Source organism: Cellulomonas gelida, from assembly GCF_006538725.1.
In the GTDB taxonomy this organism is placed as follows: domain Bacteria; phylum Actinomycetota; class Actinomycetes; order Actinomycetales; family Cellulomonadaceae; genus Cellulomonas; species Cellulomonas gelida.
On the sequence record NZ_BJLQ01000032.1, the window covers coordinates 1 to 40,947 of the forward strand.

35 protein-coding genes and 1 tRNA gene are annotated in these 40,947 nt (G+C 74.2%); 13 read left to right on the forward strand and 23 right to left on the reverse strand.

The window, feature by feature from the left end; genetic code table 11:
- A partial coding sequence (locus CGE01nite_RS12885; RefSeq protein WP_371857585.1) for a winged helix-turn-helix domain-containing protein occupies positions 1–1,062 on the reverse strand: 1,062 nt, incomplete at its 3' end.
- A gap of 87 nt (positions 1,063–1,149) precedes the next feature.
- On the opposite strand from CGE01nite_RS12885, the gene CGE01nite_RS17365 reads away from it, so the two are divergent.
- Positions 1,150–2,046, forward strand: a complete 897-nt coding sequence (locus CGE01nite_RS17365; RefSeq protein WP_229747300.1) for a DUF6325 family protein — start codon at positions 1,150–1,152, stop codon at positions 2,044–2,046.
- Positions 2,047–2,107: 61 nt separating this feature from the next.
- On the forward strand, positions 2,108–2,440 hold the full coding sequence (locus tag CGE01nite_RS12895; protein ID WP_048342681.1) for an SHOCT domain-containing protein: 333 nt from the start codon (positions 2,108–2,110) through the stop codon (positions 2,438–2,440).
- A gap of 212 nt (positions 2,441–2,652) precedes the next feature.
- On the opposite strand, the gene CGE01nite_RS12900 is transcribed toward CGE01nite_RS12895, so the two are convergent.
- The 7 genes from CGE01nite_RS12900 to CGE01nite_RS12930 form a co-directional block, all read right to left on the reverse strand.
- A tRNA-Ser gene (locus CGE01nite_RS12900) sits at positions 2,653–2,743 on the reverse strand.
- A gap of 260 nt (positions 2,744–3,003) precedes the next feature.
- Positions 3,004–4,404: a DUF2252 domain-containing protein gene (locus tag CGE01nite_RS12905; RefSeq protein ID WP_141371313.1), complete on the reverse strand. Its 1,401-nt coding sequence runs from the start codon at positions 4,402–4,404 to the stop codon at positions 3,004–3,006.
- A gap of 27 nt (positions 4,405–4,431) precedes the next feature.
- Positions 4,432–4,887, reverse strand: a complete 456-nt coding sequence (locus CGE01nite_RS12910; protein ID WP_229747301.1) for a PIN domain-containing protein — start codon at positions 4,885–4,887, stop codon at positions 4,432–4,434.
- Between the two features lie 112 nt (positions 4,888–4,999).
- Positions 5,000–5,611 carry a GTP-binding protein gene (locus tag CGE01nite_RS12915; RefSeq protein WP_048342678.1) on the reverse strand — a complete coding sequence of 204 codons (612 nt, stop codon included), beginning with the start codon at positions 5,609–5,611 and terminating at the stop codon, positions 5,000–5,002.
- The gene (locus tag CGE01nite_RS12920; RefSeq protein WP_048342677.1) at positions 5,592–5,969 is read right to left on the reverse strand and encodes a DUF742 domain-containing protein; all 378 of its coding nucleotides are present in this window, start codon (positions 5,967–5,969) and stop codon (positions 5,592–5,594) included. The genes CGE01nite_RS12915 and CGE01nite_RS12920 overlap by 20 nt, the downstream gene beginning before the upstream one ends.
- Before the next feature lie 14 nt (positions 5,970–5,983).
- Positions 5,984–6,433 carry a roadblock/LC7 domain-containing protein gene (locus CGE01nite_RS12925; protein WP_048342676.1) on the reverse strand — a complete coding sequence of 150 codons (450 nt, stop codon included), beginning with the start codon at positions 6,431–6,433 and terminating at the stop codon, positions 5,984–5,986.
- An 82-nt stretch (positions 6,434–6,515) separates the two neighbouring features.
- Positions 6,516–11,228 carry an ATP-binding protein gene (locus tag CGE01nite_RS12930; RefSeq protein WP_141371314.1) on the reverse strand — a complete coding sequence of 1,571 codons (4,713 nt, stop codon included), beginning with the start codon at positions 11,226–11,228 and terminating at the stop codon, positions 6,516–6,518.
- A gap of 218 nt (positions 11,229–11,446) precedes the next feature.
- Between CGE01nite_RS12930 and CGE01nite_RS12935 the strand changes: the two genes are divergently transcribed.
- Complete coding sequence (locus CGE01nite_RS12935; protein WP_141371315.1) at positions 11,447–12,451, forward strand: zinc-binding dehydrogenase; 1,005 nt, start codon at positions 11,447–11,449, stop codon at positions 12,449–12,451.
- Between the two features lie 68 nt (positions 12,452–12,519).
- Here the strand turns inward: CGE01nite_RS12935 and CGE01nite_RS12940 are convergent, their stop codons facing one another.
- Positions 12,520–13,752: an AGE family epimerase/isomerase gene (locus CGE01nite_RS12940; RefSeq protein ID WP_141371316.1), complete on the reverse strand. Its 1,233-nt coding sequence runs from the start codon at positions 13,750–13,752 to the stop codon at positions 12,520–12,522.
- 74 nt (positions 13,753–13,826) lie between these two features.
- Here CGE01nite_RS12940 and CGE01nite_RS12945 point away from each other — a divergent pair, with 74 nt between their 5' ends.
- Positions 13,827–14,396, forward strand: coding sequence for a bacterial proteasome activator family protein (locus CGE01nite_RS12945; protein ID WP_048343067.1), 570 nt, complete (start codon positions 13,827–13,829; stop codon positions 14,394–14,396).
- Between the two features lie 17 nt (positions 14,397–14,413).
- Here the strand turns inward: CGE01nite_RS12945 and CGE01nite_RS12950 are convergent, their stop codons facing one another.
- The 6 genes from CGE01nite_RS12950 to serS all read right to left on the reverse strand — a co-directional run bounded on the left by CGE01nite_RS12950 (position 14,414) and on the right by serS (position 20,954).
- The gene (locus tag CGE01nite_RS12950) at positions 14,414–15,277 is read right to left on the reverse strand and encodes an EamA family transporter (protein WP_141371317.1); all 864 of its coding nucleotides are present in this window, start codon (positions 15,275–15,277) and stop codon (positions 14,414–14,416) included.
- A 44-nt stretch (positions 15,278–15,321) separates the two neighbouring features.
- On the reverse strand, positions 15,322–16,242 hold the full coding sequence (locus tag CGE01nite_RS12955; RefSeq protein WP_229747302.1) for a carbohydrate ABC transporter permease: 921 nt from the start codon (positions 16,240–16,242) through the stop codon (positions 15,322–15,324).
- Positions 16,239–17,213 (reverse strand): carbohydrate ABC transporter permease, encoded by a 975-nt coding sequence (locus tag CGE01nite_RS12960; RefSeq protein ID WP_048343061.1) that lies wholly within the window; start codon positions 17,211–17,213, stop codon positions 16,239–16,241. The genes CGE01nite_RS12955 and CGE01nite_RS12960 overlap by 4 nt, the downstream gene beginning before the upstream one ends.
- 92 nt (positions 17,214–17,305) lie before the next feature.
- The gene (locus tag CGE01nite_RS12965) at positions 17,306–18,685 is read right to left on the reverse strand and encodes an ABC transporter substrate-binding protein (protein ID WP_048343060.1); all 1,380 of its coding nucleotides are present in this window, start codon (positions 18,683–18,685) and stop codon (positions 17,306–17,308) included.
- 194 nt (positions 18,686–18,879) lie between these two features.
- The gene (locus tag CGE01nite_RS12970; protein WP_141371318.1) at positions 18,880–19,677 is read right to left on the reverse strand and encodes an HAD family hydrolase; all 798 of its coding nucleotides are present in this window, start codon (positions 19,675–19,677) and stop codon (positions 18,880–18,882) included.
- Positions 19,677–20,954: a serine--tRNA ligase gene (serS, locus tag CGE01nite_RS12975; RefSeq protein WP_048343058.1), complete on the reverse strand. Its 1,278-nt coding sequence runs from the start codon at positions 20,952–20,954 to the stop codon at positions 19,677–19,679. Before serS ends, CGE01nite_RS12970 begins: the two co-directional genes overlap by 1 nt.
- Before the next feature lie 154 nt (positions 20,955–21,108).
- On the opposite strand from serS, the gene CGE01nite_RS12980 reads away from it, so the two are divergent.
- Together CGE01nite_RS12980 and CGE01nite_RS12985 are read left to right on the forward strand one after the other, a co-directional pair.
- Positions 21,109–22,248 (forward strand): diacylglycerol/lipid kinase family protein, encoded by a 1,140-nt coding sequence (locus CGE01nite_RS12980; RefSeq protein ID WP_141371319.1) that lies wholly within the window; start codon positions 21,109–21,111, stop codon positions 22,246–22,248.
- Between the two features lie 146 nt (positions 22,249–22,394).
- Positions 22,395–23,081 (forward strand): GntR family transcriptional regulator, encoded by a 687-nt coding sequence (locus CGE01nite_RS12985; protein WP_053071653.1) that lies wholly within the window; start codon positions 22,395–22,397, stop codon positions 23,079–23,081.
- A gap of 27 nt (positions 23,082–23,108) precedes the next feature.
- On the opposite strand, the gene pheA is transcribed toward CGE01nite_RS12985, so the two are convergent.
- From pheA to CGE01nite_RS13010, 5 genes are all read right to left on the reverse strand, one after another.
- The gene (pheA, locus tag CGE01nite_RS12990) at positions 23,109–24,095 is read right to left on the reverse strand and encodes a prephenate dehydratase (protein ID WP_048343056.1); all 987 of its coding nucleotides are present in this window, start codon (positions 24,093–24,095) and stop codon (positions 23,109–23,111) included.
- A complete protein-coding gene (locus CGE01nite_RS12995; protein WP_141371320.1) occupies positions 24,076–28,563 on the reverse strand; it encodes a hypothetical protein in 4,488 nt (1,495 codons plus the stop codon). The genes pheA and CGE01nite_RS12995 overlap by 20 nt, the downstream gene beginning before the upstream one ends.
- 29 nt (positions 28,564–28,592) lie before the next feature.
- Positions 28,593–29,447, reverse strand: a complete 855-nt coding sequence (locus CGE01nite_RS13000) for a glycosyltransferase family 2 protein (RefSeq protein WP_371857586.1) — start codon at positions 29,445–29,447, stop codon at positions 28,593–28,595.
- Between the two features lie 109 nt (positions 29,448–29,556).
- Complete coding sequence (locus CGE01nite_RS13005; protein WP_229747304.1) at positions 29,557–30,126, reverse strand: methylated-DNA--[protein]-cysteine S-methyltransferase; 570 nt, start codon at positions 30,124–30,126, stop codon at positions 29,557–29,559.
- Between the two features lie 98 nt (positions 30,127–30,224).
- Positions 30,225–31,049 carry a DUF5926 family protein gene (locus tag CGE01nite_RS13010; RefSeq protein ID WP_048343124.1) on the reverse strand — a complete coding sequence of 275 codons (825 nt, stop codon included), beginning with the start codon at positions 31,047–31,049 and terminating at the stop codon, positions 30,225–30,227.
- Positions 31,050–31,296: 247 nt separating this feature from the next.
- On the opposite strand from CGE01nite_RS13010, the gene pgm reads away from it, so the two are divergent.
- Positions 31,297–32,979, forward strand: coding sequence for a phosphoglucomutase (alpha-D-glucose-1,6-bisphosphate-dependent) (gene pgm / locus CGE01nite_RS13015; protein ID WP_141371321.1), 1,683 nt, complete (start codon positions 31,297–31,299; stop codon positions 32,977–32,979).
- 70 nt (positions 32,980–33,049) lie between these two features.
- On the opposite strand, the gene CGE01nite_RS13020 is transcribed toward pgm, so the two are convergent.
- On the reverse strand, positions 33,050–34,066 hold the full coding sequence (locus CGE01nite_RS13020; RefSeq protein WP_048343123.1) for a LacI family DNA-binding transcriptional regulator: 1,017 nt from the start codon (positions 34,064–34,066) through the stop codon (positions 33,050–33,052).
- A 93-nt stretch (positions 34,067–34,159) separates the two neighbouring features.
- Positions 34,160–34,447, reverse strand: coding sequence for a GNAT family N-acetyltransferase (locus CGE01nite_RS13025; protein ID WP_048343122.1), 288 nt, complete (start codon positions 34,445–34,447; stop codon positions 34,160–34,162).
- A 179-nt stretch (positions 34,448–34,626) separates the two neighbouring features.
- On the opposite strand from CGE01nite_RS13025, the gene CGE01nite_RS13030 reads away from it, so the two are divergent.
- The 4 genes from CGE01nite_RS13030 to CGE01nite_RS13045 are packed head-to-tail and all read left to right on the forward strand — an operon-like array spanning position 34,627 to position 37,911.
- The gene (locus tag CGE01nite_RS13030; RefSeq protein ID WP_229747305.1) at positions 34,627–35,934 is read left to right on the forward strand and encodes an MFS transporter; all 1,308 of its coding nucleotides are present in this window, start codon (positions 34,627–34,629) and stop codon (positions 35,932–35,934) included.
- A 20-nt stretch (positions 35,935–35,954) separates the two neighbouring features.
- Positions 35,955–36,956, forward strand: a complete 1,002-nt coding sequence (locus tag CGE01nite_RS13035) for a phosphotransferase family protein (RefSeq protein ID WP_229747306.1) — start codon at positions 35,955–35,957, stop codon at positions 36,954–36,956.
- Positions 36,957–36,990: 34 nt separating this feature from the next.
- Positions 36,991–37,494: a helix-turn-helix transcriptional regulator gene (locus tag CGE01nite_RS13040; RefSeq protein ID WP_048343120.1), complete on the forward strand. Its 504-nt coding sequence runs from the start codon at positions 36,991–36,993 to the stop codon at positions 37,492–37,494.
- Positions 37,495–37,503: 9 nt separating this feature from the next.
- Positions 37,504–37,911, forward strand: coding sequence for a VOC family protein (locus CGE01nite_RS13045; protein ID WP_048343119.1), 408 nt, complete (start codon positions 37,504–37,506; stop codon positions 37,909–37,911).
- Between the two features lie 115 nt (positions 37,912–38,026).
- Here CGE01nite_RS13045 and CGE01nite_RS17175 read toward each other — a convergent pair whose 3' ends face one another.
- Positions 38,027–38,926 (reverse strand): D-alanyl-D-alanine carboxypeptidase family protein, encoded by a 900-nt coding sequence (locus CGE01nite_RS17175; RefSeq protein ID WP_188966370.1) that lies wholly within the window; start codon positions 38,924–38,926, stop codon positions 38,027–38,029.
- A gap of 196 nt (positions 38,927–39,122) precedes the next feature.
- Here CGE01nite_RS17175 and CGE01nite_RS13055 point away from each other — a divergent pair, with 196 nt between their 5' ends.
- Positions 39,123–40,472, forward strand: a complete 1,350-nt coding sequence (locus tag CGE01nite_RS13055) for a sensor histidine kinase (RefSeq protein ID WP_141371322.1) — start codon at positions 39,123–39,125, stop codon at positions 40,470–40,472.
- On the forward strand, positions 40,465–40,947 hold a 483-nt coding region (locus CGE01nite_RS13060), incomplete at its 3' end, for a response regulator (RefSeq protein ID WP_255318514.1). The genes CGE01nite_RS13055 and CGE01nite_RS13060, both read left to right, overlap by 8 nt.

A 40,947-nucleotide genomic window follows, 5' to 3' on the forward strand; every position in this document is an offset into this window, starting at 1 on the left:
TCGGCGGTGCGCGAGCCGCCAGTCAGCCGGCTCCGTGGTGCGCAGCCGCCCGACGAGCACCTCGCGCAGCAGCGGGTGGTAGCGGAACCAGGTGCCGTCGGGCCCGAGCGCGGTCACGAACGTGCTGTGCGGCACGAACGTCTCCCACTGCGCGCGCGCGGCACCGCCCGGCAGGATCGCGTCGACGAGGTCGGCGCACGTCGACCGGGTCACGCTCGTCATGAGCAGGACCCGCTGCACGTCCGGCTCGAGCTGCGACAGGACCTCCTCGACGAGGTACTCGGAGGCGTCCTGGTCCGGACGCGTCGCCCTGCCGACGCCGCCCGACGAGCGCAGCTGCAGCCGGACGCCGACCGCCCACCCGTCGGTGCCCTCGAGCACCCGCGCCACGTCGTCGCTCGAGAGCGTCTGCCCGCGCTGCGCCCCGAGCGCCGCGACGGCCTGCGCGTCGAACGCGAGGTCCTGGGCGACGACCTCCCCGAGCTCGTTCTCGACCCGCAGCCGGTGCACCCGCAGGAGCGGGTCGACGCGCGTGACGACGACCAGCCGCAACGGCGACGGGTAGCGCAGGAGGTCGTCGACCGCCTCGACCAGCGCGGGGCGGGTCACGTGGTGGAAGTCGTCGAGCACGAGCACCACGGGCTCCGGGAGGTCCTCGAGCGCCCGGAACAGGCGTGACCGGAACTCGGGCGACGCACCCGGCGGCACCCGCAACGCATGCAACGGGTGGTCGTCGGGCACCGCGTCGCAGGACCGGAGCGCCTCGAGGACGTCGCTCCAGAAGGCGCCCGGCGCGTCGTCGTGCGGGTCGAGCGACAGCCACACCACCCGCCTGTCCGTGGCGGAAGCCCACTGCGCGACCGCGACCGTCTTGCCCCAGCCGGGGCCGGCCGTGACGATCGTGAGGCGTCGCTCGACCACGCGCTCGAGCAGCGCCTCGATCGCCGGGCGCCGCACGACGCCCGCCTGGCGTGGCACCGTGCGGCGCGCGCGGGCCAACGCGGGCGCTCCCGGTGCTCCCCGGCGGACCGCCCCCGCGGTCGCCGACACCCTCCCGGCCATGTTCGCAGCCTAGGGGTCATCCACCCCTTTCGGGTGATTTGTCGAAGCGCGCGGGTCGCCACAGTGGGACGCGCGGGAGGTGGCACCGTGCGGTCCAGGATCATCGAGCTCACGATCGAGGGGCCCGTCAAGCACGCCCAGCTGGACGCGCTCGAGGAGTCCGGTGTGCGGCGCGCCGCCGCGCACACGGTTCTCGTGGCGGAGATCCGGGACACCGCGGCCCTGTTCGGGGTGCTGCAGCGCCTCGGCTCGCTGGGCCTGGACGTGCGGGGCCTGCGCACGCTCGACACGCACGACCCGCCCGAGGTGGAGATCGTCATCCGGGGCGCCCTGGGCCCGCTCATGGAACGGATGCTCGGCGCCGAACGGACCGCGACCCGTGCGAGCTCGCACACCTACCTGCTCGAGGACGCCGAGCTCGCCGACCTGCTCGCGCGGGTCGAGTCCGCGGTGCGCGCAGCGGACCACACCACACCCGACGCGTGGCTCCCGCTCACGCGCACCGACGGCACCGGGACCGCCCCGGTGCGTGAGGAGGAAGAGATGGATGTCGACCTGCAGGAGATGGGGCCCGTCGACTACCTCGTCGTCGAGTTCCCCCAGGACCGGCTCGACGGGACGGCGTTCCCGCTGCTCGTCGACCTCGTCGAGCGCGGCATCATCCGCGTGCTCGACCTCGCGTTCGTCCGCAAGGGCCATGACGGCGTCGTGTCCGGCGTGGAGATCACCGACCTGGACGTGACGGGCGACTTCGACCTGACCATCTTCGAGGGCGCTTCGTCGTCGCTCGTCGGGCAGGACGACCTCGACGAGGTCGGCGTGGCGCTCACCCCCGGCTCCGCGGCCGGCGTGCTCGTCTACGAGAACGCCTGGGCGGCCCCGTTCGCCACCGCGCTGCGCAAGGGCGGCGCCCAGGTCGTCGCCGGCGGGCGCATCCCGATCCCCGCGATCCTCGCGGCTCTCGACGCCGTCGAGACCGCATGAGCCACCCGACGTCCACCGCGACGTCACGACGTACGGCACCACGAACCACCAGGAGGACGACGTGCCAGGACTGATCCGCGGGGTCGCCCGCACAGCAGTGGTCGCAGGGACGGCCAGCGCGGTCTCGGGCCGCGTCCAGCGCCGCCAGCAGGGCCGTTGGGCCGCGCAGGACGCCGCGGCGCAGCAGCCCAGCTACGCAGCGCCCCAGCCCGCGTACGCGGAGCCGCAACCCGCCTACGCCGCACCGCAGACCGTGTACGCGGTCCCCGTGGAGGCGGCGGCACCGTCGATGGACGACAAGATCTCCCAGCTCAAGGAGCTCGCCTCGTTGCGCGACGCGGGCGTGCTGACGCCCGAGGAGTTCGACGCCCAGAAGGCCCGCCTCCTCGGCTGACGACGAGCACGCGGGCGAGCCCTCACGCCGCAGGCCGCCCCTGACGACCACGCCGACCGTCGGGGGCGGCCCTTCCGTGCGCGGCGTCAGCCACCGCCGGGGGCGGCCGTTCCCCGTGCGGGGTCAGCCACCGCCGGCGAGCTCGCCGGCCGCGGCTCTCCGCGCGCTCCCCTGGCCCGCCCCGTCACCGGTGCGGGCCGTGCGTCGTCGGGCGGAGGGCAAGGGATTCGAACCCTTGAGGACGAGAGGTCCCGCCCTAACGGTTTTCAAGACCGTCGCTTTCGGCCGCTCAGCCAGCCCTCCTCGCCGGCCTGAACCGGCGGCGACGAGTCTCCCACAGCCCCCACCCTCCCGACCCATCCGAGCCCTCGGCCGCACCATCGAGCGAGGTCGATGCAGGTATGGATGCAGAACAGCGGCGCCCCACCACGACCAAAGCTGCAGTCATCCCTGCATCGACGGGATGGCCGCACCGGGGACGGGGCCGCGCCTGGTGGCGACGGCGCGCGCAGCAGCGGGCGTGGCAGCCGGCGGGGCGGGCGTGGCGGCGGGGTGGGTGGGGGTCAGGAGGGGAGGTTGCCGGCGGTGATCGCGGTGGCGAACGTGGCGTGGTCGCGTTCGACCTGGTCGGCGTACGTCGCAGCGAACCGCGCGAACGCCTCGTCGGCCCGGGACGACGAACCCAGGTACGCCGCGATCGCGACGCGCTCCCCCGAACGCGCGTGCGCGCGAGCCAGCGTCCACGCGCACGCGCGCCCGTACGGCACGAGCGCCTCGGGGCGGATGCGCTCGACGTCGACCGCGCCCTTCCAGTCGCGCAGCTGGCGCACGTAGTACGCACGCGGCACGCCGTCGAGGCCCACCCTGTCCTGCCAGCCGAGGAACACGTCGCTCGCCGCCTGCATGAGGCGCTGCCCCTCGACCACGCGCCGGCCGGGGTGCGCGTACGGCCCGGGCGGGAGGTGCGCCTCGAGCACGGACGCGCGCGCCTCCTTCGCCTGCAGCACCAGGACGTCGTCCGACGAGGCCCCGACGAGGAGCAGCACCCACGCGCGCGTCCCGACGCTCCCGACCCCGACGACCTTGCGCGCCACGTCCACGACGCGGTATCGCGCCGCGAGGTGGCGCCGGTCGGCGGGCAGGCTCTCCCGCCACTGCTCGACGAGCTGCTCCATGCCCGCGCGGAACGTGACGACCTCGTCGGGGGTCAGGTAGCTGCTCGCCGGGACCAGCAGAGGCGGGTCCGAGACGAACCTGCGCTCACCCTCGGGTGCGAGCGTCGTCAGCCGCGCCGCCGCCTGCCGGTGGTCGCGTGACGTCGCGCGGCTCGTCAGGCGCTGCCAGCCGCGACGAGCGGTCGGGTCCAGACCCAGGCGGCGTCCGAGGCCGGCGTCCGCGGCGTCCAGGCTCGCGTACCAGACGTCGACCGCGCGGGCCTGCGCGAAGGAGCGGATCGCCTCGCGGTACTCGCGGGCGGTGCGTCGGCACGCGCGCCGCCGCGCGTCCTGGCCCAGCCCCAGGGCCCGCGCGGCCACCTCGATGCTCGCCACCAGCCGCTTCACGTCCCAGTCGAACGGGCCCGGGTGCGTCTCGTCGAAGTCGTTGAGGTCGAAGACCAGACGGCGTTCGGGGGTGCCGAACACGCCGAAGTTGCTCAGGTGCGCGTCACCGCACAGCTGGGCGAGCAGGCCGGTGTGCGGGCTCCCCGAGAGGTCCGCCGCCATGAGGCCCGCCGTGCCGCGGTAGAACGCGAGCGGTGACGCGGCCATGCGCGCATGGCGCAGCGGGATGAGGTCCGGCAGCCGGTCGACCTCCTGCGCGAGCACCTCCGCGACCGGGTCCCGGCCCGGGCGGTCGGTCGCGACCGCGGCCAGGCCCCCGCGGGGCAGTGCCGCGCGCGCCGCGCGTCCTCGCTCCGCGCCGGCCGTGACCGGTTCGACGACTCCCGACGTCGGGGTGCTCACACCGCCACCGTAGAGGCACGCCCGCGGTCAGGACAGCCAGGGCGTCGAGTCGTCCTCCCACCAGCGGTCCGGGCGGCCCGGCGTCACGACCTCGAGGCCGTAGAGCGCGGCGACGCGCGCGAGCCGCGCGTCGTACGTCGCGACCGCCGTCACGTCCGGCTGCGCGAGAGCGGTCCCCAGGTGCACGGCGACGAAGGGCGGCAGGACGCCCGCCACGTCGGTCGCGCGATTGACCGCCTGGTCGGAGATGCGCACGACCTCGATCTCCAGGAGCACGCGCTGCGCGATCTCCCGCGCCTCGGCGTCGTGCATGCGCGCGGTGCCGCGCAGCTCGCTCACGCCCAGCTGCGTCGTCAGAAGGTTCGGCCCGTTCTTCCGCGCCCACATCAGCCACGGCGCGCGGTTCGGTGCCCCCGGCAGGTACCGCGACAGCGCCGAGCCGTCCGCGTACACGCGCGGTCGTCCGACGGTTCGCTGGGGCACGATCCCATGATCGCCCACGCGCCGCGCTCGGCGCCGTGCCTTGCCCGCACGTCCCACGAACGCCGACGGCCGACCACCCTGAACACGGGTGGTCGGCCGTCGACGTCGCTGGTCAGCGCTGGCGCAGACGCTCCATCGCGAGCTGCACCAGGGCGATCAGGGCCTGCTTGGTGGCCGCACGCGAACGCGCGTCCGTGTAGAGGACCGGGACGTGCGCCGGGATGGCGAGCGCCTCGCGGACGTCGTCGAGCGCGTGCTTGGCGACACCGTCGAAGCAGTTGACACCCACGACGAAGGGGATGCCACGGCTCTCGAAGTAGTCGACCGCGGGGAAGCACTGGTCGAGACGGTCCGTGTCCACCAGCACGACGGCGCCGATCGCGCCGCGCACCAGGTCGTCCCACATGAACAGGAACCGGTCCTGGCCAGGCGTGCCGAACAGGTACAGCCACAGCGAGCCCGGCAGCGCGATGCGGCCGAAGTCCATGGCGACCGTGGTGGTGGTCTTGCGGTCCGACTGACCACCGGCGTCGTCGACGCCGATGGAGTGCTCGGTCATCGCGGCCTCGGTGTTGAGGGGCTCGATGTCCGAGATGGACCCGATGAAGGTCGTCTTGCCGACGGCGAAACCACCGGCCACGACGATCTTGACGACTGTGGGGGCGACGGCGCCAGCGGTTCCGGCCGGAGCGGCCACCGCGGCGTCAGAGGGCGGAAATGCCATTGAGAACACTCTCCAGCACGCTCAGGGACAGGGCGGGGGACTCACCGGTGTTGACCTCGACCGGCTGTGAGGTGTGCACGCGCACGAGCTGCTGATCGGACATGTCCGAGACCAGGATCCGGATCACGCCGATCGGCAGGTGGAGCAGTGCCGACAGCTCCGCGACAGAGATGTACGTGCTTGCCGCGTGCTGCAGGATCGCGCGCCGCTCGGGCGGCAGACCCTGACTCGACACTGCGTCAGGCAGCGCCTCGACCAACGCCTCGATCGGCAGGTCGGAGCGCGCCGAGCGCACGCGCCCGCCGGTCACGGCGTAGGGCCGGACCGTTCGGGCGACGTACTCGATGTGCTCGCTCATGAAGGATGGGCTCCTCAGACTGCCGGGGCTCGGGTAGCGCCGTCGACGGGGAGCTGGCCACGCATCTCGGAGATGAGCTGCGGGGTCAGGGTCGCCTCGGTGCGGGACACGAGCATGGCCATCTCGTATCCGATGAGGCCGACGTCGCAGCTCGAGTCGGCGACCACGGCGAGGACGGAGCCGTTCGAGACGGTCATGAGGAAGAGGAACAGCGTGTCCATCTCGATGATCGCCTGACGCACCTCCCCCGCACGCAGCTGCCGCGACGCGCCGCGGGTCAGGCTCGACATGCCAGAGACGATCGCGGCCAGCTGGTCGCCGCTGGTGCGGTCCAGCTGTTCCGACATCGCCATGAGAAGACCGTCGGCCGACACCACAAGCGTGTGGCGAGTGCCGGGCACGGTCCGGACGAAATTGTCCAGGAGCCAGCCGAAATTGGCTGCCTCGGTGCTGAGCGCGGTCACACTTCCTCCTTGCTGGTGCAGTCGACGACTGCGGGTTCGAACGTCCCCACGACGGGGGCGATGTGGGGAGCTGCGGTGGTGGTCATGACGAGCTCCGAGGCGAGTCGCCCGCTGCCTGACGGCCCCGGGACGTGCCGGACTGGAAGCTCGACAGGCGGCTCCGCAGCTCGTTGGGGTCACGCTGCGGGCCCTGGCCTGCGGCCTCGGAGGGCTCGGGGGCGATCGGCGGCATGGCCGTCGGGACGCGCTTGGTGAGGCGCTCGCCGGAGCTGTTGACGCTGGGCCGGTACGACGAGAGCTGGCTCAGCTCGGACAGCGCCTGCTCCTGGATGTCGGAGCGCAGCGCCAGCATCGCGGCGACGTTGTCGTCGAGCGTGCCGATGCGCGGAGCCACCGACTGCGGGACGACCGGGTTGGGGACGTCGACCGTGGTCGCGGCGGGCGTGGGCTGGCGGGCGGCGGCCCACTCGGGCGGCGCCCACCCACCGGCGGCGGGAGGCGTGGGCGCCACCGGGGCCGGCGCGTGCGGCGCCGGGGGCTCGGGGGCGGACCACGCGGACTGACGCGTGGGCTCGGCGGGCGCGGGCTGCTCCACCGGGACCGACGACGACCAGGACGGCGCCGCCGGCGCGGACGCCTGCGTGGGCGTGAAGCTCGCCGCGGGCGCCGCGGCCTGCTCACCCTTGCGGCGACCGAACAGGCCCCAGCGCTTCTTCGAGCCCTTGTCCTCGGACGCCGCGTGCTCGAGCTCCGAGACGCCGGCGGCACCGAACCCGGCAGCGGCACCCCACGGCGCGGCGGGGGCGGGCTGCTCGGCCACGGGCTGGACCGGGGCGACGGGCTGCGGCTCGACCGGGGCCGGCTGCGCCTCGAACACGGGCTGCGGTGCGGCGGGCGGGGCGTACGACTGCGCACCCTGCTCACCGTCGGCGATCGACGGCCACGCGGGGGCACCCCACGCCGGCGTCGTCTCGGCCCAGACCGGGTCCGCCTCCTGCGCGGGCTCGTCCTCGGCGAGGGCGGGCACCGTGAACGCCTCGTAGGCGGCCGGCTCGGCCGGGACTGCCTCGGCGAGCTGCTCGGTCGGCGCCTCCCACACGGGTGCCTGCCAGGCCGCGGCAGGCTCGACGGCCTGCTCGGGCTGGACGGCCTCGTGCGCGACCGGCTCGTGCGTGACGGGCTCGGCGACGGGCTCGTACGCGGTCGGCTCGTAGGCCACGGGCTCCGCGACCTGCTGGTGCGACACCGGCTCGGCCACGGGCTGGAAGGCTGCCGGCTCGTACGCGGGCGCCTCGGCCACGGGCTCGTATGCGGCGGGCTCGTACGCGGCAGGCTCGTGCGCGGCGGGCGCCTCGACGGCCGGCTCAGCCACCGTCGGCATCGCGCCGGTGTGCCAGGCGCGGGCCTCGTCGAGCGTGCGCTCGAAGTCGAACGGCTGCTCTGCCTCCGCCTGCGCGCGGCCCGCGGCAGACCAGCCCGCGTAGCCGCTGTACGACGTGTACGGCACCGGCGTGGGCGTCACGACGCGAGGCGCCTCCGCGACCGGCGCGGCGGCGAACGCGGCGGGCTGCTCGCTGGAGGGCTGGTACGTCTCGTCGGACTGTGCGGCGACGGCCTCGGCGAGCTCGACCGACGGCGCCTCCCACTGCGGGAAGCTGTCCGCGGTCGCCCCGGGGGCGGCGGCGCGTGCGACGAGCGGCTCGCCGATCGCGGCCGTCGGTGCCGGCTCGAAGCTCACCGGCTCGTAGCCCTCGGACTCGTAGGCAGCGGGCTGCTCGTAGCCGACAGGCTCGTACGCGGCAGGCTGCTCGTAGCCGACAGGCTCGTACGCGGCAGGCTGCTCGTCACCGGCCAGCTCGTCGGCCGCGGCTGCGGGCTCGTCCTGCGCCGCGGGCTGGTCGTCGTACGAGTGCTCGGCCTGCGCGTAGCCGGCGGGCTCGTACGTGAGCGGCGCGTCAGCAGGCTGCGCGTACTCGGACCGGGCGTACTCGGGCTGCGCGTACTCGGGCTGCGCGTGCTCGGGCTCGTAGGCGGACTGCTCGGCCTGGAACGGCTCGTACGCGACCTCAGCGGCGGGCGTCTGGGTCTCGACGGCCTCGTCCTCGTACGCGATCGGCGCGGCGGAGGCCTCGTGCTGCTCGGCGTACGTCGGCTCGGCGTGGGCCTGCTCGGCGTAGGTGTGCTCGGCCGGCGCCTCGTCCTCGACGAACGTCGGGGCCCAGTCCTGCGACACGGCGGCGGGCTCGGCCTCGGCGGCCTCGGGCTCGTCGTCGGGCACCAGGCCGGGGACCTCGAGCTGGGTCGGCGCGGAGTCCTCCGGGGCCCATGCGGGCTCGTCGTCCTGCGCGAGCGCAGGGACGTCACCGGCGGCGGGCGGCAGACCGTGCGCGCCGAGCGACATCCACGGGGCGCGCACCTGATCGCTGCCCTCGCCGTCGCCGAACGCGGAGCGTCCGCGGAACCCGGAGAACAGGCCGGCACGCGCGGCGGGCGTCGGGATGGCCGGCGTCTCGTCCGGCGCAGGCGCTGCCGGAGCCGCGGGGGTGATCGCGGGGGAAGCGGAGCGCGCGGCGCGGCTCGGCAGACCGGTGCCCGACACCGACTGCAGGGTCGCGGGGGCCCAGTCGGGAGCGGACGACGACAGGTCGGGCGAGAGCGTCGGCACCGCGGTCTCGGGCAGGACGATCGCGTTCTCGTCGAACGTCTTGCGCGGACGGGCCGGCAGCTCGCCGCCGCCACGCGTCGGCAGGCCGGAGCTCGCGACGGGGATGGGCGCGGAGTCCGCGGACGGCTCGCCCTCGCCGCGACGACGGCGCGGCAGACCGAGCGACGTCTCGCCGTCGGTGAGCGCGGCGAGGTCGACGGGTGCGACCTCGGGGGCCTCGGCGGCCGCGGCGGCGACCTCGGCCGCGATCGACGGGGCACCGTAGGCCGTGGACTCGTTGGAGGCGAACAGCGACGCGGGCAGGAGCACGGTCGTGTCGGTACCCGTGCCGCCCTCGGCCTTCGCCAGACGCACGGCGGCGCCGAGCTTCTGGGCGATGCGGCCGACCACGAACAGGCCCAGGCGCTGGGCGCCGAGCGCGTCACCGGCGCCGGAGGACACGATCTTCGCGTTCGCGGCGACGATCTCCTCCTCGGTCATGCCGAGGCCGTGGTCGCGGATGCGGACCGCGACGAACTGGCCGGACACGCCGGTGGTGACCGTGACGGGCGTCTCCGGCTCGGAGAAGACCGTGGCGTTCTCGAGCAGCTCGGCGAGCAGGTGCGCCGCGGGCAGCGCGTTGAAGCCGAGCATGTGCGGGTCGACCTGCAGGTCGAGCTCGATGCGGTCGTACTGCTCGATCTCGGACGAGGCGGTACGGATCACGTCGGACAGCGGCATCGAGTCACGCAGACGACGACCCGAGTCGATGCCGGCGAGCACGAGGAGCGACTCGGCGTTACGACGCATCCGGGTGGCGAGGTGGTCGAGGCGGAACAGGTTCGCCAGCGTGTTCGGGTCTTCCTCGGAGCGCTCGAGCGAGTCGATGAACGACAGCTGGCGGTTGAGGAGGACCTGGTCGCGACGAGCGACGTTGACGAACATCTCCGCGATGGACCCACGCAGGGCGGCCTGCTCCTGGGCGACGCGCACGGTGGTGGAGTTCATGGAGTTGAACGCCTGGGCCAGTCGACCGACCTCGTCACGCGAGTTGACGGGGATCGGCTCGAGCTGCACGTCCGGCTGCTCACCGGGGGTCGCCACCTGCTCGACGATCTGGGGCAGGCGCTCACGGACGTCGGAGGCGGCCGACGTCAGGCGGCGCAGCGGGATGACGATCGACCGGGAGACGACGAGCGCGAGGAGCAGCGACAGGACGAACGCGAGGATCGTGGCGGCGACGGTGACGTACGTCCGCTGGGTCGCGGCGTCCACGTCGGCGGCGGCGAGCACCTGCGCCTGCTGGATGGCGTCCTCGGCGACCCCGACGAGCGCGGTGGTCTGGGCCTCGACCTCCGCGGCGTAGGCGGCGGGGTCGACCTTCTGGACCGACTCGAGCTCGCCCGAGGCGAGCTGCGCGCGCTGGGAGATGAAGAGCGACGTGGGCTGGCCCTTGGGCAGCGTCAGGTCGCCGGGCATCCGGTTGAGCGCGATGGCGGCGGACGTGCGGCTGAGCTCGACCGCGTCGACCTTCTCCTGGTACACCGCGCCGAGCGCGGGGCTGATGGTGCCGGCGAGCAGGCTCGAGCCCTGGATCAGCTCGGCGACGAGGTCCGTCGACGTCTGCGAGAGCGTGCGGTACCCGGTGACGGCCGCGGCGACCTCACGGTTCGGGAAGATCTCCGCGAGCTGGGCGACGAGCTCGAGCTGACCGCGCTCGATCGTCTGGAAGTTGGCGCGGACCACGGAGGACACACCACCGCGCTCCACCGCGAGGCGTGCGGCGGGCAGAGTCGTCTCGTAGTCGGCCTGCACCGAGTCGAACTGCTGCACCAGCGCGGTGGGGAACCGGTCGAGCGGGAGCTTGGCCGTGTACTTGCGCACGTCGGCGAGCGCCACGTCCGTGGCGGCCTGCGCGGCCTTGATCGCCTCGGGGTCGTTGCTCGTCATCGACACGATGTACTCCGTGTCGATCGCCTGCCCGAGCGGCATGTACGCGCGCAGCGTGGTCGTGACGCTCTGCGTCGCGCGCGCCTCGTTCATCTCGTCGAGGGCGCTCACGGAGATGTAGACACCGAGAAGGACGAGCACGAGCATCGGCACGGCCAGTACGGCCAGCACCTTGGCTCTAATGCCAAGTCGTCGCAGCATCTCGTTCCCTTCCTCGCCTGACACGGGGCTCCGTCGGCGCGGACACGACGATGGATCACCCGTGCCGCAGTATCGGCCGTTGGACGATCGACCATTAGCCCGCGCCAGAGTTTGCCACGGACCTCACCCGGAGGGATACGACGAACCGGGACAACCTGGCACGCCCCGGCACGGGTTCGACCGTTCGAGGGGTCCGGATCGCCCGTAAGGTGCGGAGCGTGCGTGCCGTCGTCGTCGCCGAGCCGGGGGGACCCGAGGTCCTCGTGCCCCGCGAGGTGCCCGTCCCGAGCCCGGGTCCGGGCGAGGTGCTGGTCGCGGTCGCGGCCGCGGGGGTGAACCGCGCGGACCTCCTGCAGCGCGCAGGCGCCTACCCTTCGCCGCCCGGCTCGCCGCCGTGGCCTGGCCTCGAGGCCGCGGGGGTCGTCCAGGCCCTGGGTCCGACGACGGGCGAGGGTCCGACGACGGGCGAGGGTCCGGCCGCGTGCGCGGTCGGCGACCGGGTCGCGGTGCTGCTCGGCGGTGGCGGCTACGCCGAGCACGTCGTCGCCCCCGTGGCGCTCACGCTGCCGGTACCCGACGGCCTCTCGTCGGCCGAGGCCGCGGCGCTGCCCGAGGCGCTCGCGACCGTGTGGTCGAACCTGCGCGAGGCGGACGCCCGCGCGGGCGAGACGATCCTGGTGCGTGGCGGCTCGGGCGGCATCGGCTCGATCGCGGTGCCCCTCGCCCGGCTGCTGGGGCTGCGCGTCGTCGCGACCGCGGGCGGGCCGCAGCGCGTGGCACGCGTCGCGGCGCTCGGTGCCGACGTGGTCCTCGACCACCGCGCCGACGACCTCGCGGACCAGGTGCTCGCCGCGACCGACGGCCGCGGCGTCGACGTCGTGCTCGACGTGCTGGGCGCCGGCGGGCTCGAGGACAACGTCCGCGTGCTCGCGACCGGCGGCAGGCTCGTCGTGATCGGGTTGCAGAAGGGTCGTCGCGGGACGCTCGACCTCGGTGCCCTCATGGCCCGCCGCGGTCGCGTGATCGCGACGACGCTGCGCTCACGCGAGCCGGCGGACAAGGCACGGATCATGGCCGAGGTGCGCGAGCGCGTGTGGCCGTTCGTGCTCGACGGCCGGCTGCGCCCCGTCCTGCACGCGACGCTCCCGCTCGACGACGCGCGCCGCGCGCACGAGCTGCTCGAGAGCGGCGAGGTGTTCGGCAAGCTCGTCCTGCTGCCCTGACGGCCGTGCACGCTCCACGGCCGTCAGCCTCCGGCCGGTGTCAGGCGAGCAGGGTCAGGCGAGCAGGGTCAGGCGAGCAGCCCCGCGGCGAGGGCCGGTGCGAGCGCGGGCGCGAGCGGTAGCCGCGGGATGAGGGTCGCCTGCACCGCGTGGTAGATGTCGGCCTTGCCCGCCCACACGGTGCGCGAGACCTCGTTGTCGGTGCCGAGCTCGTGCCACCACGAGCCGCCCTCGCGGTCCAGGTGGTGCGCACCGACGTACTCCCACCACGTCGTGTACCAGGCGTCGAAACGGGCCTCACCCGTCGCGGCGTGCAGCGCGGCGGCCGCCGAGACGGCCTCGGCCGCGACCCAGTGCATGCGCTCACGCACCACGGGGGCGCCGGCCCAGTCGACCGTGTAGACGAAACCGGGCGCGCCGTCGACGTGCCACCCCTCGACGACGCCCGCGTCGAACAGCTGCGTCGCGTCCTCGACCATCCAGTCCGGCGCCGCGTCGCCGCGCGCGAGCAGGGCCGCCCGGACGTGCAGCGTCAGACGGGCCCACTCGAACGAGTGGCCGATCGTCGCGCCGTACGGCCGGAACGGGTGCGCGGGCGCGTCGGCGTTGTACTCGAGCAGCGGGTTCCACGCGGAGTCGAAGTGCTCGGGGATGCGCCAGCCGTTGCCGCGCGCGAAGCCGTGCACCACGCGCTCGACGATCCGCGCGGCGCGGTCGAGCCAGACCCGCTCGCCGGTGACGTCCGCGGCGGCGAGGTACGCCTCGACCGTGTGCATGTTCGCGTTGACCCCGCGGTACGCGTCGAGCTCGGCGAACGACGCGTCCCACTCCTCGACGACCATGCCCGCCTCGTCGTCCCAGAAGTGCCCGGCGGAGACGGCGAGGGCCGCGTCCAGCAGGGCGCGCGCACCCGGGCGGCCGGCGGCCGTGGCGGACGCCGCGGCGAGCACGACGAACGCGTGCGGGTAGGCGGCCTTCGTCGCCGTCACGGGGACACCGTCGCGCGCGACCTCCGCGAACCAGCCGCCGTGCTCGTCGTCGGCGAACACCTGCGCGAGCGCGGCCAGCCCGTGGTCGACCACCGCGGCCGAGCCCGGACGGCCCAGGAGGTGACCGAGCGCGTAGACGTGCGTCATGCGGCACGCGATCCACAGCTCCCACGGGCCGTCGGCGGGCCGTCCCGCGTCGTCCTGCCGCGCGAACGCGCCACCGGGGACCACCGACCCGCGCCCGAACGCCAGCAGCCGGTCCGTCTCCTGCTCCAGCCACCGGGCGTGCGACGGCGTGCTCAGCCAAGGCATGCGCTCACCCTAGCCGCCGAGGTCACGTGCGCCGCGGCCTGGTCGACGTCACCGTGTTCGGCGAGAATGCGACGGTGAGCGACGAGCAGAGCGGCCCCGGCACACGTGACCCGCGCATCCTCGTCGTCCCGCCGGACGGCGTGGGCGAACCGAGTGACGAGCCCGTCGGCGCGAGCGACGACGAGGACATCCGCGGCATGGTCGCGCAGCCCGCGAAGGTCATGCGGATCGGCACGATGGTCAAGCAGCTGCTCGACGAGGTGCGCAGCGCACCGCTCGACGACGCCGCCCGGGCCCGGCTCGCCGAGGTGCACGAACGCTCGCTGCACGAGCTCGAGCAGGGCCTGTCCCCCGAGCTGATCGAGGAGCTGCACCGCATCACGCTCCCGTTCACCGAGGACGCCACGCCGTCCGACGCCGAGCTGCGGATCGCCCAGGCGCAGCTCGTCGGCTGGCTCGAAGGCCTGTTCCACGGCATCCAGACCGCGCTCGTCGCCCAGCAGATGGCGACGCAGGCGCAGCTCAGCCAGATGCGCCGCGCCCTGCCCCCGGGCGCGATCCACGCGCCCGGCCTGTCCCCGGACGCCCGCGCGATGGACGCGCGCTCCTCCGACGAACCGGGGGGGACCGGGCAGTACCTCTAGGGCTCGGCCCGGAGGGCTCAGGCCGGCGGCGGGGCCTCGCGGTCGGCGTCCGTGGTGCGCGCGGTCAGCGCGATCGCTCCCGAGACGAGCACCAGCCCGACGACCTCGACGCCGTGCGGCACCTGCTGCAGCATCACGGCGCCCACCACCGCCGCGGTCGCGGGCAGCAGCGCGAGCAGCACCGCGAAGGTGGCCGGTCGCACGCGCCGCAGCACCACCTGCTCGATCCCGTACGGCACCACCGACGACAGCAGTGCGACGAGCACGACGAGCACCGCGAGCCGCGCGTCGGTCAGCACCGGGCCCGCGTCGCGCGCGAGGAACGGCGCGAGCACGAGCGCACCGGCGGCCATCGCGACGCCGAGCCCGGTGAGCCCGCCGGTCGGCGCGGTCGCCACGCGGCGCCCGAGCACGATGTACAGCGCCCAGCACGTCGCGGCCACGGCGATCGCGACCAGCCCGCGCACGGCCTCGTCGCCGAGATGCAGGCTCACGCCCGCGAGCAGCACGACACCGCTCGCCGCCACGACGATCGCCGCCCGGTCGCGCCACCCGCTGCCGGTGATCGCCGCGACCGCGACCGGCCCGGCGAACTCGAGCGCGACCGCCGTGCCGAGCGGCAGCGTGTCGAGCGCGACGTAGAACGCCACGTTCATCACCGCGAGCACCACGCCGAACAGCGCAGCGGTCCGCAGCGCGGGTCGCGTCCACCGGCCGCGCGAGCCCCACGGGCGGGTCCAGAGCACGAGCACGAGCGCGGCGATCGCGACGCGCAGCCACGCGACGGTGCCCGGACCCATCCGGTCGAACAGGTCGACCGCGACCGCGGCCCCGACGTACTGCGCGATCGCCGAGACGACGAACAGCAGCGGGGCGGGCACGCCGTCAGGCTAGCCCGCCCCGCCGCGTCGGCCGGTCCGCCGGCTCACCCCTTGACGGAGCCCGCCAGCAGGCCGCGCACGAAGTAGCGCTGCAGGGACAGGAACACGATCGCGGGGATGATGATCGACACGAACGCGCCTGCCGAGAGCAGGAACCACTGCGACCCGCGCGTCCCGGTGAGGTTGAGCAGCGCGACGGTCATGGGTGCGAGCTCACGCGACGAGCCCGCGAACGTGAGCGCGACGAGCAGGTCGTTCCACACCCACAGGAACTGGTAGATGCCGAGCGCCGCGATCGCGGGCTTGAGCATCGGCAGCATGAGGCGGAAGAAGATCGTCACGTGCCCGGCGCCGTCCACGCGCGCCGCCTCGATGAGCTCGCCCGGGATCTCCTGCATGAAGTTGTGCAGCAGGAACACCGCGAGCGGGAGCCCGAACATGGTGTGCGACAGCCACACCGCCCAGAACGTGCCGGCGATGTTGATGTCGACGTACAGGCTGAGCAGCGGGATGAGCGTGACCTGGATCGGCACGACCTGCAGCGCGAACACCGCGATGAACAGGACGTTCTTGCCGCGGAAGTTCATCCACGCGAACGCGTAGGCCGCGAGCGTCGCCAGGAACATCGGCAGCACGACCGCGGGGATCGTGATGACGATCGAGTTCACGATCGAGGGCGCCAGGGACTGCGAGCTCTCCGTCGAGAGCACGGTCTGGTAGTTCTCGAGCGTGAAGTTCGGGTTGGTCAGGACCGTCCACCAACCGCTGTTGTTGATGTCCGCCACGGGGCGGAACGACGTGACCAGCAGGCCGAACGTCGGGATGGTCCACAGCACCGCGAGGATGACCGCGAACAGCGACGCCCACGGCTTGGACAGGCGGCGACGCGCAGCCGCCGCGGTGCCCTCGGCGCCGGGCTTGACGGGTCCGCCGACGGTCGCGGTGTCGATCTGCACGGCGCTCATCGGTTCGCCTTCCGCAGGTGGTGCACGTTGTAGACGATGATCGGGACGACGAGCACGAACAGCAGCACCGCGAGCGCGGCACCCAGCCCCTGGTTCCCGGCGCTGAAGCTCTGCGTGTAGAACTCGTTCGCCACGACCGACGTGCCGTACCGCCCGGCGGTCATGGTCCGGACGATGTCGAAGACCTTCAGGCAGCCGATCGCGATCGTCGTCAGGACGACGATGAGCGTGGGCCGGATGCTCGGAACGGTCACGAACCGGAACAGCTGTGTCGAGCTCACGCCGTCGAGCCGCGCCGCCTCGGTGATCTCGGTCGGGATGGCCTTGATCGCCGCGGACAGGATCGTCATCGCGAACCCCGCCTGGATCCAGATCATCACGGCGATGAGGAAGAAGTTGTTCCAGGGGCTGTTGAGCAGGAAGTTCTGTGGCGACCCGCCGAGCCACACGATGATCTGGTTGATGAACCCGATCTGGTTCGGGTTGTTCTCGACCGACGGGTCGTAGAACCGGTACTCGTACATGAACTTCCAGATGATCGACGCGCCGACGAACGAGATGGCCATCGGCAGGAAGATCAGCGCCTTCGCGGCGGCCTCACCCTTGGCGCCGTCGACGAGGATCGCGTAGATCAGCCCGACGACCGTGGCGACGAACGGCGTGACGAGCACCCACAGCACGGTGTTGCGCAGCACGACGAGCTGCTCGCCCGAGGTGAAGATGTCGGTGTAGTTCCCGAGCCCGATGAAGGCCGTCCCGGCGGCGTCGTAGAACGAGCGCCACACGGTCCGCAGTGCGGGGTAGACGAGCCCGATCGCGATGAGCAGGATCGTCGGCCCGATGAACCACCAGGCGACGCGCCGCGCGCCGCGGCGTTCGAGCAGGTGGACGACGAGCAGGATCACGCCGATGACGACGGCGAACGCGACGAGCGCGACCACCATCCCCACCAGCTTGTCGGCGGCTTCCATGGCACCTCCCGGCAGGAGCAGGGGACGAGCGGGACGGCTGGGTGCAGACCGGTGCCCCGGGGGCGGTCCACCCCCGGGGCACCGAGCTCAGGTCACGGCCAGGCAGCCTCGATCTTGTCGAGCGTGTCCTTGGTCGACTGACCGGTGATCCAGCTCGTCGCCTCCTTCCAGAACGCGTTCGAGCCGACCGCGGCGGGCATCATGTCCGAGCCGTCGAAGCGGAACACCGCGTTCGGGTCGAGCAGGATGTCGGCCGAGAGCTTGTCGATCGGGTTCGTCAGGATGGACGCGTCCAGGCCCTTGTTGGCCGTGATCCAGCCACCGTTGGTGCGGTCGACGCTGGCCTGCGCCTTGAGGTTCGCCCACGTGTCGGTGCTCCAGAACTCGAGCAGCGCCTGCACCTCGGGACGGTCGGCGAACGCGGTGACGAACTCACCGGCACCCAGGACGGGCTTGTCCGACGTCGTCTTGCCCGGCAGGTAGAACGCGAAGATCTGGCCGTTCTCGGAGATGTCCGTGCCCTGCGGGAAGTTCGCGGCGTAGAAGCTCGCCATGCGGTGCAGCGAGCACTGGCCGTCGAGGATCGGCAGGCCGCCGTCCTGGAACGCGGTCGTGGCGATCGACGAGACGTCGCCGAACCCGCCGTTCACGTACTCCGGGTTCTTCAGGTACTCGCCGACTCCGTCGAGCGCCTTCGTCGGGACCTCGGAGTTGAACGGGATCTCGTGGCTGACCCACTGGTCGTACACGTCGGCGCCGCCCTCGCGCAGGACGAAGTCCTCCATCCAGTCGGTGACCGGCCAGCCGGTGGCGGCGTCGGACGCGATGCCCGCGCACCACGGCTTGTGACCGGAGTCGGCGGCGATGGTGTCGGAGAGCGTCTTGAGCTCGTCGAGGGTCGTCGGGACCTTCCAGCCGTTCGACTCGAACTCCTGCGGCGAGTACCAGACGAGCGACTTCACGCTCGCCCCGGACGGCGCGGCGTAGAACGTGCCGTCCACGGTGCCGAGCGCCTTCCAGTCCTCGCCCCAGAACTCGTCGACGTTCGCGGCGACGCCGGCCGGCGCCTCCTTGACGGTGCCGGTTGCGACGAGCTGGGCGAGCAGGCCCGGCTGCGGCACGATCGCGATGTCCGGCGGGTTGCCCGCCTGCGCGCGCACGAGGATCTGCTGCTCGAACTGCTTGTCGGCCTGGTAGTCGACCTTCGCGCCCGTGCACTCCTCGAACGGCACGAACGAGTCCTTGTAGGGCTGGTCCTCGGGGTCGACGATGCCCGCGTAGATCGTGATGGTCTTGCCCTTGAGGTCGCCGTACGACTCGTAGGCGGCGCAGTCGGCGCTCGCCGTCGAGCCGCCACCCCCGTCGCCGTCCCCGTCACCGCCGTCGTTCGACGAGCAGGCGGTCAGGACCAGTGCGAGGGTCGCAGCCGAGGCCGCGACCAGGGTGTACCGACGCTTGCGCATGCCGTTCATGAGACCTCCGTGTCGTCATGGCCGCACCCGCGGACGTCCACGTCCGCGTGCCATCCCCACGATGCAATCCGTTACAGAAATCCCCCGCAACCCGAAAGACGGGACAAAGCGGTCACGGTTGCGTCACGAATCGGCAGTCATGGCGCGCCGCCCCTCGGCGGGCACCGCGAGGGCGTTCGCCGAGGTCGCGGCGGCTAGACCAGGAGGCCGCGCAGGATGGTCAGGGCACCGTCGTCGTCGATCGTCCCGGTCACCTCGTCGGCCACCGCGCGGACGCGCTCGGAGGCGTGACCCATCGCGACGCCGCGCGCGGCCCACTCGAGCATCTGCAGGTCGTTGCCACCGTCGCCGATCGCGAGCGTCGCGAACGGCTCCACCCCCAGGCGCCGGCGCACCTCCTCGAGCGCGCTCGCCTTGGACACCCCGCCCGGCGTCAGGTCCAGCCACGCGGTCCAGCCGACCGCGTACTCGACCTCGTGCAGGCCGACGCGCTCGACGAGCGCGTGGAACTCGTCGGGGCTCGCGCCGGGGGCGCGGATGACGACGCGCGTCGCGGGCGTCGCCGCCAGCTCGTCGAACCCGACGACGTCCATCTCGCCGCTCAGCTCACCGGTGGGGAACAGGTCGGAGACGCGGAACCCCACGCCGAGGTCCTCGACCGCGTACAGCGCGTCGGGCAGCTCCATCGCGATCGCGCGCAGCGCCGGGCCGGGGTCGAACGTCACGGTGTCGACGATCGCGAAGCCCGCGGGCTCGTCGGCGTCGAGGCGGGCCGTCACGGCACCGTTCGAGCACACGAGCCAGCCCTCGGTCAGGCCGAGGTCACGCGCGACCGGCGCCGCGGAGTGCACCCCGCGGCCGGTCGCCAGGACCACGTGCACACCCGCGGCGACGAGGTCGCCGATCGCCTCCCGGACGTCGTCGGAGACGACACCGTCGTAGGACATGAGCGTCCCGTCGACGTCGAGCGCGACCAGGCGGGTGCGACTCATCAGGGCTCCAGTACCTCGAGGCCGCCCAGGTAGGGCCGCAGCCCCACCGGGACGTGCACCGATCCGTCGGCCTGCTGGTGGTTCTCGAGGATCGCGACGATCCACCGGGTCGTGGCCAGCGTGCCGTTGAGCGTGGCGACCGTGCGCACCTGACCGTCGGCGGTGCGCTCGCGCACCCCCAGGCGGCGCGCCTGGAACGTCGTGCAGTTCGAGGTCGACGTCAGCTCGAGGTAGCGCTCCTGGCTGGGCAGCCACGCCTCGCAGTCGAACTTGCGCGCCGCGCTGCTGCCCAGGTCCCCCGCGGCCGTGTCGATCACGCGGAACGGCAGCTCGGCGAGCGCGAGCATCTCCTTCTCCCAGGCCAGGATCCGGCGGTGCTCGGCGCGGGCGTCCTCGACGGTCGTGTACGAGAACGCCTCGACCTTGTGGAACTGGTGCACGCGGATGATCCCGCGCGTGTCCTTGCCGTACGAGCCGGCCTCGCGCCGGTAGCACGCGCTCCACCCGGCGTAGCGCTTGGGGCCCGCCGACAGGTCGAGGATCTCGCCCGAGTGGTAGCCCGCGAGCGCGACCTCGCTGGTCCCGACGAGGTACAGGTCGTCGGCCTCGAGGCGGTACACCTCGTCGGCGTGGGCCCCCAGGAACCCGGTGCCCGCCATGACCTCGGGCTTGACCAGCGTGGGCGTGATGACCGGCGTGAACCCGGCCGCGAGCGCCTTGTCGACCGCCGCGTTCAGCAGCGCGAGCTCGAGGCGCGCGCCGACCCCGGTCAGGTAGTAGAACCGCGCACCCGAGACCTTGGCACCGCGCTCGGTGTCGATCGCGCGCAGCCCCTCACCGAGCTCCAGATGGTCCTTGACCACGAAGTCCGGCCCGTACTCGGCCGCGAAGTCGCGCGGCGTGCCCACGTGCTCGAGCACGACGAAGTCGTCCTCGCCGCCCGCCGGGACGCCCTCCTCGACGACGTTGCCGATCCGGCGCGCGAGCTCGTCCGCCCTCGCCTGCGCGGCGTCGGCCTCGACCTGCAGCGCCTTGACGCGGTCCGCGACCTGCTTGGCGTGCGCGAGCAGCGCGTGCTTCTCGTCGCCCGTCGCCTGCGCGACCTTCTTGCCGTGCGCCTTCTGCTCGGCACGCAGCGACTCGAACTCCGTCAGCGCGGAACGCCGGCGTGCGTCGGCGTCCAGGACCTCGTCGACGAGGCCGGGGTCGTCCCCACGGGTCACCTGGCTGGCGCGCACGGTGTCGGGGTCGTCGCGCAGGAGCTTGAGATCGATCACCCTTGAAGGCTACCGACCCGGCCGCTCCACCCTGAACCTGAATGAGCGCGAGCGACCGCCGTCGCGGGGTGAAGGTGCGCCGTGGCGGCGCGCCCGCACGAACCCCCTCGACATTCCACGCGACCAGGGGCGATGCGCTGGGTAGGTTGCGCATGTGAGGTGGGAGGCCTGGGTCGCGGTCGTCGCCGGTGTCCTGGCGGTGGCCGCACTCGTCGTGGCCGCCGTCGTCGGGATCCGCCAGCGCGAGCTGCGCCGTCGGCTCGAGGCCTCGAGCGTCGCGAGCAGCCCGCGCGCGCAGTCGCTCGGGCGCGAGGTGCGTGAGCGCGGGCAGCAGCTCGCGTTCGTCGCGAACCCGACCAAGCAGGACGTGCCCGCGCTGCGCGAGGCCATCGAGCGCGCCGCCGACGAGCAGGACCTCCCGCAGCCGTTGTGGTTCGAGACGAGCGTCGAGGACCCCGGTGTGGGGCAGGCCAAGCAGGCGCTCGCGCAGGGCGCCGACGTCGTCGTGGCCGTCGGCGGGGACGGGACCGTGCGCGCGGTCGCCTCGGCCCTCGTCGGCACCGGTGTGCCGATGGGGCTCATGCCGCTCGGCACCGGCAACCTCCTGGCGCGCAACCTCGACATCCCGCTCGGCAACGCGCTGTCCGCGCTCGAGGTCGCGCTCGGCGGCCGCGACCGCACGATCGACGTCGGCTGGCTCAGGGTGGTCCACGCCGCGCACCTGACCGAGAGCGACGGCGTGCACGCCCGCACGAACGACGAGCACCTCTTCCTCGTGATCGCCGGGCTCGGCTTCGATGCCGCGATGGTCGCGGACGCCGACGACGACCTCAAGGCACGCGTCGGGTGGATCGCGTACTTCGTCGCCGGGATCAAGCACCTGCACGGCCGTCGCACACGCGTGCACGTCCGGATCGACGACTCCCCCGCCACGTCCACACGCCTGCGCAGCCTGCTCATCGGCAACTGCGGCAAGCTCCCGGGCGGCCTGACGCTCCTGCCCGACGCCGTGGTCGACGACGGGTGGCTCGACGTCGCCGCGATCGACACCCGCGGCGGTGTCGCGGGCTGGGCACAGCTGTTCGGCGAGGTCGTGCTCCAGGGGGTCGGGGTCAAGGGGATGCCGCGGGGTGTCGGGCGCATCGACCACACGCGGGCCCGCGAGATCCGCGTCGTCGTCACGGGCGGTGAGCACGCGCAGGTGGACGGCGAGGTCATCGGCCGCGTCACCGAGGTCGCGGCGCGGGTCGACCCCGGCGCCCTCGTCGTCCGGGTGCCCCGCACGGAACGCTGAGCCCGGCCGGCACGGCGCGCGGGGCCCACCGGCGCGGCACGCCGACGTGACGCAGCCCGCCTGGTCCCCGGGACGTGGGTCCCTCATGCGGTCCCGTGTGCGTGCATACGCTCGATCGACCAGCACTGCGACGCGCAGGAGGCATCGTGCCTGTCCCCACCCAGACCGCGGCGGTCGAGTCCGGACGGCTGCTCCTCGCGGACGTCGTCTACGAGCGGCTCATGTCGGTCATCGTCAGCGGCGAGCTCGCACCGGGCGAGGTCGTCCGCGAGGAAGAGATCGGCGCCTGGCTGTCCGTGTCACGCACCCCCGTGCGGGACGCGATGCGTCGGCTCGGCGACCAGGGCCTGCTCTCGTACCAGCCGAACCGCGGCTCGCGCGTCGCGCCGCTGGACCCGCGGCACCTCGAGGAGGTCCTCGACGTCGTCGCGACCCTCTCCGGCAAGGCGGCCGCGCGCGTGGCCCCCGACCTCGGCGCGGCGGACCTCGCGATGGTCGAGGCGCACCTCGACGAGGCGGCCAAGGCGCACGCCAACGGCGAGGGCATCGCGCGCGCGGTCGAGCTCGACGCCGCGCTCGACGTGCTCCTGGCCCGTGCCGGCAACCGTGTGCTCACGCGCACGGTCGTCGGGATGCGGCCGCACGTGGACCGGCTGCTGGGCCTGCTGCCCGGCTGGCCCGAGGCGACGCTCGTCGAGGAGCGGACCACCGCGCTGGTCGACGCGCTGCGCTCGCGCGACCCGGGGACCGCGGGCGACGCGGTGCACGACCTGGTCCTCGAGCTGGGTCACACGCTCATGGCCGAGGCCGTGCGGCGCGGGCTGGCGTCCTGAGCGGCCAGCCCTCCCGCTGACCGACGGTCAGGACGTGCGGCCGGTGCGCACCTCGTCGAGCCACGCGCGGGCGGCGACGAAGTCCGTGTCGCTCGTGCCGACGTGCACGGTGGGCCGGACCGCGTCGGCGCGCGGGTAGGAGCCCAGGAAGCGCACGTACGGGCAGCGCCGGTGCAGGCCCATGAGCGCCTCGCCCACGCGCTCGTCGGTCACGTGACCCTCGGCGTCGATCGAGAACGAGTACCGGCCGAGCGCGTCGCCGATCGGGCGGGACTCGATGCGCGAGAGGTTCACCCCGCGCGTCGCGAACTGCTCGAGCATCGCGAGCAGCGCACCGGCCTCGTTGTCGGGCAGGTGCACGACGAGCGTCGTCTTGTCCGCGCCCGTGGGCGGCGGGATCTGCCCGGGGTGCCCGACGACGACGAACCGCGTGACCGCCGAGACGTTGTCCGCGACCTCGTGCGCGAGCGGCGTCAGGCCGTAGGTGTCCACCGCGGGCGGCGGGACGAGCGCGGCGTCGAAGCCCAGGTCGGCGGTCGCTCCCTGCGCGGCGGCCTCGGCGAGCAGCGCCGCGGGGGCCGTGTTGGAGGTCGCCGGCACGTGCACGACGCCCGGCAGGTGGTGCGCGAGCCAGCGCCGGCACTGCACCCACGCGTGCGGGTGCGCGGAGATGCGCCGCACGTCGCCGAGCGCCACGCCCGGCGCCGCGGCGAGCGTGAACTGCACCGGGACGAGCACCTCGCGCAGCAGGACGAGCGGGGTGCCGGCAGCGAGGCTGTCGAGCGTCGCGGTCACGCCGCCCTCGACGGTCGACTCGATCGCGACGACCGCGTGGTCGGCCACGCCCTCACGCACGGCGTCGATCGCGGACGCGACGTCGACCTGCGGCAGGTAGACCGCCTCGTCGGGCGAGGCGACCTGACGCAGCGCGGCCTCCGTGAACGTGCCGGCGGGGCCGAGGTAGGCGTAGCGCAGGGGGCGGTGCCGGTCGTCTTCAGGCTGGCTCGTGGACATCGGGGCCGTCCGGTCGGGGTGCGGTGAGGTCGTGCCGGGTCTCGGTGAGGTCGTGCTCGGCAGGGTAGTCGTCCACGACGGCGCGCAGCCCGAGCGTCCCGAGCAGCGGCACAGCCGCCACCAGGATCACCGTGGCGATCCGCACGCCGTAGTCGTTGACCAGCCCGCCCGCGACGGCCGCGATGAGCAGCCCGACGACCACGGGCCGCGCGGGCGGCCAGCGCCGCTCCAGCAGCTCCCACGCCGGGACGCGCACGCGCGAGCGCGGCCACAGCACGACGACGACGCCCACGACGATCGCGAGCGTCAGCACCGCGACCCACCCGCTCGTCACGGTGTCCGCCGCGTACCCGAGCTTGCGCGCGACCGTCTCCCACGCCGAGCCGTCCACGACGCGCTGCACGAACACCCCCAGGTGCGTGCGCTCCGCGGCGGGCCGCAGCCAGTCGACCACCGCGATGCCCCCGACGAGCACCACGCCCGCGACACCCGCGACGAGCAGCCGCTGCCACGTCACGCGCACGCCCGCGACCCCGAGCACCACGACGAGCCCGGCGGGGACGAGCACGAGCCCGCCGCCGACGTCCGCCCCGAGCGCGGGCCACAGGTCCACGACGAGGGCGACGAGGCAGACGAGCCCCGCGACGGCCGTGCCGAGCAGCCGCCGGCCGCGCCGCACGAGCGCCCAGCCGAGGATCGCCGCCGTGACGAGTGCGGCGACCACGTAGAAGGAGTACGTCGGGTTGCCGAAGCCGTAGAACCGCCCGCCGAGCGTCACGGCGGGCCCCTGCGGGCTGCCGCGGTGCAGCGGGGTGCCGAGCACCGCGTCGAGCGTGAGGACCACGAACGTGATGCCGGCGATCAGTCCCGGGCCGAGCGTGAGCGGCCGCCGCGGGGCGAGCGCCGCGACGCCTGCGACCGCCGCCGTGCCCGCGGCCAGGCCGAGCCACAGGTTGCGGTCGGGGTCCGCGAACCGCCACCACGACGTCGTCGTCATGAGGAACAGCCCCACCGGGAGCGCCGCGAGCGTGAGGAGCACCGCGTCGGCCACGCGGCGCAGCCGCTCCGCGAGCGCCGGGCGGCTGCGCGCGAGGCGCGGTCCGGCGACCGCCGCGACGGCCACCACGAGCAGCGCGAGCAGCGGCGGCGGCGTGGTGACGGGCGAGGACGTGCCGCGCAGCGCCTGGTCCCGCGCGGAGAGGTCGGCGAGCTGGCGCACGGTCGTCGCGACCGCCGCCGGCCGGTCCGCGCCGACCCGCACGGGCGAGCCCGCGAAGTCGTCGGAGACGGGTGCGTCCACGTGGCCGAGCAGCGCGACCGGCACGTCGAGGAGCCGGAACACCCCGACCCAGCGGGTCGACGCGCTGCCGAGGAAGCCCGCGCCCGTGTCCGGGTCGCCGATGCCGATGCCGAGCGCCGCCGGGCCGCGCTGCGCGCGCCCGGTGTCGACCACGAGCACCGTGGCGTCGTCGGGCGCGGCGCGCAGCACGCGTGCGACCGTGCGGTCCACCGCGCGCATCGCCTCGAGCTCCGCCTCCTCGCCGAGCACGTCCCGCAGCACGGGCTCGACCACGGCCGAGCCCGCGTCCACGATCGTCGTCGGGCAGGAGAACGCGTCGGTCGGGTCCGCGAGCGCGGCGTCGAGCGTGCGGTAGCGCGCGATCGTGCCGTCGAGGTCCGCGAGCGCGAGGGCCGCACCCTGCCCGACGGCCGTGCTGCACGTCCCGGACGCGGCCAGGCCGGCGCCGAGCGCACCGAGGCGCGGACGGAACTCCGAGCGTCGCTGCAGCGCGACGAGGTCGTCCCAGCGCTGCACGGTCGCGCCGCCCGCGGCGTCGGGCGCGACGGACCAGTCGGCGCACGACCACTGCCCGCCCTGCGTGCTCCCCGCGACCGGTGCGCGGCCCGAGGACAGCGCGAGCCACCCGCCCGACGCGCACCACGCGTTGCGCCCCGACGCACCGGGGGTGACGCCGCCCGCGGGTGCGCCGTCGCGCAGCAGACCCCACAGCGTGGGGGTCTGGACGCGGTCGACGGCGGACCAGTCGACGCCCGTCGTCCCGACGAGCACGACAGGGCGCTCGGCGGGCATCGCGGTGGTCCCCGTACCCGTCGTCACGTCCCCCGCGACCGCGGCGGGCAGCGGCACGACGACGGTGGCGAGCAGGAGCGTGGCGAGCAGGCCGCCGCCCGTCGCGAGGATCACCGCGGGCATGCGGTGCAGCGGGGCGCGCACGGGCGCGGGCTCGTCGGCCAGGTGCGCCCAGCGGTGCTGCAGCAGCGACCCGAGCAGCAGGACGCCCGCGACGGCGAGCACCGCGGACGCGACCACGACGCCCGAGTCGTTGAGCAGCGAGCCCAGGACCGCGGCGACGACGACCGCGAGCAGCGTGCGGCGCAGCCCCGGCCAGGTCGTGTAGAGCCCGCGCAGCACGGGCGGGCGCCAGCGGTCCGGCCCGACGAGCACCGCGCACACCGCGAGGCACACGACCGCCGCGACCATGCCGATCGGCTCGGCGACGGTCGCCCACGCGCCCGCGGCCTTGCCCGCGACCACGCCGAACGCGTCGCCGTCGAGGACCCGCTGCACGAACTGGCCCAGGTGCGAGCCCCGGCCCGGCCGCGCCCAGTCGACCACCGAGACGACCGCGACGAGCGCGACGGCCACGCCGAGGTACGCCAGGACGCGTCGGACGCCGATGACCCCGCCCGCGACGCCGACGAGCAGCACCGCGAACGCGGGTACGAGCGCGAGCACGCCGCCGAAGTCGGCGCCGAACGCCGGCCAGCCGTCGACGACCACCGAGACGAGCCCGATCACCGCGACCCCGGCGACGGCGAGGCGTCGTCGTCCGCGCTCGAGCGCGTAGGCCGCGAAGCCCGCCGCGAGCACGAGCCCCGCGGCGGCGTACACGCCGAACGTGGTGTTGCCGAAGCCGTAGTAGCGCGCGCCGAGCGTCGAGATGCCGAGCACCGAGCCCTGCTGCAGCACCGTCCCCGTCACGCCGTCGACGGTCACGACCACCCACGTCACGCCCGCCGCGGCGGTCGCCAGGCGCCACCGGCTCACCGGCAGCAGCCGCATGACCCCCCAGGCCACGAGCGCGGTCCCGACCGCGGCCGCACCCCACCACGCGGCGGCGGCGAACATCGGCGCGGGCGAGCCCCACCAGCGCGACAGCGCCGCGAGCTGCGCGCCGACGGGCGTGCACGCCCCCAGCAGCAGGAGCGCGACGGTCAGTCGGCGCAGCGCGGGCACGGGGCGGCGCCCGCGGCGGCGCAGCAGCACCACGGCCGCGAGGACGAGCGCGCACGCCCCGCCGACCACGCCGAGCAGCAGCGGCAGCAGGTGCGGCGCGATCGTCGTCATCTCGGTCAGGTACCGACGGTTCTCGACCGTGCGGTCCGCGGTCATGCGGCGCTCGGCGCTGACCCGCAGCGGTGCGCCGTCGAGCTCGGACGTGTCGGCCCCGGCCGCGTCGACGAGCGTCGCCGACAGGTCGGTGAGCGTGACGATGCCCGTCCGCCGCGTCGAGTCCGACGTCAGCCACCCGACCGTCCCGCCGCCGGCCCGCCACTGCACGACCGCCTGCAGCCCGGTCTCACCCGTGGGGCCGTCGGACGTGCCCGCGACGACGACGCGCGTGCCGGTCTCGACCGCCGCGACGATGCGGCGCAGCTCGTCGTCCAGGAGCGACAGCGCGTCGCGCCGCTCGGCACGGTCGGCGGGCAGGTCACCGCCGTCGACGACCGTGACCGGGCACGCCACGAGCGCCGGGTCGGCCACCTCGCCGAGGTACTCGGCGTACCGCGCGAGGCTGCCCTGCTCGTCGGCCAGCGCGAGCGCGGCGCCCGCGCCGATCGCGGTCGTGCAGCGCTGCGTCGGCGCGATCAGGGTCGCGACCGTCCCCGGCGTGCCGTACGAGCCCGCGGGCACGTCGGCCGAGGGCGGGTCGACCAGGTCGCCCCAGCCGTCCACGGTGGCCGGGCCGGGCAGCGCGTCGTCGGTGCTGATCCCCGGCAGGGGCGGGCAGTCGTCGCCCGTGCCGCCGGTGTCGTCCTGCTCGCCCGACCCGCCCTGCTCGCCCGACCCGTCCTGCGCGGGCGGGACGGTCTGCGGCGACTCGACGGGCGGCACGCGCCGCCCCGCGGAGATCGTGAGCCAGCCGCCGAGCCGGCACATCTGCGCCGCCGACGTGTGCACCGAGATCGACCCGACCGAGCCCTCGTCGACCATGCGCCACAGCGTGGGCGTGCCGGTGCGGTCCACGTCGTCCCAGTGCAGGCCGCCGACGCCGACGAGCACGACCGGACGCGCAGCCGCGATCTCGTCCGTGGGCTCGGCCGCCGCGGCCGACGCCCCGCCGACGACGAGCGCGGTCCCGAGCACGGCGCCGAGCAGCGCGGTCAGGGCACCGCGCGCGGCCCGCAGCCCGCGGCGGGCGCGGGCAGGGCGGAGGGCGGGCACTCGTCCAGGGTAGGGCGAGGGGCGCGCGCTCAGAGGTGCGTCGCCGGGCGCGAGGGCGAGACGGTCCGCTTCACGGTGCCCGCGGCGGCCCGCAGCCGGCGCGCGTTCACCGCCAGCTGCACGTCGCGGTACTGCGCGGCCCGGTGCAGCTGCCCGCGCAGGTCCGAGCCCGAGGGCCGGTGCCGCAGCTCGCACGGCACCTCGACCACGCGGAAGCCCTGGCGCAGCAGGTCGATCGTCATGCCGGTCTCGACGCCCCAGCCGTGCGCGAGCGGCGTCGCGGCCTCGAACGCCTCGCGCGTCAGGCAGCGCATGCCGGACAGCGGCTGCGTGGGCGTCCACCCGGTCAGCGACGCGATCGCGCGACGCGCGGCGCCGACGACGATCCCGCGCCCACCCGCCCCGGGCTGCGGCGGCAGGAGCGCGATCGCCAGGTCCGTGTGACCCTCGAGCACCGGCGGGACGAGCGGTGCGGTGTTGACGGCCGTCTCGGCCAGGTCGCCGTCGATGAACAGCAGCACGCGCGGCGAGCGGTCCGGGGCGTCGCGCATCGCGACCACCGCGGCACCGGTCTCCATCGCGGCGGCCTTGCCGCGGTTGTGCGAGTGCCGCACGACGACCGCGCCGGCCTCCCGCGCGACGTGCTGGGTGTTGTCCTCCGAGCCGTCGTCGACCACGAGCACCAGGTCGACGTGCGGGATCGCCTTGGCCGAGCGGACGGTCGCCGCGATGCGCCGCGACTCGTCCTTCGCCGGGATGATCACGGCGACGCGCTGACGTACGCGCGGACCGGAGGGCGCACGGCCGACGGCCTTGGCCGACGAGCCACCGGTCGGGGTCCCGGGCTCGTCACCTGCGGGGTCGGCGGGAACGGGGGGGTTCACGGCGTCAGCCTATCGACGTGCGGCCCGCACGCCGCGCGCGGACGGTCCTGTGTCCCGCCGCGGGCACCGAACCCGCACGGGACGTCCACGTCCGGCTGGCGCGCACAGGTCAGAACAGCCTGCCCGTCCGCGTGGAGTCCCCCTGCTCGAGGTCCAGGAGCGACCGCTTGCGGTCGACGCCCGCGGCGAACCCGGTGAGCGTGCCGTCCGCGCCGATCACCCGGTGGCACGGCACGACGATCGCGATGCGGTTGGCCCCGTTCGCGGCACCGACCGCGCGCGACGAGGTGCGCGGGTCCAGCCCGAGGTCCGCCGCGAGCGCGCCGTACGTCGTCGTCGTGCCGTACGGGATGCGGCGCAGGCCCGCCCAGACGAGCAGCTGGAACGCCGAGCCGGAGGGCCGCAGCGGGAGGTCGAACGCGCGCAGCGTCCCCGCGAAGTACGCCGTGAGCTGGCGTGCCGCCTCGGCCAGGACGGGGTCGTCGTCGGGCAGGACGCGCGTGCCGGGTGCGTCGCCGAACGGGTCGGGCGACGCGTCGTCGGACCGCGTCATCCGCACGTGCGTGACCGCGCCGTCCGCCACCGCGACCGCGACCGGCCCGATCGGCGTCGTCAGCACCGTGTGCAGCCGCCCGCTGCTCTGGTGCTCCGTCTGGTGCTGCGCGCTCAGCGTCGTCACGTCGCCCTCCTCGTCGTCCAGGATGCGCCGCGGGTCCGACACAACGGTGCCCGGGCGTCGTCGTGCAGACGCCCGGGCACCGTGGGACGTGAGGTCGCTCAGCGCAACGTGACCTGGCGCGCGACGAGGCCCGCGCGGGCCCGTCGCTCGTTCGCGTCGAGCGGCTCGGTGCTCTCGAGCGCGGCCGTGAACCGCGGCAGGAACTCGGCGATCGGACCCTCGAGCTCGTCGGCCTCGGTGCCGCGCGCGAGCTCCCAGACCGGCACGACGAGGCCGCACGAGCGGAAGTAGCCGATGAACTTGCCGTCCGCGAAGCCCGACTCGCGCTTGGCGTGCAGCCGCGCGAGACCGTCGAGGACCACCTGCTCGTCGTGCGGCTGCGCCCAGCGCAGGAACTCCTTGGTGCCCATGCGGCACCAGTACGCGGACTCGACGCCCGCGACCGGGGCGGTGTCGATGATGCCCGCGTCGGCGTCCTCGATCGCGGCCTCCAGGTCGGACGTGCGCTCGACGTCCGGCGCGAGCCAGTACGAGAACGACGTCTGCACCGTGACCTCGAACGGCACGGTGAGGTCCAGGACGTCCTGCAGGCGCGGGCCGGGCTCGGGCAGGCCGATCGTCTCGATCGCGGTGCCGGGCTCGACCTCGAGCGCCTCGAGCAGCGCGACCGCGAGGTCACGGCTCGCGTCGCCCGAGCTCGACGCGGTCTGCAGCGCGAGCAGGATCACGCCGTCGGCGCGGTGCAGCGCGGGCCACGCCTGCGGCAGCACCGTCGTGACCAGCACCTCCTTGGCGCCGTACTCCTTGGTGGTGCGCGCCGTGGCCGTCGCTGCGGGGACGACCTCCTTGAGCGCGACCCAGTCGGGCTCGCCGGGGAGCCCCTCGAACGGACGCAGCACGAACTCCACAGAACCCTTGGCCATGCGCGCGAGCCTACCGGCCCACCCCCACCCCCCACCCCCCACCCAAGGCGCCCCGCACCTGACGCCGCCGAGTCGTTGCTCCCGACGCCGGTTCGTCGTTGCCGCGTCGATTCGTTGCTCAGGGGCAACGAACCGATGTCCGAGCAACGAACTGCCGGGGCGAGGAGCGGTGGCTCGGGTGGGTGTGACGCGGTGCGGGGCGGGGTGGGGTGTGCAGGGGCGTGGTCGTCGGGGAAGGATGGGCGGCATGCACCCGCGCGCCGGAACTCCCGCCCAGCCCGAGGACCTCATCGACGTCGACGCGCTCGTCGGCGCCTACTACGACCGTGTACCGGACCCGACGGTCCCCGACGAGCAGGTCGTGTTCGGCACGAGCGGCCACCGCGGCTCGTCGTTGTCGACCGCGTTCAACGAGGCGCACATCGTCGCGATCACGCAGGCGATCGTGGAGTACCGCCGCAGCCAGGGCACCGACGGCCCGCTGTTCATCGGCCGTGACACGCACGCGTTGTCCGAGCCTGCGCAGCGCACGGCCATCGAGGTGCTCGTCGCGAACGGCGTCGAGGTGCACGTCGACGCGCGCGACTCGTTCACGCCGACGCCCGCGGTGTCGCTCGCGATCCTGCGCCACAACGGCGCGGGCACCTCGGAGGGCGTCCGAACGCGCGGGCCCGGCCTGGCGGACGGCATCGTCGTGACGCCGTCGCACAACCCGCCCGCTGACGGCGGCTTCAAGTACAACCCGCCGCACGGTGGCCCCGCCGGCGGCGAGGCGACCGGCCCGATCGCGGCGCGCGCCAACGAGCTGCTCGCCGACGGCTGGCGCCGGGTCGCGCGGACGCCGTACGAGCGCGCGATCGCGTCCGACCTCATCAAGCGCCACGACTACCTGACGGCCTACGTCGACGACCTCGCGAACGTGGTCGACCTGGACGCGATCCGCTCGGCGGGCGTGCGGATCGGAGCGGACCCGCTGGGTGGGGCGATGGCCGAGTACTGGGGCGTGATCGGTGAGCGCTACGGCCTCGACCTGACCGTCGTGAACGCGACCGTCGACCCGCGCTGGCCGTTCATGACGCTGGACTGGGACGGCAAGATCCGCATGGACTGCTCGTCGCCGTACGCGATGGCCTCGCTCGTGAGCCGCATGACCGCGGGCGACGGACCGGCGCCGTACGACATCGCCACGGGCAACGACGCGGACTCCGACCGGCACGGGATCGTCACGCCCGACGGCGGGCTCATGAACCCGAACCACTACCTCGCGGTGATGATCTCCTACCTGTTCGGCGGGGCGCGCCCGCAGTGGCCCACGGGTGCGGCCATCGGCAAGACGCTCGTCTCGTCGTCCCTGGTCGACCGCGTGGGCGCGAAGCTGGGCCGGCAGGTGCTCGAGGTGCCGGTCGGCTTCAAGTGGTTCGTGCCCGGGCTGATCGACGGCTCGGTCGGGTTCGGTGGTGAGGAGTCCGCGGGCGCGAGCTTCCTGCGCACCGACGGCACCGTGTGGACCACCGACAAGGACGGGCCCATCGCCTGCCTGCTCGCCTCGGAGATCCTCGCGACCACCGGCAAGTCCCCCTCGGAGCACCACCGCGCGCTCGTCGACGAGCTCGGCGAGTCCTGGTACGCCCGCGTGGACGCGGCCGCGACGCGTGAGGACAAGGCCCGGCTCGCGGTGCTGTCCGCCGAGCAGGTCACGGCCACGACGCTCGCGGGCGGTGCGATCACCGCTCGTCTGACCGAGGCGCCCGGCAACGGCGCGGCGATCGGCGGGCTCAAGGTGACGACCGACGACGCATGGTTCGCGGCGCGGCCGTCGGGCACCGAGGACGTCTACAAGATCTACGCCGAGTCGTTCGTCTCGGCCGAGCACCTCGCGCAGGTGCAGTCGGAGGCGAAGGACGTGGTCGCGGCGGCGCTCGCAGACTGACGCCGCACGACGCAGGACCCCGCCGCCCTCGTCGGGCCGCGGGGTCCTGTCGCGTCCGGACAGGCGTGCGTCAGGTGGACTCGCGCACGACGAGCGACGCGGGGAGCGTCACCGCCGCGGAGGACTTGCCCTCCACGACCTCGAGCAGCAGCCGCACCATCTCCGCGCTGATCCGCTCGAACGGCTGCCGCATCGTCGTCAGGTGCGGGTTCACGGTCACGGCCACGCCCGCGTCGTCGAAGCCGCCGACCGCGACGTCGCCGGGCACGGAGCGGCCCGCGTCGGCCAGGACGACCATCGCGCCCGCCGCCATGAGGTCGTTCGCGGCGAACACCGCGTCCAGGTCCGGGCGCCGCTCGAGCAGCTCCGTCATCGCCACCGTGCCGGAGGCCCGCGTGTAGTCGCCGTGCACGACGAGCGACTCGTCGAACCGGTCGCCGAGCTCCTGCCGGTAGCCCTCGAGGCGCAGCCGCCCACCGGGCGTGTCCATGGGGCCGGTGATCATCGCGATGCGCTCGCGACCGCGCTCGACCAGGTGACGCGTCATGGTGCGGGCGCCGCCGAGGTCGTCGGCCGCGACGTAGCCCACCTGCGACTCGAAGCCCAGCGGGATGCCGCACGCGATCGTCGGGATGTCCTGCGACACGAGCTCACGCAGCACGGGCGAGCCCGCGTGGGAGGAGATCAGCAGCACCCCGTCGACGTGCCCCGCGCCCACGTACCCGAGCATCTGCTCCTGCTCGGCGGGCGACCCGGCGACCATGAGCAGCAGCGGCATGCCGCGGGCCGCGAGCTCGGTGGCCGCGCCGCGCAGCAGGATCGAGAAGTTGGGGTCCTCGAACAGCAGGTGCTGCGGCTCGGTGAGCAGGAACGCCACGGAGTTGGCGCGTCCGGTCACGAGGCTGCGCGCGTGCTGGTTCGTCTTGTAGCCGGTGGTGCGGATGGCCTCCTGCACCGCGGCGAGCGCCTCGGGCGAGACCCAGTGGCCGCCGTTGATGACGCGCGACACCGTGCCGCGCGAGACCCCGGCCGCGGCCGCGACGTCACGGATCGTCGGCCGTCTGCGCGGTACCCCGGTCGTGTCCATCGCACGCACTCTAGAACCCCGGGCCGGGAACGGTCACAGTCCGTGGTCCCACGGTCGCCCGTGTCGCACCCGGCGGCGGTCGGACGGCACCGGTCAGGCGGGGACGCGCACGAGGTCCTGGTACTCCGGGTGGCGCTCGATCCACGCCTTCACGAACGGGCACAGCGCGACCACGTCACGCCCCGACGCGCGCACCTGGTCCAGCGCGCCGCGCACCAGCCCGCTGCCGACCCCCCGGCCCTCCGCCGCGGGCAGCACCTCGGTGTGCGTGAACACCACGGTGCTCCCCTGCGCGTCGTAGGCCGAGATCCCCAGCAGCGACCCGTCCGCGTCGCGCGCCTCGAACCGCTGCTCCTCGACGACCTCCACCACGTCCACCATCCGCACATCCTCACCCGCGAGCCGCGGGACCGCACCCGTGCCGGGCCTCGCGCGCCTGCACCGCACCGTCTCGCCACATGACCGAATCGTCCCGCCGTGTCGCGGCGCGCGCCTCGAACGTGTCCGGCACCACGGCTGCGCGTGCGGCTCGCGAGCAGGTCGGGTGCGACGATGGGCCCGTGTTCCGGCCGTATCGCGAAGTCCTGTCACGGCCCGGCGCTCTCGCGTTCTCCGCCGCCGGCGTGATCGCCCGGCTTCCCATCTCGATGGTCGGCATCGGGGTCGTGCTCGCGGTCTCCTCGATCTACGGGTCGTACGCGATGGCGGGCCGGGTGTCCGCCGTGCTGATCGTCTCCTCGGCGATCACCGCGCCGCTGATCGCGCGCGCCGTCGACCGGTACGGCCAGGCCCGCGCGATGTTCCCGGCGCTCGCGACCTGCGCGACGGGGATGGTCGCGCTCATCGTCGCGCTCGTCGCCGAGGCGCCCGAGCCGGTCCTGTACGTGACCGCGGTCGTCGCGGGCGTGAGCGGGCAGTTCGGCTCGCTCGTGCGCGCCCGGTGGACGTACGTGCTGCGCGGGGACTCGAACGCGCTGCACACCGCGTACTCGCTCGAGGCCGCGCTCGACGAGCTCGTCTTCATCATCGGGCCGGCGGCCGCCACCCTGCTCGCGACCGGTGTCACCCCGACGGCCGGCATCGTCGTGCCGCTCGTCGCCACGGTCGTCGGCGGCACCTGGTTCCTGCTGCAGCGACGCACGCAGCCGCCGCCCACGCCGCGCCACGACGCCGGCGGGCCGTCGATCCTCGCGGCGCCCGGCATGGTGCTGCTCATCGGCGTGTTCCTCGCGATGGGCGCGATCTTCGGGGCGACCGACGTCGCGACCGTCGCGTTCGCCGAGGAGGAGGGCCGCAAGTCGATGGCCGGGCTGATCCTGGCCGTGTTCGCCGCCGGGTCGCTGGTCTCCGGCCTGCTGTACGGCGCCCGCCGCTGGGTGCAGCCGCTGTGGGTGCGGTTCGCGATCGGCATGGTGCTGCTCGCCGTGGGCGTCTCGTTCTTCTTCGTCGTGAACTCGCTGTGGGCGCTCGCGGCCGTCATGTTCGTCACGGGGTTCGCGATCGCGCCGACCCTCATCAACGGCAACGGGCTGGTCCAGGAGCTCGTCGCGCCGGGGCGCCTCACCGAGGGCCTGACCTGGGTGGGGACGTCGCTCGGCGTCGGGGTGTCGATCGGGTCGTCGATCGCCGGGGCGCGCATCGACGCGCACGGGTCGCACGCCGGGTTCCTCGTCGTCGTCATCGCCGGCGGTGCGGCCGTGGTCGCGACGCTCGCCTCGTTGCGCACGTTGCGGGCGGGCCACCGGGCGCGCCTGTCCGACGAGCTCGCGCGCGCGGGTCACACGGCCGACGAGCCGGTCCCCGACGAGCGCGTCGCCGATCGGGTGGTCGACGCCGACGGGCCGTCGGACCTGCACCGCGACACCTGAGCGGGCCCTACGCTCCTCGCGTGACCGAGTCCCGCACGCCTGCCGTGACCGTCCCGCTCGACGCCCTGACGGCGCTCGTCGCGCCGCTGGGTGCGCTCGTCGACGCGGTCCGGCTCGAGGGCGGCTACTTCGCGACCTCGTACCGCGTCACGCTCGACGACGGGACGCGCGTCGTCGTCAAGACCGCGCCGACGGACACGTCGCGGCTCATGACCTACGAGAAGGACCTCATCCGCACCGAGGCGCTCGTCTACGGCCTCGCGGCCGAGCACCCGGCGCTGCGGATGCCGCGCGTGCTGCACACCGACTTCACGCGCACGATCTTGCCGAGCGACGTCGTCGTCGCGTCCTGGTTGGACGGCGTCCCGCAGTCGGACGCCGGGTTCGGGTCGTTCGCCGACGACGAGCGAGCGGCACGCGCCCGGCGCGACCTCGGCTCGCTCATCGGCCGGCTCGCGACCGTCACCGGGACGACGTTCGGCTACCCGCAGTCCCCCGCGCTGCAGGCCGCCACGTGGCGCGAGGCGTTCACCGCGATCGTCGAGGCGCTGCTCGCCGACGCCGCCACGTGGGACCTCGACGTGTGCGCGGACCGGGTCCGCGCCGCGCTGGACGCGCACGGCCACCGGCTCGACGAGGTCGTCGTGCCGTCGGTCGTCCACTGCGACCTGTGGCCAGGGAACCTGTTCGTCGACCCCGCCACGGGCGAGATCGTCGGCGTGATCGACCCCGAGCGCGCGATGTGGGGCGACCCGCTCGTCGACCTCGTCGGCGCGGACCCCATGTGGGACGGGCTCGACCGCCCGGAGGACGCCGCGCTCGTCGGCGCGCTCGACGTCACCTCGCCGGGCGCGGCGGAGCGGCTGCTGCTGTACCGGATGTGGCTCGCGCTCGTCATGACGATCGAGGGCTCGCCGCGCGGCTACACGGGCGACTGGGCGCAGTGGTACCGCACGTCGAGCCACGCCAACCTGCTGCGCGCGCTGGACGCCCTCGGCTCCCCCAAGCCTGCGCGCGTCTAGCGTCGGGACGCCGGGGCGAGGCAGGCTGAGGCTCATGACCGGGACGCCTGACGCACGACTGCGCGAGCTCGCGCTGCTGCGCCGTGTCCGCGACCGGATCGACCGCGAGTACGCCCAGCCGCTCGACGTCGAGGCGCTCGCGCGCGGCGTGCACCTGTCCGCCGGGCACCTGAGCCGGCAGTTCCGGGCCGCGTACGGCGAGTCGCCGTACAGCTACCTGATGACGCGGCGCATCGAGCGCGCGATGACGCTGCTGCGGCGCGGCGACCTGTCCGTGACCGACGTGTGCTTCGCGGTCGGCTGCTCGTCGCTGGGGACGTTCAGCACGCGGTTCTCCGAGCTCGTGGGGATGTCGCCGAGCGAGTACAAGCGCCTGGCCGCCGACGACGGTGCGGGCATCCCGAGCTGTGTGGCCAAGCAGGTGATGCGGCCCATCCGGCAGTCGTCGCGCTCGTCGGACACTGCCCCGCCCTCGTCGTCGCAGGGCGCCGGGCAAGACGTCAGGAATCGAGAAGCGGTCGCCGGCCCGCGCTCCTAGCGTGGCGGTATGGACCTCATCATTCACACCACGTTCCTGCCGGCCGACGACCCCGACACCTCCCTGGCGTTCTACCGCGACGTCCTGGGCTTCGAGGTGCGCAACGACGTCGGCTACGGCCAGATGCGCTGGATCACGGTCGGCTCGCCGGACCAGCCGCAGACCTCGATCGTCCTGTCCCCTCCGGGGGCGGACCCGGGCCTGACCGACGACGAGCGCCGCACCATCGCCGAGATGATGGCCAAGGGCTCGTACGCGACGCTCGTCCTGGCCACGTCCGACGTGGACGGCACGTTCGAGAAGGTCGCCGGCGCGGGTGCCGAGGTGACCCAGGAGCCGATGGACCAGCCGTGGGGCGTGCGCGACTGCGCGTTCCGCGACCCGGCCGGCAACCACCTCCGCATCAACCAGCTGTAGCCCGCGCCCCCAGTTCGTCGCCCCCGGCCGCCGGTTCGTCGTTCCAGCATCGGTTCGTCGCTTCGCACCAACGAACCGATGCTGGAACGACGAAGCGCGACCTGAGTCGATCGGGTCACCAGCCCGACGAGGAGTCCGGGGCCATGGGGGCGCAGGCGGTGGCGCCCTTCGGGAGCGCCTCGAAGTGCCAGACCTCGTTGGCGTAGGTGCGGCACAGGCCGAAGTCGAGGCCGTGCTCGCCGAGCCACAGCGCGCCCTCGGTGGGGCCGACGTCGACCGCGAGCCCTTGCACGTGCGCGGAGCTCTCCGGCGGGAGCACCCAGCGGCTGGCCTCGCGCTTCGACCCGTACCGCTTGATCGCGGCCACCACGAGGCCCTCCTGCTCCTCGGCGGTCCGCTTGCCCGATGTCAGCGTCAGCACCACGCCGTCCGCCTCGGCGGCGGCCTGCGCGCGGGCGAGCCGCCGCGCGAGGGTCGGGTCGAGTCCTGTGGCGACGAGCGCGTCGGAGACCGCCTCGACGTGCGCGTCGGCGTCGGTGCCGTCCTGGACGGTGTCCTGGCCGGCGTCCCCGTCACAGCCCTCGTCGTTCTGCTCGGGGCACTCGCCGACGACGCCGTCGTCGGTCTGGTCGGCCGGCACCGGCCCGACTGCGCCACGGTCGGACGCAGCCGTCGGGTCCCCCTGCTCCCCGACGGCCGCGTCCGAACGTCCCTGCCCCAGCCCGTACACCGCCCCTCCAGCGAGTACGAGCGCGACGACGAACCCGAGCCCCCGCCGACGACGTCGCGCACCCTCCTGCGCGACGGCCGCCGCGAGCACCCCGCCCGGCACCGGTGCCGACGACCCGGTCGAGTGAGCCGTGCGTGGTACGCGCGGCTCCTCACCCGCCGCGTCCCCGGCGGTGCCGGGTGCGCTGCGGTGGTGTGCGGCGCCGGCCGGGTCCGGCACGTGGATCGCTGCCGAGCGCACCGACCGGCCTGGCGTAGGGCTCGTGGCCCCGGTGCTCGTCGTCATGCCATGAGCCTCGCCGGGTGAGGCATCGCGGGGCGTCGGGCTGGGGTCGGGTCCTGGCGCGCGCGGCACCCGACCCTCGGCCGAGGCGACCCCCACCCGGCGGTGACCTCGCGCGCCGCGGGTCCACCCCAGGGTGGAGAGCGTGTCGGTCTGGGGTGCGTCGGCCGCACCGCCGCACGCGCGTACGGTGTGGCGTATGTCGCCCGCTGATCCGGCCCGCAACGCCGTGACCAGGCCGGACGCGTCGCCGTCCGGCGGTGCGACGCAGGGCGACACCGCCACCGAGGCCCTGCTGCGCTGGGGAGCACCGCCGCCTCCGGCCCTGACGAGCGCGCCCCTGGCACCGCGCGCCACGGGCGCGCAGCTGCGCAACGACGTCGGGATCGCCCTGACGGTCGGGGTGCTGTGGGCCGGCGGCCTGATGATCGCGGGCTCGTGGGACTACTGGATGCCGCGGTCCATGGCGACGTGGTGGTGGGCCGGGCTGTGGCTCGTCGTCGCGATCGCGCTGCGCCGGGCCGCACCGCGCGCGGGCTTCCTGCTCGTGACGCTCGGGTACGCGCTGACGTACACGCTCGTCGTCGACGGCGGCCGCATGCAGGCGCTCGTCCACGTGATCCCGCTGCTCGCCACGACGTATGCCGTGACCCGCGCCGGGGCGCTGCCGGTCTGGGTCGCGGCGCCGGTCGCCGCGGTGACGGGGGTGGCGCTGCAGGCGGGCGTGGCCAACGCGGCGTGGGGGCTGAGCACGTTCGACTGGCACCCCGTGCTCGACCTGTCCTCGGCCGTGCAGCTCGTCGCGCTCGTCGTCGCCTCCGCGGTGATCGGGGCGATGGTGCACCGGCTCGCGCAGACGTCCGCATCGCTCGCGGAACGCAACGCGCAGCTCGTCGCCCTGCAGGAGGTCCGGGCGCGGGAGGCGGTGCTCGACGAGCGCACGCGCATCGCGCGCGAGCTGCACGACGTCGTCGCGCACCACGTCTCGGCGATCGTCGTGCGCGCGCAGGCCGCCGACCGCGTGGCGGACGCCCAGCCCGACGCGCCGCGCGAGGCCGTGCGGTGGATCGCCACGGCGGGCCGCGAGGCGCTGGACGCGATGCGGTCCGTGGTGCGCGTGCTGCGCACGGGCGACGACGAGTCCGCCCCCTACGCCCCGACGGCGGGCCTCGAGTCGCTGCCCGCGGTCGTCGGACGCGTCCGCGAGGCGGGTCTGGACGTGGACGCGACCCTGCCCGCTCCCCTGCCGGCGTGCGCACCCGCGGTGGGGATCGCCGTGGTGCGGGTCGCGCAGGAGGCGCTGACGAACGTGCTCGTGCACTCGGCGACGACGACCGCATCGCTCACGCTGGCCGCGACGGCCGGGACGCTGCGGCTCGTCGTGCAGGACCCCGGCCCGCCCCGGCCGCGCGACACCGGAGGCGGCAGCGGCCTGCTGCACATGCGCGAGCGCGCCGCCGCGGCAGGCGGCACCGTGACCGCCGGACCGCAGCCGGGCGGCGGCTGGCGCGTCGGGCTCACACTTCCCCTGGAGGGCGCACGTGCCTGATGTGACCCGCGTGGTCGTCGTCGACGACCAGCCGACGATCCGCATGGGCCTGCGGATGATCCTCGACCACGAGCCGGACGTCGAGGTCGTCGGCGAGGCCGGAGACGGCACCGCCGCGCTCGACGTGGTCCGCGCCACGCTGCCCGACGTGGTGCTGCTCGACGTGCGCATGCCCGGGATGGATGGCGTCGAGGCCACCCGCCAGATCCGGGCGGACCCTCTGCTGGGTGACGTGCGCGTCGTCGTGCTGACCACGTTCGACGACGAGGAGTACGTGACCGGTGCGCTGCGCGCCGGGGCGGATGCGTTCCTGCTCAAGGACACCGAGCCCGCGACGCTCGTCGCGACCGTGCACCGCGTGCGCGCTGGCGAGCAGGTCCTCGACCCGAAGGTCACCGGCGTCGTCGTCGGGCAGTGGCGCGCGTGGAGCACGGGCCGCCCCGAACCCACGACGAGCGGCGGCCCGGCCCACGCC

Bases quoted from the DNA above. Each gene is read 5' to 3' on its own strand.
- CGE01nite_RS12915 (WP_048342678.1), bottom strand. From the start codon at position 5,611: ATGGCATTTCCGCCCTCTGACGCCGCGGTGGCCGCTCCGGCCGGAACC.
- CGE01nite_RS12920 (WP_048342677.1), bottom strand. From the start codon at position 5,969: ATGAGCGAGCACATCGAGTACGTCGCCCGAACGGTCCGGCCCTACGCC.
- CGE01nite_RS12930 (WP_141371314.1), bottom strand. From the start codon at position 11,228: ATGCTGCGACGACTTGGCATTAGAGCCAAGGTGCTGGCCGTACTGGCC.
- CGE01nite_RS12940 (WP_141371316.1), bottom strand. From the start codon at position 13,752: ATGCCTTGGCTGAGCACGCCGTCGCACGCCCGGTGGCTGGAGCAGGAG.
- CGE01nite_RS12955 (WP_229747302.1), bottom strand. From the start codon at position 16,242: ATGAGCGCCGTGCAGATCGACACCGCGACCGTCGGCGGACCCGTCAAG.
- CGE01nite_RS12960 (WP_048343061.1), bottom strand. From the start codon at position 17,213: ATGGAAGCCGCCGACAAGCTGGTGGGGATGGTGGTCGCGCTCGTCGCG.
- CGE01nite_RS12965 (WP_048343060.1), bottom strand. From the start codon at position 18,685: ATGAACGGCATGCGCAAGCGTCGGTACACCCTGGTCGCGGCCTCGGCT.
- CGE01nite_RS12970 (WP_141371318.1), bottom strand. From the start codon at position 19,677: ATGAGTCGCACCCGCCTGGTCGCGCTCGACGTCGACGGGACGCTCATG.
- pheA (WP_048343056.1), bottom strand. From the start codon at position 24,095: ATGTCCACGAGCCAGCCTGAAGACGACCGGCACCGCCCCCTGCGCTAC.
- CGE01nite_RS13010 (WP_048343124.1), bottom strand. From the start codon at position 31,049: ATGGCCAAGGGTTCTGTGGAGTTCGTGCTGCGTCCGTTCGAGGGGCTC.
- pgm (WP_141371321.1), top strand. From the start codon at position 31,297: ATGCACCCGCGCGCCGGAACTCCCGCCCAGCCCGAGGACCTCATCGAC.
- CGE01nite_RS13020 (WP_048343123.1), bottom strand. From the start codon at position 34,066: ATGGACACGACCGGGGTACCGCGCAGACGGCCGACGATCCGTGACGTC.
- CGE01nite_RS13025 (WP_048343122.1), bottom strand. From the start codon at position 34,447: ATGGTGGACGTGGTGGAGGTCGTCGAGGAGCAGCGGTTCGAGGCGCGC.
- CGE01nite_RS13040 (WP_048343120.1), top strand. From the start codon at position 36,991: ATGACCGGGACGCCTGACGCACGACTGCGCGAGCTCGCGCTGCTGCGC.
- CGE01nite_RS13045 (WP_048343119.1), top strand. From the start codon at position 37,504: ATGGACCTCATCATTCACACCACGTTCCTGCCGGCCGACGACCCCGAC.
- CGE01nite_RS17175 (WP_188966370.1), bottom strand. From the start codon at position 38,926: ATGACGACGAGCACCGGGGCCACGAGCCCTACGCCAGGCCGGTCGGTG.
- CGE01nite_RS13055 (WP_141371322.1), top strand. From the start codon at position 39,123: ATGTCGCCCGCTGATCCGGCCCGCAACGCCGTGACCAGGCCGGACGCG.